The following is a 57144-nucleotide window of genomic DNA, read 5'->3' as shown; positions in this document are numbered from 1 at the left end:
GCGCCCACATGCTCGAGGTCAGCCCGTCACTGGCCACCGAGAAGCCGACCCTGGAGATCCACCCGCTGGGCATCGGCGGCAAAGACGACCCGGTGCGCCTGGTCTTCAATGCCGCCCCCGGCCCCGCCGTGGTCGTCGCGATGAGCGACATGCGCGACAGGTTCCGCCTCACCGCGAACGTCGTCGAGGTCGTCGAACCCACCCAAGCGCTACCCAAACTCCCCGTCGGCCGTGCCGTCTGGAAGCCCGCACCCGACTTCGCCACCTCCGCCGCCGCCTGGCTCACCGCCGGCGCCGCCCACCACACCGTCATGTCGACAGCCGTCGGCATCGAGGTGTTCCAAGACTTCGCCGAGATCGCTCAAACCGAGCTCCTCGTGATCGATGAAACCACCACCCTGCGGGACTTCTCCCGCGAGGTCCGATGGAACCAGGCGTACTACCGCCTGGCGCAAGGCCTGTAACACTCGGCCGCCGACCACTTGGGCGAAATGGGTCAGGCGCCGGCGTGCACCACGCGGTTGCGGCCGTCCCGCTTGGCCACGTACATGCGCACATCGGCGGCCCGCAACAGCGACGAGCTCGTGGCCGCATCGTCCGGGGCGAGCGCGACGCCCAGACTCACGGTGACCCGCAAGCCGGCGTCGATGGGCGACCAATCGTGACCGGCCACATCCAGCCGCACCTTTTCACACAGTGCGCCCGCGGCGGCCGCGTCGTGGGCGGGCAGAATGAGAAGGAATTCTTCCCCGCCCAGACGCGCCGCGATCGCCCCGGGAACCGACGCGACAGCCTGCGTCAGAATGCGGCCGAGCGTCCGCAGCACGTCGTCACCGACCTCGTGCGAAAGCGTGTCATTGATGCGCTTGAAATGGTCGACGTCGATCATCGCGATGGCGATGGGTGCGCCACCCTCGCGGAGGAGGGACAACAGGTTGCTGAGGTGCTCGTCGACGAACCGACGATTGCGTAGCTCTGTCAAAGGGTCGCGTTCGGCCATCTCGCGGTAGCGCTCGCTTTCCCGGCGGGACTCAGCGGTCTGGAACATCGCCTCGAGGATGCGTCCGCGCGCCTCGTTCTCGCTGGCGCCGAGAGCGATGGACTGTTCGTGGTAACTGCGGTAGGCCTCGAACGCCGCCCGAAAATCCTCTCGTTCGGCGTAGATCTCCGCCTGCTCGCGCATGAGCTCGGTGGCCCAGCGCACGAGCCCGTTCTCCCGGGTGAGCTCCCGACACTGGTCGACGACGGCCTGGGCCTCATCCAGATGCCCCCGCCTGCGACAGGTCTCGGCCAGGGTGACCTGGGCGGCGGCGATGCTGTCGGGGTGGAAGTCGACCGGCCTGGCCTCGATGGCCGCCACCAGGGTCGCTTCGGCTTCCTCCAGCCGTCCGGCAGAGAGGTAAACCCTGGCGATAGTGTCGCGGGCGTACATGCCGATCGGGCGGTTGTTGAGTTCGGACAGCGCGAGCAGGCTCTCGACCGCGACGAGTGCGTCGTCCTGATTGCCGGCCAGGTACTCCGTGAAGGCGAGGTTGTTCAAGATCATGTAGCGGATGCTGGTTTCAGGGTCGTCGATGACCAGACGAAGTGCCTCGTTGTAGCGGCGGCGTGCCTCGTCGAACGATCCAGTGGAGCCGAGGGCGTCGGCCAGGGTCAGGCGGGCGGCAGCCCGCATCAGGGGGCTCTCGGTCTCGCTCAGAAGGTCGTTCGTGGCGACGGCGTGTTCCAGGGCCAGGGCCCGGTCGCCCACCATCTCGAATACCGATCCGAGAACGTCGTGGCAGCGGGACTGCAGGGTGAGCTCGCCGTGCCGCTCCGCCCAACGCAGAATGCGCTGCACATCGGTGGCTCCCTGGCTCGGATCTCCCCTCCGGGTCATGATCGAGGCGATCTGCACCTCGAGGCGCCGGCTCAGCGCACCGTGCTCGCCTGCTCCCAACTCCGCCAGCCAGTCTTCGGCTGCAGCGAGCGCGACATCCTTGTCGATCCAGTACTGGCGCTCGACCCACGCCAGCCGGTCATCGACCGCCAGTTCGATTGCCGTCACTGTGTCCCCCTCCCCAACAGTCGGTTCCGATGTGTCAAAACCCGCCGGAGGTCTTCTCGAGGGAGAGGACGCACTGTTGTCGCTCAGCCTAGCCGTCCACGGCCTCCCCCAACTCAGGTTCGCGCGGTGCCGTTCTCACCCATTCCGGGTGATCCAGAACCGCCCTGCGTGATTAACGTGATTACCAGCCAAGGACTGTGACACGCTGCCCCATGCGGCGGCAGGGCCTCGGCCAGACGTTACAGGGAAAGGTGCCGACCATGAGTTTCTGGTCTAATTTTTGGGATTTCATCGGATTCTTCTTTTGGACATTCGTGTTCGTGTCCTACCTATTCGCACTCTTCGCCGTGATCATCGACGTGTTCCGGGATCGAACCCTGAACGGATGGGCGAAGGCGGCGTGGCTGCTGTTCATGGTCTTCGTGCCCATCCTGACCGTGCTCGTGTACGTCATCGCACGCGGCCGCGGTATGGCGGAGCGCCAGGTCAGCGCCGGGATGCAGGAGAGGGCGAGTACCGACGAGTACATCAGAAGTGTCGCCGGCAGCAATCCCGCGCAAGACATCGCCCAGGCCAAGCAGCTCCTCGACTCCGGAGCGATCAGCCAGGGTGAGTACGCGGTCTTGAAGGACCGGGCGCTGGGTAACACCCAGGCCCGATCCGACGTCGTCTGATCCGGTCGACCGACGAGCACAGACAGCGGGCGGCGCATCCGAGATGCCGCCGCCCGCTGTCGCTGTGTTCGCGCTCGGGTTAGAACTCGCGTCCGCCGGTGACCGGCAGCACGGCACCCGACGTGTACGACGAGTCCGTCGACGCCAGGTAGACGTACGCCGACGCCAGCTCGGCGGGCTGCCCGGCCCGACCCAGCGGTGTGTCCTGACCGAAAGTCGGCAGTTTCTCCGGCCACGAGGTCGCGGGGATCAGCGGGGTCCAGATCGGCCCGGGTGCAACGGCGTTGACCCGCACCCCGGTGGATCCCAGCTGCTGGGCGAGGGCCTGGGTGAACGCGACCAGCGCCGCCTTGGTCATCGCGTAGTCGATCAGTTCCGGTGACGGGCTGGACGCCTGGATCGACGTGGTCGTGATGATCGACGACCCCGCATTGAGGTGCGGGATCGCGGCACGGGCGATCCACAGCGTTGCGTAGAGGTTGGTCTTGAAGACCCTGTCGAACTCCTTGGTCGAGAGCGTCTCCAGACCGTTGCGGTTCTCCTGGTACGCGGCGTTCAGCACGAGAATGTCGAGACCGCCGAGCTGAGCCGTGGTGTGCCCCACAATGTCGATGCAGTGCTGTTCGTTGCGGATGTCGCCGGCCAGCAGCACCGCGGTGCGGCCGGCAGCCCGCACGAGCGAGGCGGTGTCTTCGGCGTCTTCCTGCTCTTCGGGCAGGTAGGAGATGGCCACGTCGGCACCCTCCCTGGCGAAGGCGATTGCGACGGCACGGCCGATCCCCGAGTCACCGCCGGTGATCAACGCCCGCTTGCCCACGAGCTTCCCGGTGCCGACATAGGTGTCTTCGCCGTGGTCGGGGCGCGGCACGGTCGCCGTGGTGAGGCCGGGCTGGTCCTGCTGCTGCAGCGGGAAGCCGCCGGTGTGATAACTGGTGACGGGGTTCTGGACGTCGGTCATGAAAGCTCCTTGCTGGCGAAGGGTCGAAGCCGGTACACGGCTTGCCAGGTTCATGACTGAGACGCGTCCAGCCCGCCGATCGTCACGGCAGGAGCCGGATTCAGTTCACGGCGCCCGGTTCCAGATCGTGGCGGGTAGCTAACCACTCGTCCAGTTCCAGGGCCGGAATCGGCCGCGACATGAAGAAGCCTTGCGCATGATCGCAGCCGTATCGGGCCAGCTCGTCGTACGCCACACTGCTCTCGACACCCTCTGCAACCATTCGCAGGCCCAGGCTGTGCGCCAGCTCGATGGTGGACGCCACCAGCGAGGCCGCGCGGGCGTCATGGGTCATCGGCAACACGAATGACCTGTCCAACTTGAGCTCGTCGATGGGCAGGTCGCGCAGGTAGGAGAGCGAGCTGTAGCCGGTGCCGAAGTCGTCGACCGCGATCTGGATTCCGGCTTCCCGCAGCCGGGTGAGCACGTCCCTAGCCCGGTCCCTGTCGCTCATCAAGAAGTCTTCGGTGACCTCCAGCATCAACGCCGACGCCGGCAGCCGTCGTGCGTTGACCATGCGCACGACCTCCTCCGGGAACTCGACGTTGACGAGGGAGCTGGCCGAGATGTTGACCGCGATGGTCAGGGCGTGGCCACCAGCGTGCCAAAGCACGGCTTGATCGAGAGCCTTGGTCAGCACGATCCGGGTGAGTGCGTGCATCAGCCCCGATTCCTCGACGAGGTCGAGGAAGTCCTCGGGCAGCAGCAGCCCGCGGGTCGGATGCTGCCAGCGCACGAGTGCTTCGACACCGGTGACCTCACCGTTTTGCAGACCGATCTTGGGTTGGTAGTACACCACGAGTTGGTCGTCGGTAAGGCCCAGGCGCAGGTCTTGCAGGGTGCGCAGCCTGGTGTCGCCGTGACTGTCATCTTCGGACTGGTACACGTGGTGGCCGTGCCGCCCGGACTTGGCCTTGTACATCGCCATGTCGGCACGGCGCAGCAGATCGCTGAGGTCGCGGCCCTGCTCGGGGAACAACGCGATGCCGATGCTGACACTGGTCTGCACGGCCAGCCCCTCGAGGGCGAAGGTTTGGGCGAGCGCGTCCCGCAGGCCCAACGCCACGACGGTGGCCTCGGCCTCGCCGGCATCAGCGAGCAGGATGGCGAATTCGTCGCCGCCGAGCCGGGCCAGCCTGGCTCCCGGCGGCAGCGCTGCCGCCAGGCGGCCGCTCACCAGCACCAGCAGCCTGTCGCCGACGTCGTGTCCGAGGCTGTCGTTGACTTCCTTGAACCTGTCGAGGTCGAGTAGCAGGAGCGCACTGTGCCGTTGACGGGAGGGCGTGCGACTGAGGGTGAGCAGCGCGGGCGCATCCGTGTACAGCGCCCGCCGGTTGGGCAGCCCGGTCAGGTCGTCGGTCCGGGCCTGCCGGCGCAGCAGCCGCTGCCGGAATACCAGCGGGATCGCGGCCAGGGACACGGTGAGGCTGGCCAGGATGACCGCGGCAACCGGCTGGACGACCTGCGTGCCGAGGATGAGTACGCCCAGTCCGGCGGCGACGGCCACCGCGGGAACGAACAGGGCCGGGGTCTTTCGGGCGCCCACGACGATGCCGCGTTGGGGGCGGTCGGTCGCGTCGACCCACACCGCCATCAGGGCGAGACCGAGCGCCCACGCGGCATCGAGCGGAACGCCGACGATGTAGGTGCCACTCACCTCCAGCAGCGCATAGACCACGTCGGCGCCGGCGAAGACGACAAGGCCGCCGACCAGAAACGCCCAGCGCGAGCCGATGTGCAAGCCCGGGGCGGCGGCGATGCCGGCGATCGCGGCGACGAGGAGCAGGTCGAAGACCGGGTAAGCAACCGCGACGGCTGTGGCCAGGATCGCGGACTCATCGGCCGCCTCGGTGAGCACCGGGCCGAGGACGGCAGCGAGGACCGCGGCAGCGCCGAGGGCCCCGACCGCGCTATCCAGCAGGACGGACCAGGCCAGGCCGCGCATCTGTCTGCGGACAAGAGCCACGAGGGCGAGAAGCATCAGCGGGTAAAACAGCAGATATCCGAAATCGGCCGGGGACGGGAACGGCAGTTCGCCGCCCGCATCCATAGCGAGCACGTAGTAAGTGTCGGCGGCGGCATTGAACGTCACCGCGAGCGTGGCGAAGAGAACGTCGCCACGGGCGAAGCCCGTGCGCACAACGGCCACCCAGAAGACCGCGACGGGCACCCATTGGGTGAGCTCGCCCAACCAGATGTCAACGAGGGGGCTGGGGCCCGCACCGTTCAGAAGCAGTCCGAGCGTGTACGCCGCCACAAGCACAAAAACGGCCCAGATCAGCCATCGGTCCCCATCGCCGCGATGCGTTCTGTCACGCCAGTTCACCCACACGTGACTCTCCCTCAGATCTCCGCTCAGCCTACCGCCCGGCCGGCCGTGACTTTGGTCCCTGGCGACCAGAACGGGCCCAGCGACCGTGCGGTCGCGGGGCCCGGGCGATGCGAATTGTTACTTGCGGGTGCCGGCGATCAGGGCGCGCACAAGGTCGAGCTGGGCGTCGTCGGCGAAAGCGCCGGAGAGGCCGACCACGCTGGTGCCCGCGGCCAGGAATTCCGGCGCGTTCAGGGCGGTCACGCCGCCGGTGGCGATGAAGTTGGTGTCCGGGTACGGACCCTTCTGGGCCTTGACCCAGGCCGCTCCGAGCAGGGACGCGGGGAACGCCTTCACCCAGGTGAGACCCAGGGCGCGGGCCTGCAGGATTTCGGTGGCCGTGGCGATGCCCGGCAGGTGCGGGATGCCGCGGCGCACGCTTTCGGCCACGATGGCCGGGTCGAGGCCGGGCGAGACCGTGAACGCGACGCCCACGTTCGTCGCAGCGTCGAGCTGGTCGATCGTGGTCACGGTGCCGGCGCCGATCACGAGGCCTCGTTCGGCAGCAGCGTCGGCGACGGCCTGCAGCACGGGGACGGCGTCGAGGGTCTGGATCGGGATTTCGACGTGTTCAACCCCGGCGTCCCAGGCGCGCACCGACAGGCGTACGGCTTCGGCGGCCGACAGCCCGCGGAAGACCGCGATGACGGGGACTCGGAAGAAGTCGCCGGGGAACCACTGGGTGGCGCTGAGAGGCTGGGTGGTGGTGCTGGTGGACGAGGTCATGCGGGTTCTCTCCTGAGGTCGAACGTACGGTCGTGGGTGGCTGGCGCGGACGGTTCGTCGGCCGACATCCGCTGGCCGAGTCCCGGGCGGAAGTCCTGGCGGCTGCCCAGCGCCCAGGCGGCGCGGGAGTGACCGCGCTCGAGGCGCTCCGCGGAGGGTTCCGCAGAGAGCAGGCTGGACAGGTAGCCGGCGGCGAAGGCGTCGCCCGCGCCGACGGGTTCGACGACGTCGACCTTGCGGGCCGGCACCACCGTGACGGTGTCGGTGCCGTCCGCGGCGAGGGCGAATTCGGTGGCATCGATCGAGGAATCCTTCACCACCAGATACGGCAGCCGGGGCAGCAGGGCCCGCACGTCGGCCGCGGTGGCACAGCCCCACAGCACGGCGGCTTCATCGAGTCCGACGAGGACGACGGTTGCCTTCTCGGCCAGGGCGAGCAGCCGCGGCGCGGCATCCAGAACCGACCAGATACCGGGGCGGAAGTTGATGTCGAACGAGACCGACGCCCCCCAGTCCGCGGCGTGGTCGAGCACGTGTTCCACAAGAGCGGAGCAGCTGTCCGACAACGCGGGGGTGATCCCGGTGGTGTGGATCCACCGGGCGCCGGCCAGGGGCCAGCCGTCGGCATCCGCGATCTTCAGCGTGGATGCCGCCGAGCCTTGGCGGTAGTAGAACACGTGTGCTCCGCTACCGGTGTCGGGCTCCTTGAGGTAGAGCCCGGTTGGTGCGTCGGCGGTGCGGCCGACCCACCGGGTGTCGACGCCGGCGGCGCCGAGGGCGTCGATGATCTTGGTGCCGACCGGGTCGGTGCCCACGGCGCTGGCCCACGCCACGGCGTGGCCGAGTTCGGCCAGGTGCATGGCGACGTTCGATTCGGCACCGCCGGTGCCCAGGGTGAAACCGGTCGCGGTGTTCAACGGCACCGAGCTGGTGGGCGTGAACATGCCCATCGTCTCGCCGAAGCAGACCACGGTTGGCTGCGAGGCACCCATTAGGTCACGGCCCCGATGTGCCACGGCACGAACTCTTCCTGGCCCACGTCGAATTCTTCGCTGACGGTCTGGGTGCCGCTGGCGACGGCGATGATCATCTCGAGGATCTCGGCGCCGACCTCGTCTACGGTGGCGTTGCCGTCGGCGATCCGGCCGGCGTCGATGTCGATGTCGTCGCCCTGGCGCAGGAACAGTTCCGTATTGGTGCCCACCTTGATGCTCGGGGTGGGCTTGCAGCCGAAGACCGAGCCGCGGCCGGTGGTGAAGACCACGACGGTGGCCCCGCCGGCGACCAGGCCGGTGACCGAGACCGGGTCGTACCCGGGGGTGTCCATGAAGCCCAGGCCGCGGGTGTCGATCGGTTCCGCGTACTCGTACACGGCGGCGAGATCGGCGTGGCCGGCCTTGGCAACGGCGCCCAGCGACTTCTCCAGAATGGTGCTGATACCGCCGGCCTTGTTGCCCGGGGAGGGGTTGTTGTCCATGGTGCCGCCGTTGGCGTGGATGTAGGTTTCCCACCAATCGATCCGGTCGATCAGCTTGTGACCGACCGCGGGGGTGGTGGCGCGGGCCGTGAGCAGGTGCTCGGCGCCGTAGATCTCCGGGGTCTCGGCGAGAACGGATGTTCCGCCGTGCGCCACGAGAACATCCGACGCCCAGCCCAGGGCCGGGTTGGCCGTGATGCCGGAGTAACCGTCGGAGCCGCCGCAGTTCAGGCCCAGCACCAGCTCGGAGATGTCGATGGGTTCGCGGTGGCGGTTATTGATCTGTTCGGCCAGGGTGAGGATCTTCTCGACGCCGGCGGCGACGGTGTTGCGCATGCCGCCGGTCTCCTGGATCGACAGGGACTCCACCACGGTGTCGCTGGGCAGGGCGCCCTCGGCGAGGACCAGGCTGGTCGGGGTCATCTCGCAGCCGAGGCTGAGCATCAGGACGCCCGCGATGTTGGGATGGCTGGCATAGCCGTTGAGCGTGCGGAGCAGCACCTGGGCGCCTTCGCTTTCCAGCACGAGGCCGCAGCCGCTCTGGTGGGTGAGGGCGATGACGCCGTCGACGTTCTCGAACCCGTCCAACGCGCCACCGCGGAATCTGTCGGCGATGAGCTTGGCAGTGGTTCCGGAGCAGTTGACCGTGGTGAGGATCGCGATGTAGTTACGCGTACCGGCCCGGCCGTCGGCGCGGCGGTAACCGTCGAAGGTTCGGCGGGCCGTCGGGGCCGGCAGCTCGGTGTGCACGGTGCCGAATTCGTGGGTGCGGGCAGCGAGGTCCATGCCGATGTTGTGGCTGTGCACCTGCTCGCCCCGGCTGATCGGCGCCGTGGCAACCCCGATCGACTGGCCGTACTTGTGCACGGTGGCGCCGACGTCGAGGTCGGTGAGGGCGACCTTGTGGCCGCTCGGGATGAGCGTGGTGACGGTGAGGAGACCGTCGCCGACGGGGAGGGTCTCCCCCGGCTGGAGGTCTCGGAGGGCGACCGCGACGTCGTCGCCCTCGGCCATGACCAGCACGGAAGTGCCGGTGGTGATGCTGTCGATGTGTGACATGAAATGAGTCCTTAGATAAGCGAGACGGTCGGGCTTACGCCTGGCCGATGATTCCCTTTTCCCAGCGGCCTGCTTCGAGGTCGTGGGCGATGGCGGTGTACTTGTCGTCGGACAGGTTGTAGAGGAAGTAGACGATCACGGCGGCCAGGGCGAGGGCGACGGCCGGGTAGAGGGTCATCACGGCCTTGATACCGAAGAGGGTTTCCTCCGACTGGCTGGCGCCCTGGGCGATGTAGCCGGTGACGGCGAGCATCCCGGCGCCCACGAGGGCGGCAATGGACTGGGCGATCTTGCGGGAGAAGTTGAAGGCCGCGTAGGTCATGGTCTCCTTGCGCACTCCGGTGTGCCATTCGCCGTAGTCGATGGTGTCGGAGACGAACGCCCAGGTGACGGCGTTCGGGATGGCCAGGGCCATGTAGCCGATGGTCACCAGCAGCATGAAGGTCCACAGGTTGGTGGGGATCATGAAGTTCAGGCCGTTGGCGATCACACCGATGATGAATCCGCCCATGGCGGTGCGCTTCTTGCCGAATCGGCCGACCAGACGGGGCACGAACATGATGCCCACGATGGAGGCGCCGATCATGACCAGGTTCAGCACCGGTTGCAGGGCGATGTTGCCGAGGTTGTATTCGGCGAAGAAGATCATCATCATGTTGTTCACGTTCATGGCGGAGATCGTGAACAGGGTCATCAGCACCAGGCCGAGCAGCGGCCGGTTGGTGAAGATCGCCTTGGCGTAGTCCTTCATGCCGTTCTGCTCGAAGCCCACGGCGCGGTTGACGTAGACGCGTTCCTTGGTGCCGCGGTAGCAGATGTAGAAGGAGATGATGCCGATGAGGGCGAACACCGCGGAGGCCCACATGTAGTTGGCGCCGGTCATGCCGCCGAACACCATCATGATCGGGATGAACGCGAAGCCGCAGATCCACTGAGCACCGAGCGAACCGGCCTGGCGGGTGGTGGCCAGCTGGGCGCGGTCCTTGATGTTGCGGGTCATCACCGAGGCCAGCGACCCGTACGGGTCGTTGGTGAAGGAGTAGATGAGGCCCCAGATGGCGTAGGTGCCGGCCGCGTAGGCGATCTTCCAGCCCATGCTGACGTCGGGCATCGTGAAGGTGACCACGGTCATCACGCCGAGGAGGATCGAGGAGACCATCATCACCGGGCGGAACTTGCCGCGCTTGCCGAACTTGCGGCTGTCGATGTAGGCCGCCGCGATCGGGTCCATGAACGCGTCGAAGATCTTGGCGAGCGAGAAGATGAGGGCCACGACGCCCGCGGCAATGCCGGCGGTGTCGATCCAGAACTTGGTCAGGTACGACTGACCCAGGTCGAACATGAAGCCGTTGCCGAAGTCGCCGAACCCATAAGAGACCTTCTCCTTGGTGGAGATGCGCTCGATGGTGGCGGTCCCGGGCTGAGGAGCAGCTGGGGCTGATTCCCCAGCTTCAATACCAGTTTGAATTGCCATGACTCACATACACACTTTCGATTTGAACGGATATCGGGCAGTGGCCTGGTTACAGACCGAAGTAGTTGTTCGCGTTGTTGAAGCAGATGTCTTCGACCATCCGGCCGAGGATGGCCTCGTCGTCGGGGACCTCGCCGAGTTCGACCCATTCGCCAATCAGCTCGCAGAGGATGCGGCGGAAGTACTCGTGCCGCGGGTAGGACAGAAAGCTGCGGGAGTCGGTGAGCATGCCGACGAAGTTGGAGAGCAGGCTCTCGTCGGCGAAGGTGGACAGCTGCAGCCGCATGCCGTTGCGGGTGTCGTTGTGCCACCAGGCGCTGCCCAGCTGCATCTTCTGAACGGTGTCCTTCTGGTAGGCGCCCATCAGGGTGACGAGCGGCATGTAGTCGTTGGGGTTGAGGGAGTAGAGCATCGTGCGCGGGATGGCGTCTTCGAGTTCCATCGAGTCGAACAACGCGGCGAGCGGCTCGGCGACGCTTCGGTCGTTGAGGCCGTCGTAGCCGGTGTCCGGGCCGAGCTTGCCCAGCATCACGGTGTTGGTGTTGCGCAGGGCGTGCAGGTGCAGCTGCATGGTCCAGTTCTTGCGGTGGTACATGCGCATCAGCGCCTTGAGCACCGCGGTGCGGTACTGGGCGATGCCGAGGTCGGTGAGCGTGCCGCCGGTCATGGCCGTCGTGACGATGACGTCGAGCTCGGCTTCGGTCGACTCCGCATATACGACGGTGTCCAGGGCGTGGTCGGAGAGCCGGGCGCCCATGGAGTGGAAGAAGTCGACCCGGGCCGACAGGGCGTCGACGATGTCGGCGAAGGAGCCGATCTTGACCCCGGCGGCCGTGCCGAGGGTGACCAGGTAGTCCACGTAACCGGCGGCGTGGATGTTCATGGCCTTGTCCGGGCGGAACGCGGGGACAACGGTGAAGGCCGTCTCGCTCTGGAGCAGTTCGTGGAAGTGCAGGTCGTCTGCGGGGTCATCCGTGGTGCAGATGGTCGTGACGTTGCTGGACCGGATCAGGCTGCGGCGGGAGAACCCGGCCGTGGCCAGCAGGGCGTTGGCGCGGTCGTAGACCTCGCGGGCGGTTTCGCGGCTAAGGACCAGGTCGATGTTGAAAAAGCGCTTGAGTTCGAGGTGGGTCCACACGTAGAGCGGGTTGCCGAGAGCCTTTTCGACGGTACCGGCCCACGCGTAGAACTTGTCGAAGTCGTCGCCGTCGCCGGTGATGAGGTTCTCCGGCACGCCGTTGGCACGCATCAGGCGCCATTTGTAATGGTCGCCTTTCAACCACACCTCGGTGATGCTGGCGAAGTTCTGGTCTTCGTAGATCTCCTGGGGGTTCAGATGGCAGTGGAAATCGATGATCGGCATGTGCTTGGCGTGATTGTGAAACAGCTTCTTCGCCATGTCGGTGCCGAGCAGGAAGTCGTCGTTGAGGAGCATGATCTGCGGTCCTTTGTCTGGGGTCGGTCGGGGGTTAGGCGCGGACGGCGAGGTCGGCGATGGTGGCGCGCACGCCGCGGTCGCGCAGGGCGTCGAGGCCGGCAGCGACCTGGTCGACGAGGCCGTCGAGCTCGGTGAGGTCGGTGCCCCACAGGGTGGTGTCGGCCAGGATCGTAGCGACGTAAGCATCCGTGGCGTAGGCGGCGTGGAAGGCCGCGATGGTCTCAGCGCTGTCGACCGGGGTGATCGTGACGGCTGGGTCGCCGCTGTAGGCGAGCAGGATGGCGGAAAGCGCGAGCGTGACTCGGGGCGGGAAGGTGCCGTTCTTGGTGTGGAAGCCGGTGAGGACCGGCAGCAGGCGGCTCTTGAACTTGGAGGCGCTGTTCAGGGCGATTGCGGAGAGCTCGTGGTGCATGAACGGGTTCTCGAAGCGCTCCTTCACCGACTCGGCGTACGCCGCGAGTTCGTCGTGCGGTAGGTCGAGCACGGGCATGATCTCCTCGTACATCACCGCTTCGACGAGCGGGCCGAAGTCGGCATCGAGCATCACGTCGCGCACGGTCTCAACGCCGGCGAGGCGGGCGAGGGAGGCCATCGTGGTGTGCGGGGCGTTGAGCAGGAACACCTTGCGTTCGCGGTACGGGGTCATGTCGTCGGTCACGGTTACGTTGAGGCCGGCCCGGGCCAGCGGCAGGCTCTCGGTGAGTGACTGCGGGCCCTCGATGACCCAGAGCAGGAACGGTTCGGCCTTGACGATGAGGCGGTCTTCGAAGCCGAACTCGGCGCAGAGTTCCTCGGCGCGGTCCTTGGGGTAGCCGGGGACGATCCGGTCGACCAGGCTGGAGTAGAAGGTGTTGTCGGTGTTGACCCACTGAATGAAGTCGGCGCTGAGGCCCCAGTTCGCGGCGGTTGCGAGAACAGTTTCCTTGAGTTTGTCGCCGTTGCGCTCGATGAGCTCGCACGGAATCAGCTGAAAGCCCTTCTTGCCGAGCTCGAACCGGCGGAACAAGAGCGCGGTGAGCTTGCCGGGGAAGCTGGCGTGGGGCGTGTCGGCCAGCTTGTCTTCTGCGTTGTAGACAATGCCGGACTCGGTGGTGTTGGAGAAGATGAACTCGATGTCGTCGTCTTCGGCGAGGGCGAGGTAGGCCTCGTAGTCGGTGTACGGGTTGACGGTGCCGTTGACCAGAGTGATCACCTCGTGGGACTGCACTTCTTCGCCGTCCTGCTTGCCTTCCAGCAGCACCGTGTACAGGCCGTCCTGCTCGTCGAGCATGGCGACGAGGCCGCCGGCCAGGGGCTGCACGATCTTGACGCCACCGTTGAACAGCCCCTGCTTGTTCATCTGCTGGAGCTGCCAGTCCACGAATCCGCGCAGGAAGTTGCCCTCGCCGAACTGGATGGCGCGGGTGGGCAGGGTCTGAACCGGGTGGATGGCGCTGGTGAGTCGTTCCATGACGAGCTGTCCTTCGTGGTGCTGTTCGGTGTGTTGCGGGTGGGGTGCGACAGCGATGCCGACGCTCATGCTGGTGCTCTGGCCCGGGGCGAGGATGGCGGCCTGGTCGCGCACGTTGCAGGCCTCGACGCAGACGGTCTCGGTCCATTCGTCGTCGCCGTAGTCGCCCATCGCGGCGGCCTTGACGGTGCCGGGGTTCCAGACGACGGTCTGGGCGGCATCGGTGTCGCCGACCGTTATTGTGCGTGCATTGGTGACGTCGTCGATGGTGACGGTGCGGGGCATCGGGTAGATCCGGTCGATCTCGGCGCCGACGATGGAGACGGGCAGGGCCGAACTCGACGTGACGGCCGGGGTGACGCTGCGGTCGAGGTAGGGCAGGTCAGTGAGCCCGAGGAGCTGAGTCGTGCGGGCGTCGCCGACGGCGAAATAGGTGTGGAGTGCGGTCTCCACCGAAACCGTGGCGGTTCCCTCGTTGAGAACCACGAGCTCGAGGGTGAGCTGGGCGCCGATGGTAACGGTGTATCGCATCGACACCGGCTGGGCAGTGCCGTCCTCATCGGGCTGAGTACCGACCAGGTCGAAGGTGAGCACGGCATCGGGGCCGACGATGGCTGCAGCGGTGAGGGTCCAGGGCGAAATGCGTGCCCAACCGTGGTTGGGTGCCGTGGCGTCGGTGGGATTCGGGCCGAACCAGGGGAAGCACACCGGAATGCCGCCGCGAAGGGCAGCGGAGGACGAGTATGCGCTGTGTTCACTCATCCACAGCACCGGTTTCTGGCCGGTGGGGGTCCACTGGGCGACGTGTGCGCCGTGCAGGTAGACCAGCGCGGTGGCCGCAGGAAGAGCGACTTCAACGGCCGGCAACGAGCCTGCCCCTGTCACCATTCGGATGCCGCTCGGCAGCGGGAGAGCACTCTCGCTTGCCGACCCAGGTTCGTGCGCAGTTCCCTGCATGAGTTCCTCCACTGTGAGAATCAGCCAGATCTATTCTGAATCTGTTCCGCGTGATGGAACATGAGTCCGTCACGTGAACTCAACATAACCCCGTGCGATTCCTTTTCGCAACTTGGGCGGCCGAGGAATCGACGTCAGACCGGAACGACGCGTCTGAAGCAGGCGTTTGTCGCGTTGTCAAGGGTCTGACGGCATCGAATCCGGCTCGGAGCGCGGCGGGATGCCACCGAGATTCCGCAACCGTGGTTAAATGGTCCGCAGGGCAGAACTTCAGAACAGAGGTGGGACACATGACGGTGGCGAACGAGATCGAGGCCACGACCGCGCCTGAGCTCGACGGGCTGGGCAACCGGGCCAAGGACAATGCGGCACAGAAGCTCCTGCGGGTGCTTGAGGCCGTGTCCAACCCGGGTGACTCCCACCGGCTCAGCGACCTGGTGAAGGAAACCGGCCTGGCCAAGACCAGCGTCTTCCGCTTGCTGAGCGAGCTGATCGACAGCGGGTACGTCACCCGTCGCCCCGACGGCAGCTACGCGCCCGGTCGCTCGCTGCGCCTCCTCGCGCTCAAGCTCACCGCCGGCCCCAACGACTCCGACCTGGTGGGAGCCAGGCTCCGGCAGCTGCAGACCGACGTGCGCAGCACCATCCACTTCGCGCTGCGCACCGGGGACTTCGCCACCTACGTGGAGAAGATCGAGGACACCGCCCAGCCGATCCAGATCGCTTCGCGGGTCGGCGGCCAGATTCCGCTGCATTCGACGGCGATCGGCAAGTCGATCCTGGCCCACCTCCCCGAGAGCGAGGTGCGCAATTACGCGACCCGCACCGGGTTGCACTCCCGCACCGCGTTCACCATCACAACCGTCGCCGACCTGCTCGCCGACGGTGCGCTGGTGCGCAACCGCGGCTTCTCCATCGACGACCAGGAAAACGAGGAGCACATCCGCTGCATGGCGGTGCCGGTGTTCGACACCCAGCAGCACCTCATCGGCGGCATCGGCATCACGACCATCGCCCCCCTGGTAGCCAGGGAGACGCTCGAGTCCTATGCTCCGCTGCTGATGACGGCGGCCCGCGACGTGATGACCCTGCTCTAGGCAACCGGCGCCGGTCAGCCTCGCGCCGGCAGGATACGCAGAATGACCCCGGCGCTGCCGGGGTCATTCGTCATGGGCTGGAAATGCCAACTCGCCACTCGAGCGGTTGCACGGATCGGCCGGACCCGCGCACCGCAGTCGACGGGACTAACCCTGGCGAGCCTTGAATCGGGGGTTCAACTTGTTGATGACGAATGTGCGCCCATGGCGCCGCACCGTCTGTGAACCCTGCATCTTCTTCATCGAACCCAGTGAGTTACGCACCTTCATCCTGGCTCCCTTCCGTCGGTTACCCAAAGCAACACACAACGGCCGAAATTATTCCGCTCCGGCGGCCTTCGGCGCGTCGAGCACCCGGCGTGGGCCGGCACCGTCTGTGCGCAGGCGGTCATCGGAGTTCACGACGGCGCACCGGGTTTGCGACAGGCAACCGCAGCCGATGCAGCCGGTGAGTTCGGCCTGCATCCGCTCGAGCACGGCTTGCTGCCTGGCCAGGTGCTCCCCCCAGGTGGCGGAAATGGTGCCCCACTCGGCCCGGCTCGGTGGGCGGCTGTCCGGCAGGTCCTTGAGGATCACGGCGACCTCGGCCAGCGAGATCCCGTAGCGCACCGAAACCTGGATGAGGGCGATGCGCCTCAGCACGTGCCGCGGGAAGAGGCGCACGTTGCCGCTGGAGCGCAGCGCGGGGATCAGCCCCAGCGTTTCGTAGTAGCGCACGGTGGAGACCGGGACTCCGGCGCGGGCGGCAATCTGCCCGATCGGCAGGAGATCCTTGCTGGACAAGTGCTCTGACAGTGGGCCTTCTCCTTGATCTCAAGTGCACTTGAGACGATATCGTAAACAAATGACCGCATATACGCTTCCCACGCTGACCTATGACTATGCCGCCCTCGAACCCGCCATCAGCGGGCGCATTATGGAGCTCCACCACAGCAAGCACCACCAGGCCTATGTGACCGGCGCCAACGCCGCACTCGACCAGCTCGCTGAGGCCCGCGAATCAGGCAACCTCACCTTCGTCAACAAGCTTCAGAAGGACCTTTCCTTCAACCTCGGCGGCCACGTCAACCACTCCATCTTCTGGACCAACATGTCCCCGGACGGTGGCGACAAGCCCACCGGCGAGCTCGCTGCCGCGATCGACGACACCTTCGGTTCGTTCGAGAAGTTCCAGGCTCACTTCACCGCCGTGGCCATGGGCGTTCAGGGCTCCGGCTGGTCGATCCTCGCCTGGGACACCCTGGGTCAGCAGCCCATCATCGTGCAGCTCTATGACCAGCAGGGCAACCTGCCCGCCGGCATCGTCCCGTTGCTCATGCTCGACGTCTGGGAGCACGCCTACTACCTCGACTACCAGAACGTGCGCGCCGACTACGTCAAGGCGTTCTGGACCGTCACCGATTGGGAGAACGTCTCCGCCCGCTTCACCAAGGCGCGCGACACCACCTCGGGCTTGATCACGCTGTAACCCCGGCGCCCCTCTGGCGAGCCGTGAGAAAAGCCCCAAAAACCTGAGGTTTTTGGGGCTTAGCTCACGGCTTGCCTGCGTCTGACGCGGTCAGTCCGCCGACACGGCCTGCAGCACGGGCAACCGCGCCGCATGGATCGCCGGCCAGAGCGCTGCCAGCACGCCGACCAGGGCGGCAACCCCGAGCATCGACGCGAGCTGGCCCCAGGGGATGGCGAGCTCGGTGAGCCCGATCCCGGTGAACACCGCGGGCATCAGCGACGCAATGCCCACCCCGACGGCCATGCCCAGGACGGTGCCGAACAGGGCCGTGAGGATCGATTCGATGGTGATGATCCCGGCCAGTTGCATCCGCCCCAGCCCCACCGCGCGCATGAGCCCGATCTCCCGGGTGCGCTCGATCACCGACAGCGCCAGGGTGTTCACGATGCCGAGGATCGCGATGATGATCGACAGCGCCAGCATCGCGTAGAGGATGCCGAGGATCTGGTCGACCTGCCCGGCCAGCTGGCCGGCGAACTCCTCCTTGTCGAGCACCGAGAGCACGACGTAAGGCGCGGCCGCCCCGGTCAGGTCGTCGCGCACCTCCGTCGGCGTGGCGGACGCGGCCGAGGTGATCAGCAACGAATCGATCGCGATCTGCGACGACGGCACGATGCGTTCGAAGGCGTCGTCGGGCATGATGATCGGCGCGCCGATCACGGCGGTGTCGACAATGGCGCCGATCGGAGCGGATGCCTCGCCGGCCGCCGTCGTGAAGGTCACGTCGTCGCCCACGGTCCACCCGCGGTCGTCGGCCACGCTGCGCTGAACGGCAAGCTGCCCCGCCGCGAAGCCCGCCAGCGTGCCCTCGACGGCGTCGAAGTCGAGGGTGTGGCCGAGCGCGGCGGGCGGCAGCGCCACCACGATGATGGACCGCTCGGCAACGGTGCCACCAGCTGCGGGGGCCAGCATCGCCGGGCCGTAGCGCAGCTCGTCGACGGAGTCCACTGTGTCCAGGGCTCGCAGGTCAGCCACCACACCCGTCGGCACCACCCCTGCGGCAGACTGCACCGAGAAGTCCGCGATCCAGCCGTCGTCCACGATCGCTCGGGTCGAGACCGTCGCCGACGCGGCGAGCACCGAGGCCGCGCCCACCAGGGCCATGCCGATCATGAGCGCCCCCGCGGTGTTCGCGGTGCGGCGCGGGTTGCGGATCACGTTGCCGCGGGCCAGCCGGCCCAGCGGTTTGACCGCCACGACGAAGACCGCGGCCATAGCGCTCAGCGAATACCGGGCGATCACCGGGGCCAGGACCAGCACCCCGACCACCACACCGGCGGCACCGAGGCCCAGCAGTGCCGGACCGTCGGGGTCGGGCCTGGACCAGGCGGCGACCAGGCCGGCCAGGCCGGCGACGGTGAGAACGGATCCGACGATGGACCGCAGCCGAAGCGACCTGGACCTGGCGCCGCCGGCCTCGCGCATGGCCTCCACCGGAGGGGTGAGCGCCGCCCGGCGGGCCGGCAGCGCCGCCGCCGCGATGCTCACCAGGGTGCCCACCAGTAGCGAGATCACCACGGTGGCGGGGTCGAGCGGGATGCTGCCGGACAGGTTCATGCCGATCTGGGCGACCGCCATCCGCACGAGCGATACCAGGCCGAGGCCGGCGGCAATGCCGAGCGCGGAGCCGACCAGGCCCACCACCGCGGCCTGGATGAGGATGGAGGCGAACACCTGACCGGGCGAGGCGCCGACGGCGCGCAGGAGCGCGAACTCGCGCATCCGCTGCTGCACCGACATCGCGAAGGTATTGGAGATGATGAACGCGCCCACGAACAGGGAGATCCCGGCGAACACCAGCATGAACGTCTGCACGAAGCCGAGCATGTCGTTGATGTCTGCCGTGGCCTCGGTGCGCATAGCGGTGCCGGTGACGGTCTCGACGCCGGCCGCATCGGCGGCGGCCAGGGCCGCGCCGACCCTCTCGACCAGGATCTGCTCGTCCACCCCGGTGTCCCCGTAGACGTCGATACTCGCCACCAGGCCGTCGGGCGCATAGACGGCGTTGGAGGTGGCGACGTCGAGGAAGACGATGGTGGCGCCGGCCATCGGCGCCCCGAGCGACACCTCTCCCACGACCGACACGGCCTGGACCTCACCGGCGAGCACCACCGAGGTCTCGTCGCCAACGGTCAGGCCCGACGACTCGAGGGTCGCCGATTCCAGCGCGATCTCCCCAGCGCCGACGGGTGAACGCCCGGCGACGATGTCGAGGGTGTCGTCGTCGGGGTGGAGAGCCATCCCGAAGGTGGGGGCCTGCGAGCTCACCACGGCCGTGCCGTCGGCGCCGACGAGCACGATGGGCCCGGAGACCGCCGGCAGGGCATGCCGCACACCGTCGACGGTGTTGAGGGTCCGGGCGAGATCGGCCGGGATGGCCTCGCGCACGTCACCGGCCGAGCTGCCGGCCTGGGCGGCACTGGCGGCGGGCTCGCTGCCGCGCACGTAGACATCCGCTTGCATCGAGCTGGCCACGATGCCGGAGAAGGTGGAGCCCATCATGGTGCGAAGCGACAGGGTGCCCGCCACGAAGGCGACCCCGAGGGTCACCGCCAGCAGCGACAACAGAAAGCGCACCAGGTGGGCGCGGATGCCGCGCAACGCGACCCGGGTCATCGCCGGGCGCCGTCGTGCTCGTGCTCGGTCTCGGTCTCGTCGCCCATCGACCGCATGACGTCGAGCACCGACGCCTGGGTGGGGTCGGTGAGTTCCTGCACGAGTCGGCCGTCGGCGAGGAACAGGACCCGGTGGGCGTAGGCCGCCGCCCGGGCGTCGTGGGTCACCATCACGACCGTCTGACCGAGGTCGTCGACCGACCCGCGCAGGAACCGCAACAGGTCACCGGCTGATTTCGAGTCGAGGTTGCCGGTGGGCTCGTCGGCGAACACCACGGCCGGCCGGGCCACCAGGGCTCGGGCGCAGGCCACCCGCTGCTGCTGGCCGCCGGAAAGTTCGCTGGGTCGGTGGTGCAGGCGGTCCTCGAGCCCGACCGCCGCGACGATCGCGGCGAGATGCGCCCGGTCCACCGGGCGCCGGGCGATGTCCAGCGGCAGGGTGATGTTCTCGGCGGCGGTGAGGGTGGGAATCAGGTTGAACGATTGGAAGATGAAGCCGAGCCGGGTGCGGCGAAGCGCCGTCAGCTGCCGCTGCGACATGCGTCCCACGTTCATCTCGTCTACGATCACGGTGCCGGCGGTGACGGTGTCCAACCCCGCCATGCAGTGCATCAGCGACGACTTCCCCGACCCCGACGGGCCCATGATCGCGGTCAGTTCGCCCCGGGCGAAGTCCACGTCGATGCCGTCCAGGGCGCGCACCTCGGTCTCGCCGGTGCCGTAGGTCTTGACCAGGCCCCTGGCGTACGCGATCACGGATGCCGGCGGTGCGGTGAGCGAGCGCGCAGGGTGGTTCGAGGTGAGCGTATGGGCGGTCATGTACGGTCCTTCACGGTCGGAGCGCGGGCGCGCTGGGGTCGATCCCCAGTGTTGCCCTTCTCTTCGCATCGCGGCATCGGGACGAACCCTGACTCGACCCTGAGCGAACCCTGAGCGCCGCTCGCGGGCTAGCCAGGAAGGTCGTAGCGATGGCGGATGTGCCGGCGGTCGGCGCTGGCCTGCCAGAACTCGATCTCGGTGGGGCGCAGCGCGTAGAGCTGCCAGGCCGGGTTCGGTGCCGCATCGGCGGCCGGGCGTGCGGCCCAGTCCCGGGCGGATGCGTCGGCAGAGAGCTCGACGACCGGGCCGACCAGTCGCACCTGGCGGCCGAGCTGGGACCAGTAGAAGTTCATCGCCGCCTGCGGGTTGGCCGCCAGCTCGCGGCCCTTGCGGGAGGTGCGTGCGGTGGCGAACTGCCATCCGTCGTCGTCGAGGTCTTTGAGGATGAGCATCCGCGACGACGGCGCCCCGGCACCGGAGCCGGCGCTGGCCCCGACGGTGGCGAGGCTGAACGCGTGCGGCTGACGCACCCCGGCGGCGAGCGCCGCCTCGAACCAGCTGAGGAACAGCTCCACCGGGTCGGCCGGGGCGGTGGCCGGGTCGAATGCGGGCAGGTCGTCGGGGAAGTCGGGCAGGGCCCGCAGCCGCGCTCTCAAGGTGTCACTCACGTTCGCGAGCCTACCCATCCGCCGGCGGGCCGTGAGCAAAGCACCGAAAACTCGAGAATTCTGGGGCTTGACGCACGGTTCGCGAGTCCCGCGCGCCTAAACCCAGGCGCCCTCGAGGAGGGTCGCGTGCACGTGCAGGTCGGCGTCGAGCAGCACCAGGTCGGCGCGGAGGTCCGGCGCGATCCGGCCGCGGTCGGTGAGAGCGAGCAGGTCGGCGGGGTTCTGGGTGGCGGCCCGGATGGCGATCGGCAGCGGCACTCCGGCGGTCAGCACGGCGTACCGCACCGCGTGGCTCAGCGTCAGCACGCTGCCGGCGATGGTGCCGTCGACCAGCCGCGCCTGGCCGTCCACCACCCGCACATCCAGGGCGCCCAGTTTGTAGTCGCCGTCAGCGGCGCCGGCCGCGGCCATGGCATCCGTCACGAAAACCGGGCGGGCGGGACTCTCGGTGATCAGGCGTACGACGGCCGGGTGCAGGTGCACCCCGTCGGCGACCAGCTCGGCGAACACCGCGGGGTCGTCGAGCAGCGCCAGAGCGGCGCCCGGCTCGCGGTGATGCAGCGGCCGCATGGCGTTGAAGACATGGGTGCCCGCGGTGGCCCCGGCCGCGATCGCCGCCTGCGTGAGGTCGTAGTCCGCGTCGGTGTGGCCGATGGCGGCCACGGCGCCGTGCTGCACGATGCTCGCCACGGCGGCCAGCCCGCCCTCCAGTTCCGGGGCGATGGTGACCATGCGCACCGCGCCGCCGCCGGCCCCCATCAGCCGCTCGACACCCGCCGGGTCCGGCAGCAGCAACAGCTGCTCGGCATGCGCACCCCGGTGCGCGGGGCTCAACCAGGGGCCTTCCAGGTGGATGCCGGCCAGCAGGCCGTCGCGCACCAGCTCGGCGAGCGCCCGAACAAGGCGCTCCATCTCGTCGATGGGCGCGGTCACCAGGCTGGCCATCATGGTGGTGGTGCCGTGGTCCAGGTGGGTCTGCGTGATACGCCTGGCGACGGCGTGAGTGTCCGCATCGTTGAAACTGACCCCACCGCCACCGTGGTTGTGGGCGTCGATGAAGCCCGGCGCGAGCACCCCGGCCGGCAGTGAGACATCCGCGGGCCGGGGTGGTTCGCCGGCTCCGCAGTCGACGATCAGGCCGCCCCGCACCTCGACCCAGCCGGGTGAGTACTCCCGGTCGGGCAGGATCACCGTGCCGGCGACGAGGAGCAGCGGCGTCTCGGTGCCCGGCCTGGCATCGCCCGGCAGCGCAGGTGCGTGCCCGGGCTCTGCAGTGGCGGTTCGGGAAGTGAGCGGTGTCATGACGGGTCTCCAGAATTCTCGTTGGCGCGGCTGTGGGGTCAGCCGCGAACGGTGAGGAAGGTGTCCCCGGCCGCGAGCTCAAGACCTGCTGCCACGGCGTCGGCCAGGGTGATGTTCTCCACCTGGCGCTCCAGGATGATCACCGGCACGATCGGGTCGCGGCCGCTCGCGACGATGGCGGGAACGTCGAAGCTGACGATCACGTCACCGGCGGTGACGGTGTCGCCCTGCTGGGCGCGCAGGGTGAACCCCGCGCCCTTGAGCTGCACGGTGTCGATGCCGAGGTGCACGAGCACCCCGACACCCTCCGGCGCCACGATCACATAGGCGTGCGGGAATACCTTGAGCAGCTTTCCGCTGATCGGGGCGATAGCGTCGACGACCTCGCGGGGAGGATCGATCGCGCCGCCGGGGCCCACGATCGCCTGGGCGAAGGTGGGATCGGGCACCAGACCGAGTTCCACGGCCCGCCCCGGAACGGGCGCGAGCACGATCACGGAGGCGACGCTCACCTGAGGTCCTCGATGTCGTCGGCGAGGTTCTCGGCCTCGGGGCCGACGATGACCTGCACGATGGTGCCGGACCTGAACACACCGTGCGCACCGGCGGCCTTGAGGGCGGGTTCGTCGACCAGCGTGGGGTCGGTCACTTCGGTGCGCAGCCGGGTGATGCACGCCTCGATGTCGACGACGTTGTCGGCGCCGCCGAGGCCGGCCAGGATCTGCTCTGCCTTGCTACTCATTAGTTACTCCTCGGAAATGTATACGGATCTGTGGGATGGATCGGTCGACAAGGAGGCTCTCATCTGCGAGACGCCTGTGCGGGCCGGCCCTTGACAAACCGACCGCCGCACCTCCATTATCGAGTAATTGGACCGTACCAGTACGGACCACAAAGCGGAAGTGGTCCGGTTGGTTGTCAGCTGGATCACAGAAAGCCCGCTCCCCCGAATGCCAACACCCCGGAAAGGTGATGAAGTCGTGACACACCTCGACGGCCCGGTCCTCGCCAACGGCGCCGTGCCCAAGCACGTGCAGTTGCGGTCCATCCTGCTCGAACGAGTCGAGACCACCCTGGCACCCCATGCCGCGATCCCGCCGGAGCGCAAGCTCATGACCAAGTACGGCGTGAGCCGGTCAACGGTGCGGGAGGCGATCCGCCAACTGGTCGACGAGGGCGTGCTGTACCGAATCCAGGGCAAGGGCACCTTCGTCGCCGGCGAGCGCGTGCAGAGCGACCTGCACCTCGCCTCGTTCACCGAAGACATGCGCCGGCGCGGCCTGGTGCCCGCCACCGTCGTGATGGGGTCCAGGTTGATCGATGCGCCCCTCGAGGTGCGTGCGGCGCTGGGCCTGAGGGCCGGGGCGCAGGTGCAGCAGGTCGAGCGCCTTCGGCTCGCCGGCGGCATCCCGATGGCCTTCGAACGCGGCTACTACCCCACCGGCCTGCTGCCCGACCTTGGCAGCCAGGACCTCACTCGTTCGCTCTACGCCACCTTCGCCACCGAGTACGGCCTGCGCATCGACCACGCCGAACAGACCGCGTGGGCCGAGACCGCGAATGCCGAACTCGCCGAACCACTCGGCATCGACGTGGGCGTTCCCCTTCTCGTCTTCCTCCGTACCTCGTCGGCGGGGTCCACCCCCGTTGAACACGTCACCTCGTGGTACCGGGGCGACCGCTACCAGATCCACATGACCCTCGACCTCAACCACGAACTGTAAGTCAGCCTGCTCCGCCCCACCCGGGTGGCCTGCCGAGCTCATCGGCAGCGCCAGCATGCCTTCCCGCAGCCTCTGACCGCACACCATTCACCCGTCCACAAGACACACCACGAGCACCACCACAGGAGGAATCCATGTCCAGCACCACCGTTGATGCCGGAACGGGACGAAAAGTCCCGGGCCTCGCCCAACTCCAGCGCGTCGGTCGCAGCCTCATGCTGCCCATCGCAGCCCTGCCCGCCGCCGGCCTGTTACTGCGTCTGGGCCAACCCGACCTGTTGGGCGCCATCCCTGGTTTCGAAACCGGCGCTGCGGTGATCGGAGCTGCCGGCGGCGCACTGTTCGACAACCTCGCGCTGCTCTTCGCGCTCGGTGTGGCGATTGGCTACGCCAAGAAAGCGGATGGCTCAACAGCCCTGGCCGCCGTGGTGGGCTACCTCGTTTTCACGAACGTCGGCAAGGCCATGTCGCCCTTCGTCATGGGCCTGCCCGCCAAGGGCGCCGAACAGGTGCTGGTTGACTACAACGTCCTCGCCGGTGTCCTCATGGGCGTCGTCTCCGCGGTGCTGTGGCAGAAATACCACCGCATCAAACTGCCCAGCTATCTGGCCTTCTTCGGCGGACGCCGGTTCGTACCGATCGTCACCGCCGTTGTGGCCCTGGTGCTCGGTGTCCTGCTCAGCTTCCTCTACCCGGCGTTCAGCGGCGGCCTGACCAACTTCGGCTCGTTCGTCAGCTCGAATGACGTCTGGGGCGGGTTCCTCTACGGCACCTCCAACCGGCTGCTCATCCCGGTGGGCCTGCACCACATCCTCAACTCCGTGATGTGGTTCGTACTGGGCGATTACAACGGCGCCACCGGCGACCTGCACCGCTTCTTCGCCGGCGATCCCACGGCCGGCTCCTTCATGACCGGGTTCTTCCCGATCATGATGTTCGCCCTCCCCGCCGGCGCCCTGGCCATCTGGCACGAGGCCAAGAAGTCGCAGAAGAAGATCGTCGGTGGCATCATGCTCTCCGGCGCCCTCACCGCCATGCTCACTGGTGTCACCGAGCCGCTCGAATTCTCGTTCATGTTCGTCGCCTTCCCGCTCTACGCCATCCACGCCGTGCTTACGGGCACCTCGCTCGCCCTGGTCAACTTCCTGGGCATTCGCGACGGCTTCACCTTCAGTGCCGGCGCGTTCGACTACATCCTCAACTTCGGCCTGGCCGAAAAACCGCTGCTGCTTATCCCCATCGGGTTGGCCTACGCGGCGCTCTATTACTTCCTGTTCCGGTTCGTCATCCGCCGCTGGAACCTGAAGACGCCGGGCCGCGGCGACGACATCGTGGAGGAGGGAGCCCCCGACTCCACCTCGAAGACCGCGGTCTAGCCCGCCCGGCCGGTGTCGCGAGCAGCGCTCGCGGCACCGGTCGGCACCATCGTTTCTCGCACCATCCACCATTTTCAAATCGCACCTGGAGCATCCCTTGGCTGAAGTAGTCGTCCTCGAATCCGAGACCAACGCCGGCATCATCGCCGCCGCATCGATCAGAGCACTGATCAGCCAGAAACCGGATGCCGTCCTCGGCCTGGCCACCGGCTCCACGCCGATGTCGCTGTACAGCGCCCTCGCCGAGTCGCTGCGGAGCGACCCGCTGGACGTGAGCCGGGTGCGCGGTTTCGCGCTCGACGAGTACGTGGGCCTGCCCAGCGGACACCCGGAGAGCTACCGGGCCGTCATCACCCGTGACGCTGTGCTGCCCCTGGGTCTCACCCCCGGCAACATCCGGGTGCCAAATGGCGACCTGGCCACCCTCGAGTCCGCGGGCAGCGAGTACGAGGCCGCCATCCGCGCTGCCGGCGGCGTCGACGTGCAGATCCTCGGCATCGGCCGCACCGGTCACGTGGGCTTCAACGAGCCCGGCTCCTCGTTCGCCTCGCTGACCAGGGTCAAGACCCTCACCGAGAAGACCCGGATCGACAACGCCAGGTTCTTCAGCTCCCCTGACGATGTTCCCGTCCACTGCATCACCCAGGGCCTGGGCACCATCCGCCGGGCACGGCACCTGATCCTGCTGGCTTTCGGCGAGGAGAAGGCCGAGGCCATTGCCGCGGCGGTGGAGGGTCCGGTCACCTCCAGCAGCCCGGGCTCCGTCATCCAGCTGCACCCGCACGTCACCGTGCTCGTCGATGAGGCCGCGGCCTCCCGCCTGGCCAACCTTGACTACTACCGGTACACCTACGCGAACAAGCCGGCCTGGCAGGTCATCTAACCGGCCGACAGACCCGGCAGCGCGGCGACGACGGCGGCCGCACCGAGCACCATCACCAGGCCGTACCCGCAGGCGCTGAGCACGGCCTGGCCCCGCACGCCGATCCGGCCGCCGGCGAAGGCCCCCACCGCCACCAGAACCAGTTGCCAGCCCAGGGAAGCCGCCACGGCACCCGCCACGAACACGGCCGGCGCGCTGTCCAGGCCGAGGGACGGCGGCAACGCCGCGGTCAGTGCACCGAAGTACAGCAGCGTCGCCGGGTTGATCGCGGTGAGCCCGGCGAACGTCGCAAAGACCCGGCCCGGCGACGGCGGTCGCGGCGGCTTGTCCCGCGGCTGCGCCGCCGCGGGCCGGCGGCGCAGCCCAAGGGCTCCCAGCAGCAGGAGGATCAGCCCGGCGCCCACGGCCGGCGCCGCTCCCCAGGAGTCGAGAACCGGGGCGGCGACCGCACCGATCGCCAGTGCGGCGACGCAATAGAGTCCGTCCACCAACGCCACCGCCAGCGCGGCTATGGCCCCGGCACCGAAGCCGACGGCCAGAGCCTCCCGCACCAGGAGCACGCCGATGGCGCCGAGCGGCACGGCCACTCCCCACCCGGCTAACAGCCCGCCGACAAACAGTGGCCCCAGCTCGATCTCCATGCCACGATCCTGCCCTGGCCGCCGACCCTGCCCCTAGATTTTCTCCGCGGCACGGCTACGATCGCGGCATGGACGATCTCGACGGCGAAATCATCGGCATGCTGCGCACCGACGGGCGCATTTCCTTCAGTGCCCTCGGCACCGCGGTGGGGTTGAGCACGAACGCGGCCGCCGCGCGGGTGCGGAAGCTCGAAGCCACCGGGGTCATCGTGGGGTATCGGGCTGTGCTGGCCGATGACGCCCAGCTGGGCCCGCTCGGGCTGGAGGCCTTCATTGACGTTCGGCTCCGCACCGACGCGGACTCCGACTCCTTTCTCCTCGCCGCTCTGGCCGAGCCCGAGGTGCGTGATGCCGCGCATGTGACCGGTCCGTACGATTACCTGCTGCACGTTTGGGTCAATGACACCACGCACCTGAACGAGCTGCTGCACCGCCTGAAGAAGCAGGCCGGGGCCGGTCAAACCCAGACTCGGCTCGCCCTGCGGCCACCAGCCACCGCCAGGGAATGACCCGGTCCGGGCGCCGCTTCGGCTAAAATCGGCCGGTGTCCACGTCCCTGCGCCAGTCCCCCGGAGCCCGGGTCGGCCTGTCCATCGCCGTGGCCACCGGCCTGTACGGCGTCTCGTTCGGCGCCCTGTCCGTCGCGTCCGGGCTGACCGTGTGGCAGACCCAGGCGCTGAGCCTGCTGCTGTTCTCCGGCGGCTCACAGTTCGCGTTCATCGGCGTCATCGCCGGCGGCGGCACGCCGGTGGCCGCCGCGAGCGCGGCGGCATTGCTGGGCATCCGCAACGCGGTGTACGGGATGCAGATCAACGTTCTGCTGCAGCCGCGCGGGTGGTGGCGCCTCGCGGCCGCGCAGGTGACCATCGACGAGTCGCTGGCCACCAGCACCGGTCAGACCGACCCTCTCGAGCAGCGACGGGGTTTCTGGGTGGCCGGGGTCGGCATCTTCGTGCTGTGGAACCTATTCACCCTGGTCGGCTCCCTGGCCGGCGACGCGCTCGGCGACCCCAAGCGGTGGGGCCTGGACGGCGCCGCTGTGGCCGCGTTTTTGGCCCTGCTCTGGCCGCGGCTGCGGTCGCGGGACGCCGGCGCGATCGCTGCGGCCTGTGCGCTCGCCACGATCCTTGCCGTACCGTTCGTGCCACCTGGCGTGCCGATTCTGGTGGCAGCCGTGGTGGCTGCCGCGGTCGGCTGGTTCGGCTACCGGGCCGGACCCGACGGTGAGGGCCTGGAGCCCGATATCGACCCGTATCCCGACACCGTGCAGACCGACCGGACGGACCCCTCGTGACCCTGTGGTTCTGGATCGTCGTCGCCTGCGTCGTCGGGTTCCTCACCAAGCTCCTCGGCTATCTTGTGCCGAAGAAGTGGCTGGCGAATCCTCGGGTTGCCCGGATCGCAGGCACCCTCACCATCGGCCTGCTGGCCTCCCTCACCGTCGCCAACTCGGTGGCGACCGGGCAACAGCTGGTGCTCGACGCCAGGCTGGGGGCCCTGGTGGCCGCCGCCGTGGCCCTGTGGCTGAAGGCGCCGTTCCTCGTCGTGGTGATCGTGGGTGCGGCAGCGGCGGCCGGGCTCCGGCTGCTCGGCCTGCCGTAGTCCTGGGCGGGATCGGCCCCGCCCGTGTGCTAGTGTAGGAAGTTGCGCGTCGATCCTTACCACGATCCGACCACTCCGCTGCCCCAATCCATGGCCGGAGTCACGCACCGCTCGAACGGGTACTACCCGCTCGGACGCACTCGACCGGGACTTACGGTCGATCACCTACGCTGTTCGAATTTCGGCGCACGCAATGCTGCGCGCCGCCTTCACACGTCATAACGAAAAGTACGATTCATGTTCACAACCACTCATACCCTCGACCACGCCACGGACGCCATCGACACCCTGTCGCCGGAACACCGCCAGGCGATTCACCTCGCCTACTACTCGGGCTTCAGCAACAATCAGGTCGCCGACCTGCTCGGCGTGAGCGTCGACGTCGCCGATTCCCGTCTGAGCGAGGGCCTCACGCACCTGCGTTCGGCCCTGCGCGTCGCCGCCTGACTACTACCGGGAGTCGGGCAATCCTTCTCCTGACACCCTCGGAAGGAACCGACAATGTTTCTCCTCTTCGGCATCAATGCCTCGCAGAAGGTCATCAACGTCGTCACGTTCGTCTGCGCATTCTGCGGGGAGCGAGCGCCGCAAAATGTCGTGAAGTCTGCGAACCGGTTCACGGTTTTTTTTCTGCCGCTGTTCTCGTTCTCCACCAAATATTCCAACGAGTGCACGAACTGTGGTGGACAGACCCGCCTCAGCGCCGACCAGGCGCGACATTCACTGGACTGGGTGCAGTCCCGCATGTCTTCCTAGACGCTGCGACAGGCGCTCCGGTCGCCTCGAGACCGGTGCGCCACCTCCTCGTCGCTCTCGGCTACGGTCACCTCTTCTAGTCCGCGCAACTGTTGCCCATCCGGGCACTTGCGCCCGGTACACCGGCAACAGTTGTCCGCACGGCTAACAGTTGTCGGCGGGCTTCGGCTGCTGCAGAGCCGGCTACGGGGTTGATCGCTTCTCGAACACCCACAGGCCGTTCGTGGCCGGGAACCACGGCCGGTCGCCGCTTGTGACTCTGAGGCAAGAGAGGGCGTCGACGTATCCCTGCTGGGTGACCGCCTCGCTGTGCACGAGATCGAAGCCCAGGTCCCCTGCGTATTGGCTGTACCCGCCCAGAGTGAAGAGCTGATAACGCTCCAGGGCTTCCCGCGGGAAGGTCTCGATGCCCCAGGTGAGCGTGAGCAGAAACTCGGCGACGGCATGCCGGGTGCCGGTCAGGCTCCGCCCGCGCAGGTGCAGCGCCCGCAACAACGGGTGCGGGCTGCGCCGCAGGTAATCGTGGAACGCCTCGACGTCCTCGTCGGACAATCCGTCCACGGTCGCCAGCTCCGTGGGCCGTTCCGGCATGACACCGTCGCGGATGATCAAGCGGCCCCGACCGCGCAGGCTCTCGCGGCACCGGGTCACGGTGAGTGCCAGCGCGTCGTACCCGCGCAGGATTGGCTCGGTATTCGGCGACGTTCCGTAGGAGTAGACCTCATGCAGCAGGGCGCTCACGACGATCGTGTCGAACGGCTCGTCGAAGAGCTGCGGCACCTGCTCGGCGTAGCCGCGCCGCACCTCGTGCAACATCCCGAGCGCAGTCAGCCTGGTGATGGCGTCCGGCGCGGCGTCCAGGGCGGATGTCCGGAAGCCGGCACCCGCGATCGCGGCGGTGAGCTCGCCACCGCCGGCTCCGACATCCAGCACCAGGGGGCCACGCAGGTGCGGCAGCACCATCCGCGCCTTGTCACCGAGCGAGGAGCCCATCCGGTCGAAATAGCGAGGCTCCAGCGCAACTGTCGGCATGGGTAGGCGTGCTCCTCGCGGGCGGTGGTCGGGAAGGCTCAAGGCTAGCGAAAACGACGGGTCGACGTCCGGCTCCGGTGCGTCCCGGGCCGGCTCGCCACCTGCCGGGCGAACGCGGAGTGGAATCAACTGTGAAACCGACCGTCCGGACGGTCTTTCTTGATACGATGCTCGCATGGATCGCAAAGCACTCATTCTCGGCGCCGCCCGACAGCTCACACTAGATCGCGGAGTCGTCCCCTCGCTGAACGAGACGGCGAGCAAGGCCGGCGTCTCGAAGGGTGGCCTCCTGCATCACTTCCCCTCCCGGGCGGCGCTTGTGCAAGGACTGGCTGTGGCTGCCCTTGAGGAAATCGACGCCATAATGGTCGCCGCATCGACGGAGGGCCGAGCGGCGGAGACGTGGTTGCGAATCTCGGTGCCGGCCGGGGAGGACGTGGCGTTGTTCCGGGCGCTGGCCATCGCGCACCGTGCGGTCGAGACGCCCGGAGACGACGTCGCGGCCGCATCGCGGGAGGCGATCGCGCGGTGGGAGTCGATGATCCAGGACGACACGGGAGACGCAACTCGAGCGCGGATCATCCGTCTAGTCGGAGACGGACTCGCCGCGAACGTCGTCGCCGGCATCGAAACCGCCCCCACGGAGGCGGAGCTCGACGCCCTGATCGACGTCCTCGTACGCGGTCCGGGGCCGGACAGGCGGTGAGCGCGCCTCTTCTGCTCGCGATCGCCGGGCTCGCGGTGCTGGACTCGTTCAACCCGGCCACGATCGTCGCAGTGACACTGATCCTCCTTGCCGCCCCCCGGCGCCCCGCGCTGACGGCACTGGTGACGGTGCTCGGTGCAGCACTCACCGTGTTCGGCGCCGGCGCTGCTCTGTTCCTCGGCGCGGGCGCAGCTGCCGGAGCGGTCGACGGCATCGTACAGGGCATCCGATACGTCGCCTTCGCCGCCGCAGGCCTCGTGCTGATCCTCGCCGGCATCCGGCGGTTCCGCACCAGACCCCGCACCCCCATCGCACTGCCCGCTTGGTTCACGCCCTGGACGGCGCTTCCGTTCGGCGCGCTTCTGACCGGCGCCGACCTGCCCAACGCGTTTCCGTACTTCATCGCGATCGAACGCCTCCTCAACGCCGGTGTCACTACCGGGGCAGGGCTGCTGATCCTCGCTGGCTACGCCGTGATCTACTGCCTCCCCTGCCTCGTGCTTCTCACCGTGGGCATCCTCTCCCGCCGGCGGACGCACGCTTTGCTGTCCCGCATCACCACGCGCCTGGGCACCGGTGACGTCACGGCATCGCCGGTGATAGCAGTCGCGTTGATTCTGCTCGGCGGGGTGGTCGCCTCGCTGCCCTTCTGGGCGCTGCGCTGAACGTAGCGTCGATCCAGATCTCTTCGATGATGACCTGGACGCCGTCTCGGTAGCTCTCGATAACGCAGAACGAATTTCAGCAGTGTCCGATCTGCGGCCGACTCATCGAGCGACTCCCCCGTGATCGTGAACTACTGGGCAACATCCTCGAGGAGGATCGCGAGCTCGTCGAGTTCGACGTCCCAGCCCTCTCGGTTCTGCTCGAGACGTTCGCGACGGTAGCGGGTACCGCCGGGGAGCGTATCGAAGCCCGATTCGATCACCGTGACATCCGTCCCGGTACCAGCATCGGCGATGGTGAAGCGCACGTGCGTCGAGTACTCGTCGAGCTTTTCGGCGGGGATTCCGGACCAACGGAAGCCGAACGAGTCGTCGGGCACCACCTCGGTGATTTCGATCGGGAAGCTGCCGTAGTCATCCCAGTCGATGCTGCCGGTAGCGCCGGGCTCGAGCGCGGCGAACATCACAGCGTCTCCGAACCACTGGACCATCACCTCGGGGTCGGTCAGCGCCATCCAGACGCGCGCGCGCGAAGCCTCGATGTGGACGGTGCGGGTCACGGTGTGGCCCTTGATTCTTGCGTGATCAGACACGGTGTTTCCTTCACGTTCGAGCTGAGCGCGACGGGACATTGCCCGCCGAGCGGCGCGTGAACCAGTTCCGCAAACGCGCCTCATCGAGCGTACCCATGATTGCGAACCTGTTCACGGGCGAGAGAACCGCGCGAGCTCGATCAGTTGTGGGATTTCCGTGGGGTGTGACCGCGTCCGGGGACAAAAAAACCCCGTGATCACAAGGATCAACGGGGTTTTTCGTGGCGGTACCGGTGGGATTTGAACCCACGGTGGAGTCTCCCCCACACAACTTTTCGAGAGTTGCACCTTCGGCCGCTCGGACACGGTACCGAGAGCGATTGTAGTTGAGAGGAGGGGTCCGGCGCCAATCCGGGCAATTGTCAGAGGCCGGCGGTACTCTCGCGGGGTGACAAACGACAGTTCCACTCCCCGCACTCTTGCCCTCGCCGCCGGCGCCCTGGCCACCACCGCCGGCATCACAGCGGTGGCGGTCGCCAACTACAGGCGCTTCAAGCTGCACCTGGCCGCCAACGCCGCCGAGCTCAACGAGACCTTGCCGATCAATTCGCTCTGGTGGCGCACCCACGCCAAGGAGAAGGGCGACCTGCTTTACGTGGCCATCGGTGACAGTGCCGCGCAGGGCATCGGCGCCAGCGCGCCCAACCGTGGTTATGTCGGCATCCTGGCCGACCACATCCGTCTGGCCACAGGCCGCACCCTGCGGGTGATCAACCTCAGTGTCTCAGGGGCCACCGTGGAGCTGGCCGTGCGCGACCAGCTGCCGCGGTTCGCCAAGCTGCAGCCCGACTTCGTCACCGTCGCCATCGGCGCCAACGACATCGCCCAGTGGGATGCGGAACGCTTCGAATCCGGCATTCGCACAGTGTTCGCGGCCCTGCCGCCGCACGCGCTCGTGGCCGACCTGCCGTGCTTCCACCTGCCCCACAACGAACGCAAGGTGGCCGTGGCCAACCAGATCGTGCGCGACGTGGCCGCCGAGCACGGCCTCACCGTCGTGCCGCTGCACGCCACCACCAAACGACAGGGCTGGCGGAGCGTGCTGACGCAGGTGGCCAACGATATGTTCCACCCGAACGACCGCGGCTACCGCACCTGGGCGGAGGCCTTTCTGCCCCTGCTCAGCTCGGCCGTGGCCCGACGGGTCCCCCAGGAGGCCCTGACCGAGTGAGGCGTGTCGGCGGCCGCGGCTAGGCTCGCAGCATGGCTAAACCCGTCTCCAACTTCCGCTGCACCGAGTGTGGTTGGACCACCCTGAAATGGGCGGGCCGCTGCGGCGAATGCCAGCAATGGGGCACCGTGGTGGAAACCGCGGAGAAGACTGGCATCAGCCGGTCGGTCGCTCCCTCCGTTGTGAGCGGCACCGGCGTAGCCCGGCCGATCACCCACGTCGACACGACGGCGGTAGCGCACTGGCCCACCGGCATCAACGAGTTCGACAGGGTCCTCGGCGGCGGCATCGTGCCCGGCTCGGTGATCCTGCTTAGCGGCGAGCCCGGGGTGGGCAAGTCCACCCTGCTGCTCGAGGTGGCGTCCAAGGCGGCCGTAGCCAAGTCCCGGGTGCTCTACGTCAGTGCCGAGGAATCGGTGGCGCAGGTGCGCCTGCGCGCCGAACGCACCGGGGCACTGCAGCCGGAACTCTTCATCGCCGCCGAGACCGATCTGGCCACCATCCTCGGCCAGATCGACGCGGTCAAACCCGATTTGGTGATCATCGACTCCGTGCAGACGGTGTCCAGTTCCCTCAACGACGGCCAGGCCGGGCAGCCCGGCCAGGTGCGCGAGGTGGCGTCCACCCTCATCCGGCTCGCCAAGGACCGCAACCTGCCCGTGCTGCTGGTGGGGCACGTCACCAAGGACGGCACCATTGCCGGCCCGCGGCTGCTGGAACACCTGGTGGATGTGGTTTGTCAGTTCGAGGGCGACAGGCATACTGCGCTGCGGTTCGTGCGGGCCCTCAAGAACCGCTTCGGCTCCACCGACGAAGTGGGCTGTTTTGAAATGACCGGTGACGGCATCAGCGAGGTCGCTGACCCGAGCGGGCTGTTCCTCAGCCGCGGCACCGCCGCGGTCTCCGGCACCTGTGTGACCGTGGCGATGGAGGGACGTCGCGCCCTGCCGGTGGAGGTGCAGGCGCTCGTGATCGACACCGCCATGCCCAACCCGCGCCGGGTGACCAACGGCGTGGACGGCTCCCGCGTGGCGATGCTGCTGGCGGTGCTGGAGAAGCGGGCGGGCTATCCGCTCTCGAAAAAGGACGTGTACGTTTCCACGGTGGGCGGGGTACGGCTGGTGGAACCGGCCGCGGACCTGGCCATCGCGATCGCGGTCGCATCGGCGCTCAAGGACGAACCCATAGCGCACACCGTGGTGGCGTTTGGCGAGATCAGCCTGGCCGGTGAGATCCGTCCGGTGTCCGCGGCCAAGCAGCGCGCCGCCGAGGCCGCCCGGATGGGCTTCAGCACCCGTATCGACGCGTCCAGCAGCACCGTGCAGACCGCGGTGAACCGGGCGCTGGGCACGGGTGTTTCCCGGCGGGACGCCGAGCTGGACGACGCGTTCCGGTAGCGGGTCGGGTCAGTCCGTCGACGGCTCGATCGGTCCGAGTGCGCGCAGCAGGTCAGCCGGAGCCGCCTGCATCACGGCGGGGCCGGCCACGTCGAAGAAGACCATCTCCAGCGTCTCGCTGTGCACGGTGAGGAACTCCCGCAGCCACTGCCCGTCGGCCACCATCACCTGCGGATCGACCTCGTCGGGGATCATCCGGGCGTAGTTCTCGCCGGAGGAGAAGAGCAGCAGGGTGCGCTTGTCGCTGCCCTCCCGACCGAACACCCGCACCTGCTCGGCGGAGCCCTTGACCACGAGCAACGGCGCGATCACTACATCGTTGCGGAGCGCGTACGCCACCGCCGCGACATCCTGCTTGGCCAGGGCGCTGGCCAGGGCATCCGATCGGGTATCTGAAGTCGCGTCTGTCACGTGCTCCATTCAATCATTCACGGCCGGAGCGGGGCCACTCGAGGCCTCAGCCCGGAGCGAACACCGCGGGCTGGCGGTCAGTTGAGCAGGAACTGGGTGGGGCCGGCCGATTCGACGCCGCCCACGCTCACAGAGAGGTAGTACGACGCGCCCTCGCCGGGCACGGGCTCCCGGTCGATGATCTCGCAGGTCTCCGGGCTGGAGCGGGTACGGTCCCAGGTGAGCGGCGTCTTGGTGCTCACCGCGACGCCTGGCTGCAGGGTGACCTCGGCGTCTGCCGGGTCGGACTGGCAGTCGGTGGAGGACCAGTACACGTCGGCGCCGCTGGTGATCGTGAACACCTGCGTGGCGGTGCCGGCGTTCAGGGTGCAGGGTGTGCTGCCGGTGTTGGTCACGCTCAGGGAGAGCTCGGGTTCGTCGCCCGCGTCGTAGGCGTCCTGGTCGGTGATCGCCTCGACCTGCACGGCCGCCGGGTCGCACGCCGCCCCGGCGGCGCCGGGGGCGGCCGGGTCGGCGGTAATTGCCGGATCGGCCGCGTTTCCGGTCGGCGTCGGCGCCGCCGTCGATGCCGGGTCACTGCCGCCGCCGGGGCGCACGACGATCAGGATGACGATCAGGAGCACGGCGAGCACACCGAAGCCGACCACCAAACGACGGCGCCGGTAGACGGTGCTGGCCTGGGGGCCGACGGGATGCTTGATCGTCGACATGGTCCAAGGCTAGCGAGGTCTACCGGCGCCGCCGGTAATGCTCTGCGTGTCGGTTACGAATCCATCGAAACCCGGCGACGACTCACCAGAACCGCACCGAGCAGCAGCATCAGCGCGCCGCCGGCCAGCCACGGGCTGGCGTCCAGTCCGGTCTGGGCGAGTGTCGCGGCCGGGGTGACGCCGGTGACGGTGATCTCGGTCCAGCCGATCACGGCGCCCGCGGCATCCTGCACGATGATGCTGTGCGTACCGGCGGCGAGACCGGCCGGCACCACCGCGGCGACGGTGCCCGCGGCGCTGACCCGCTGCCAGCCGCCCAGGTTGATCGGCGTGGAGCGAACCCAGACGGAGACGTACTGACCGGCGAACGCGGTTCCGACGCCGATGGTGAGCTTGTCACCGGCGGCCACCGTGGAGTCATTGACCGTGATCTTGTTCTGCAGGGCCTTGGTCAGAGCGGACTCCGCCGCGGCCGTCGGTGCGCTCGTGGGAGCGGACGATCCGGTCTGGGGAAGCTCGGTGGGGGCGGGGGTCGGAGCCGTCGTCGGAACCGGGGTCGGAGCCGTCGTCGGCACCGGGGTCGGCTCGGTCGTCGGCACCGGGGTCGGCTCCGTCACCGGAACGGTGACGGCCAGGGGCACCCGCACCGTGGTGCCGGATTCCTTGGCCATGAGGGTGATCTCACTGGCGGCCGCGGCGTCGGTGGGCACTGTGACGGTGACCGTTGCGGCGCCGGTGGCGTCGACGGATGCCGGAGCGAAGACCGTCTTGCTGCCAGCCCAGGTGACGGCGAGTTCGGTGTTCTTCGGGGCACCTGTGGAGGTCAGGTTGAGCTGGGACACGGTGAAGCTCACGGTGTCACCGGGCTTGACCGCCGTGCTCGGCACCCCGGTCACGGAAGCCTGGTTGGCGGCGAATGACGGCGACAGCGGGCTGTTGGCCGTGATGTAGGACATCCAGGCGTCGCGGTCGACGAGGGCAGAGTCGGTGGTGCCGGTGCCCTCGGTGAAGACGCGGAAGTTGTCTCCACCGGTGAGCAGGAAGTTGAACGAGCCGATGGTGTAGCCGGCGGCCGGGTCGATGGGCTTCCCGTCGACCCAGATGCCGGTGATCCGGTCGCTCTCTGGACGGGTCGCGTCGAACGTGTAGTTCACATTGTCAGAGAGACCCAGCTGCAGGTAGGGGCGGCTGGGCACGGCGCCCTTGCTGTCGCGCTGCCACTGCTGTTCCAGGGCGATCTTGAACTGGGCTCCGGTGAGGGTGGTGGTCCACAGGTTGTTCGCGAACGGCAGAACGGCGTTTGCTTCCGAGACGCTCACGTCGGTGTCCGGTGTGGTCAGGAGGTCCTTGCGCAGTCCACCGGGGTTGACGACACCGATATCAGCGCCGCCCTTCTTCTCGTCGGACAAAGTCGCGAGCAGTGCGTTGGCCACCAAGGTGCCCATGGTCGACGGGGCGGCCCGGTCCTCGACAACGGGGGTCGCTCCGCCGATGGAGGCGCGGGTGATCGGCGCAGAGATGGTGCCGACACTCACGCTGCCTGTGACGGCCGCCTTGGCGATGGCCGCGTCGGTGATGTTCTTGACGGTGGCGACCCTGGGGAATGCGCTGACCAGAGCGGCGTCGGCGGCCGTGCTGCGCTTGACGTTCTGGTTCGTGACCGTGGTGGTGGCCCCAGTGACGGTGTCGTAACTGAGCACAACTTGGCCGATGTTCTCACCATAGTTACCGGTCTGCAGCACCGGGCGGGTCACGCCCGTCGCGGCACCGGGGACCTGGGCGTTCCAGGCGTACAGCTTGTGGGTGTGGCCGGTGAAGATGGCGTCCACCGCCGCTGAGGTCTTCGTGACGATCTTGGCGAAGGCGCTGCCGGTGAGGGCCAGCTCCTGCTCGAGGGTGGCGTTCTCCACGGTGCCGGCACCGGCGCCCTCGTGGTACTCGGCGATGATGACGTCGGCCTCGCCGTTGGCGTCGTCGCCGTCGGTGAGCTGGCCGGCGACCCGGTTGACCGCGTCGACAGGGTCACCGAAGCTGACGGATGCGATGCCGTTGGGCGAGACCAGGGTGGGGGTTTCCTCGGTCACGGTACCGATCACTGCAACAGTGACGCCCTGCACCTCGCGGAGCGCGTACTCCTGGAGAGCGGGCGTCTGGGTGCCCACCTTGTAGACGTTGGCACCGAGGTAGTCGAAGTTGGCTTTCTCCGAGACCCGACCGGTGAGGTCGTCCATGCCCTGGTCGAATTCGTGGTTGCCGACCGCGGAGGCTGACAGCTCGAGGGCGTTCAGTACGTCCAAGGTCGGGGTGTCCTGCTGCGACGCCGACTCGTAGGGCGAGGCGCCGATGTTGTCTCCGTCGGAGAGGAACAGGGTGCTCTCGGGGTGCTGGGCGCGCAGGGTCTCCACGGTCCCGGCAAATTTCACGGTGTTGGCATCGATTCGCCCGTGGAAGTCGTTGATGTTCAGCAGGTTCAGCTGCACCGGGAGCGGGGCCGCGACGGCCGGGACGGCAACGACGGGCGCGCCCACCAGGCACGCTCCGATCACTGCAGCGAAGGCCAGCCGGAGCGGGCGGGACGGGTTGAGCGACATTGTTCTCCTCGAAAGTGGTGCCGTGGGGTGACGGGGATGCAGATGAAGGGCCGGTGTGGCGCGCGTGAAAATCGGCGACAACAGCGGACGGACTGACTGTGGGGGCAGCCTAACGACGCCGGATGTCCGGCGGGTTACGGCGAGGCAACGTGCTCAGATGAGCACAGGAGGGCAGACGAGGCCAACTTCTGAGCGGTGGGGAGCGGGCGTCCCCCGGCTGGGGGATGCCCGCTTGCGCCGGCCGGTTAGGCGCTCGGCAGGGTGGAGCGGCGACGACGGGCGAGCAGCGCGCCGAGCAGTAGCAGGAGCAGGGCCCCGGCCAGCAGTGGGGCGCTCTCCACACCCGTGCTGGCGAGGGTGCCGGCCGCCGCAGAACCGGGGGCGACGATCGTGATCTCGGTCCAGCCGATGACCGCGCCCGCTGCATCCTGCAGGATGATGCGGTGCGTGCCAGCGGCCAGGTCCGTCGGCAGCGCCGTGGTCACGGTGCCCGCAGCGCTGACCTGCAGCCAGCCACCCAGGTTGACCGGGGTGGAGCGCACCCAGGCCGACACGAAGTCACCGGTATACGCGGCACCGGCCGTGATGGTGATCGCCGAGCCGGCCGAGTAGCGCGACGCGTTGGTGCTGATCTTGTCGCGCAGGGCGGCGGTGAGGGCACTCTCCGGCGCCGCGGTCGGGGCAAGCGTCGGTGCGGTGGCTGCTGGGACCGTGGGCGTCGACGTGGGTTCGGTCGTCGGGACAGGGGTCGGCGCCGTGGTGGGAACCGGGGTGGGCTCGGTCGTCGGGACCGGGGTGGGCTCCGTCGGACTGGCCAAGTTCAGGCCCAGGATCGCCGGGTCGTGGTCCGAGGACCTGAAGGCGTCTGCGACATAGAAGTCGGTCACGTTGTTGTTGTACCGGCTGTATTCCAGCGCCACGGATTCGACCGAGTTGATGTTCCAGACGTCCACATCGGTCACGACGGCATCCGCTTCGGGGGAAGCGAAGACGTGGTCGAGCGAACCGACCGACCCGCCGAACGCGTAGGTGTATTCGCCGCTCTTCGCTTCCTGGTTCAGGTAGCCGGCGTCGGTGATCACCTTGATCGGGTCTTCCTGGTCGTAGGCGTTGAAGTCGCCGGTGAGAAACACCCTGTCGATGCCGGACTGAGCCGAAATCGTGTCGGCGAACGCGACAAGCGCGGTCGCCTGGTTGACGCGGGAGGCGTTCGAGGCGCCCTGACCGTCGCCCATGTCGGCGTCCACGCCGGTGCCCGACCCCTTGGACTTGAAGTGGTTGACGATCGTGAGGAAGCGGCTGTCGGTATCGCCGACCAGCTGGAAGGCCTGGGCGAGCGGCTGGCGGGCGTTGCTGAACGCGGCGGATCCGGTGAGGATCGTGGATCCGCCCACGGTTTCGACAGCTGCCTTCTGGTAGATGAAGGCGGTGCGGATGACGTCTTCGTTGGCCGGCAGCGCGGCCGGGGACGGCACGAACGCCCAGGCATCCTGGCCGAGGTCGGCGTTCAACGCGGCGACCAAGGTGGCCAGGGCGGTGTCCCGGTTGGCGCCGAAGACTGCCGAGTTCTCGATTTCTTCGAGTGAGATGACCTGCGCGTCGAGGGCGTTGATGGCCGCGACAATCTTGGCCTGCTGGCGCAGGAAGTTCGCCTGGTCCGCCGCGCCGCGGGCGTCGCATCCGCCGCTGACGGTGATCTTGGCGCCGGCACGGTCGGTGTAGTACTGGCACCCGGTGAGGGTGTCGCCGGTGGTGGAGAAGTAGTTCAGCACGTTGAAGGTGCCCAGGCGGATGTCGCCGCCCACCTTTTCCGGCGCCGAGCTGCGGGTGTTCTCGAAGGTGGCCGGCTGCACGATGGCGGCGTTGGCGGGCACCAAGGCTGTTGTCGGCTGCAGCTTCCAGGCGCTGTTGCGATAGTCCAGGATCGTCGGCTTGGTGAAGGTGACCGGGGCGCCGATGCGTACCGGGGCGGTTGTGGAGAGGTACGGAACCGGCAGGCCCTTGTTGGACGAGCTGAGGTAGTTGGTGCTCGCGCCGTCGTCGAGGGTGACTGCCCGCGCCGCGTTGGCAGCGATGGCGGCCGTGTAACCGGCACTGCCGGGGCGGTCGGTGACGGTGGGGTTGACCAGGGGCGTCGTGCCGGCGGCGAGGCCGATTTCGGCGTACTGGTTAGTGGTGTAGTTGTTCGTCACCGTGAACGCACCAGCGGGGGCGACGAGCATGCCCTCCAGGCGTTCGCGGTCTGCGTCACCTGCCGGGAGCCGGAGTTCGGCGGCGACCGGGGCGGTGATGCCGGCGCCGTCGAGCCGGGTGATGTCGCCGAGAGCGTTGATGGTCAGCTGGGTGAGTCCGTAGTACTCGCTGACGGCGCCCGTGACGCTCACGTAGTCGCCGACAGCAACGTCGACGCCGAGGGTCTTGGTGTAGACGAAGATGCCGTGCGAGGCGGGATTGTTGGCACCATCGGTGCCGGGGGTCTGCAGGTAGAAGCCGGCGAAGCCGCCGGTGGGGTAGGCGGCGGTGACGACGCCGACGGTCTTCACGGTGCTACCGGCCAGCGGGCTGGCATCCGCGGTGCCCTGGATGGCGCTGATCGCGGTGGTGTCGGTGGGCGGGGCCGTCGTCGGGGTCGGGGTGGGCGTGACGACGGGCGGGTCGGTCGGGGCCGGTGTGGGTGTTCCGCCGGTCGGGCCGGCCGAATTGGTGGGGGTGATCGTGGCCGACAGGGTGATGTCTGCGGCGTTGTTGTCGGTGTCGGCGGCGGCGCTGCGGTTGAGCGACTTGACGTCGGTGTTGGAGCTCGGCGCCGGCGCGACGGCGCCTTCGAAGGTGAGGGAGGCGCCGTAGCCGACCAGGTCGATCACGTTCGGGTTACCGGCGGCGTTGCCGGACTCGAGGCTGAGCGGCGTGGTGGAGTTGGCGAGGATCAGGGTGCCGGTGGTGCCGCTGGGGTTGAGGGTGGAGACCTGGTCGGGGGTGGGCAGGGCCGCACCGTTCGCGCCGTTCGCATTCGACCCGCCGGAGACGAGATAGTACCCCTTGGCCGGGATCGTTCCGGTCAGAGCGACGGCCGCCGGGCTGTCGGTGACGACGCCGGTGGCCTTGCGGTACTGCAGCGACCAGGCGGAGAGGTCGATGGCGGTGTTGGTGGGGTTGTACAGCTCGACGAACTTGGCCGAGAACGCCGCGCCGGCGCTGCCGCCGCTGAGGTAGGCCTCGTTGATGACGACGCCGGTGCCGGCGGTGTTGGCCTGGGCGGGGAACGCGACGACCGGGGCGACGGCGAGGCACGCTCCGATCAGCGAAGCGAGGGCCAGCCGAAGCGGGCGGGGCGGGGCGAGCGACATGGAGTCTCCTGGGTGGGTGCGATGAACGGTCTGGCGGAACAGAGAGCAGGGCAGGGCAGGGCAGGGCGCAGGGCAAGGCGCGGTGGAGCTCGGGTTTCTGGCACGCCGAACGAGCCGGTAGGCGCGCAACGAACCCCGCAGGGCGGGCGGCGCACAAACCGTGCGGGTCGGCCGGAGTGCTTCGGGGGGCAGCCTAACGACCGACTATGTCCGGCTGGTTACGGCGCAGACAACATGCTCAGATGAGCAGAGAAATGCCGACGGCGCCCACATCTGAGCGGGCCGGGGGGACTCAGGCCAGGCGCTTGAGCATTCGGGTGTTGCCGAGGGTGTTCGGCTTGACGCGGGCGAGGTCGAGGAACTCCGCGACGCCCTCGTCCGGGGAGCGCACCAGCTCGGCATAGATGGCGGGGTCCACGGTTTCGGTGCCCATGTCGACGAACCCGTTCCGGGTGAAGAAGTCCACCTCGAAGGTGAGGCAGAACAGGCGCGTCAGGCCCAGTTCCCGGGCGTCCGCCTCCAGTCGGCCGATGAGCGCGTGCCCGATACCGCGCCCGAGCCAGTCCTCCGACACGGCGAGAGTGCGCACCTCGCCGAGGTCCTCCCACATCACGTGCAGGGCGCCGCAGCCGACGAGGTTTCCCTCGAGGTCCTCGACCACCCGGAACTCCTGCACGGCCTCATAGAAGACGACGCGGTCCTTGCCGAGCAGGATGCGTTGCTGCACGAGAGGTTCGACGAGCGCCTGGATGCGCGGCACGTCGCGGGTCTGCGCCCGGCGCACGATGAACTCCTGGTGTGTCACGTCCGCCCGCTCCCCTGGCCGCCAGCCGCGACCGATTCTGTTGTGTCGGAAGGTCAAGTCTAGGGGCGGACGACAAACGGCCCGGCGGATGTCCGCCGGGCCGTTCGTGTGGAGCTGTTGTGCCTATTCGCTGGTGATGGCCAGATCGGGCGTGCCCGGTCCGGTTCCGACAGCCGCGGCGGTATTGATGCCCACCGAGACGGCCTCGTTGCGGTTCGTCGTGGTGAACACGTACTCCCCGTCGACGAAGTCCACGTGCACGTGGTCGCCGGCGTTCAGTTCGCCGTGCAGGATCTTCTCGCTCAGGCGGTCCTCCACCTCACGCTGGATCGCGCGACGCAGCGGCCGGGCGCCCAGGGCGGGGTCGAAGCCGACCTCGATGAGATGCTCCTTCACCGCGAGGGTGAGGTCGATGGTCATGTCGCGGTCGAGCAGCCGGTCGCCCAGGCGCTTGATGAACAGGTCCACGATCTGCAGCAGTTCAGGCTTGGACAGCTGCGGGAAGACGATGATCTCGTCGACGCGGTTGAGGAACTCGGGCTTGAAGTGCTTCTTCAGTTCCTCGTTCACCTTTCCGCGCATCCGGTCGTAGCTGGTGGCCGTGTCGCCCTCGAGCTGGAAACCGACGGGCGAGCCGCTGATGTCCCTGGTGCCGAGGTTGGTGGTCATGATGATGACGGTGTTCTTGAAGTCGATCACGCGACCCTGGCCATCCGTCAACCGGCCCTCTTCCAGAATCTGGAGGAGCGAGTTGAAGATGTCGGGGTGAGCCTTCTCGATCTCGTCGAACAGCACAACGGAGAAGGGCTTCCGGCGCACCTTCTCGGTGAGCTGGCCACCCTCTTCGAAGCCGACGAACCCGGGAGGAGCACCGAACAGGCGCGAGACCGTGTGCTTCTCGCCGTACTCGCTCATGTCGAGCGAGATCATGGCGGCCTCGTCGTCGAAGAGGAACTCCGCGAGCGCCTTGGCCAGCTCGGTCTTGCCGACACCGGTGGGGCCGGCGAAGATGAACGAACCGCTCGGACGCTTCGGGTCCTTGAGTCCCGCACGGGTGCGACGGATGGTCTTGGCGAGTGCCGAGATGGCCTCTTCCTGACCGATGACCCGCTGGTGCAGTGCCTTCTCCATGAAGACCAGCCGCGAGGACTCTTCTTCAGTGAGCTTGAAGACGGGGATGCCGGTGGCCTGGGCCAGGACCTCGGCGATCAGGCCCTCGTCGACGACCGCGGTGGTCTTGACGTCGCCGGATTTCCACTTCTTCTCCAGACGCAGACGCTCGCCGAGGAGGTTCTTCTCCTCGTCGCGCAGGCCCGCGGCCTTCTCGAAGTCCTGGTCCTCGATCGCGGTTTCCTTGGCGGCACGCACCACCGCGATCTTCTCATCGAATTCGCGCAGCTCCGGCGGGCTGGACAGGATCGACAGGCGCAGGCGTGCGCCGGCCTCGTCGATCAGGTCGATGGCCTTGTCCGGCAGGAAGCGGTCGGAGACGTACCGGTCGGCGAGGTTCGCCGCGGCCACGAGGGCGCCGTCGGTGATGGACACCTTGTGGTGCGCCTCGTACCGGTCGCGCAGCCCCTTGAGGATGTTGATGGTGTGCGGCAGCGACGGCTCGTTCACCTGGATGGGCTGGAAGCGGCGCTCGAGCGCGGCATCCTTCTCGAAGTGCTTGCGGTATTCATCCAGCGTGGTGGCGCCGATGGTCTGCAGTTCACCGCGGGCCAGCAGGGGCTTGAGGATCGACGCCGCGTCGATGGCGCCTTCGGCGGCACCGGCTCCGACGAGGGTGTGGATCTCGTCGATGAACACGATGATGTCGCCGCGGGTGCGGATCTCCTTGGTGACCTTCTTCAGGCGTTCCTCGAAGTCACCGCGGTAGCGGCTGCCGGCGATGAGCGAACCGAGGTCGAGCGAGTAGAGCTGCTTGTCCTTCAGCGTCTCGGGCACATCGCCCTTGACGATCGCCTGGGCGAGGCCCTCGACGACGGCGGTCTTGCCGACGCCGGGTTCACCGATGAGCACGGGGTTGTTCTTGGAGCGGCGGGAGAGGATCTGCATGACCCGCTCGATCTCCTTCTCGCGCCCGATGACGGGGTCGAGTTTGTTGTCGCGCGCCGCCTGGGTGAGGTTGCGCCCGAACTGGTCGAGAATCTGGCTGCCCGCGGGGTTGGCCGCGGTCTCGTTCGCACCCACCTGCACCTGCTCCTTCCCCTGGTAGCCGGAAAGGAGCTGGATGACCTGCTGGCGCACCCGGTTGAGGTCGGCGCCGAGCTTGACCAGCACCTGGGCGGCCACGCCCTCGCCCTCGCGGATGAGCCCGAGCAGGATGTGCTCGGTTCCGATGTAGTTATGGCCAAGCTGCAACGCTTCGCGCAGGCTCAGCTCGAGGACCTTCTTGGCGCGCGGCGTGAACGGAATGTGCCCGGTCGGCTGCTGCTGACCCTGGCCGATGATGTCCTGCACCTGTTCGCGCACGGCATCCAGCGAGATGCCGAGGCTCTCCAGGGCCTTGGCGGCCACGCCTTCACCCTCGTGGATGAGCCCGAGCAGAATGTGCTCGGTTCCGATGTAGTTGTGGTTGAGCATCTTGGCCTCTTCCTGGGCCAGGACGACGACACGACGAGCTCGGTCGGTAAATCTCTCAAACATATGAACACTCCCTTGGCGCCAGGGCGGTTATGGCACCGATACAAAGAGAGTAACCAGCGGATGCCCGGATGCGTGCCTCTGTTCGCCATGGGCGTGACACATGTGACTCCCGCGCTCGCCTCCGTCTCCTGCAGCACCGGCGGTTCCGCGGCATTTTCCCCGACCTGCCCCCGTTCGGACGAGTTGCGCCGGCGCACCGGAGCAGGTGGACCGCAGCGGGGCAGCTCGACTGAGGCCCTTGCTCAGCACAACGACAAACGATATGGTCATGATCGGTATTCATATCGATAATCGTTAGGAGCATCTCGTGATGAAAACAGCCCAGGCCGAGAGGGCGCAACGCACGTCCCGGCTGGAACACCGGCTCGGCAGGGTTCTCACCTGGCTGGTACTGATCGGGGCCGTGCTCTCGGGGCTTCTGGCGACCGGCATCGGCGCCGTCACCCTGGTCCGGCAGCTCCTCACCGACAGGTTCGTCGTCACACTCTTCGCGGATGCTCCCCTGCCGTCGGCAGCGTCAACCGGCACCGCGCAGATCCACGGCGGCAGTTTCGACACGGCCGAGGTCACCGTCACCGGGCTCAGCGCACTGCCCAGGTTTCTGCTCACCCTGGAGGGCTCCACCGCGTTGGCCACGGCGCTGCTGGTCTCGGCGACGGTCTTCTATTTCTGCTGGAGCGTACTGCGCCGCCGCCCGTTCAACCGTCCGGTCTTCTGGCTGGTCGCCCTGGTCGGCTACGCACTGCTGCTGGGCACCGTGCTGGGGCAGGGCTTCGGCGGGCTGGGCCGCATGATCGCCGCGGGCGAGCTGAACGGCGACGCCCCCGACGGCTTCTGGCCACTGGCCACCCTCGTCGACCTCGCACCCGCCGGCACCGGACTCGTGCTCCTCGTCGCCGCCGCCGCCATTTCCCTCGGCCAGCGTCTGCAACGCGAGACCGACGGACTCGTCTAGTGGCGCCCGCCGCCGACGACGAGGCCACGGGCATCCACTGCCGGCTCGACGCGCTGCTCATCGAGCGCGGGATGACACTCACCAGGCTCAGCGAGCTTGTCGGAGTCAGCGTGGTCAACCTGTCGGTCCTCAAGAACGACCGGGCCAGGGCCATCCGGTATTCGACCCTGGCCGCGGTCTGCGCCGCCCTGGACTGCGAGGTCGGCGACCTGCTCGTGCGCGCCGACTGAGCCAGGCCAGCAGCGTGAGGCCCTTGCGAGGGCACCGGACTGCGCAAATACTGTGAGCACTCAGGCTCCACGATTTTGCGACCTGCACCCGCAGGCGAAAGGCGGCGGCACATGGACGGCTCCTCGAACCTCGCCAAACCGGCTCGCACGAACGGCCGCGCCGACCCCGCCGCCGAAATCGCCCGGCTCTCCGCCGAGAACGCTCGGCTGCGCGGACAGCTCGGCCCGGCCGCCGAACACCGAGCGTCCGCCAGGTGGCGGGCGTTTTTTGCGGCGCTGCTGATCACGATCGGGGTGCTCCTGGCCCCGGTGAGCGTGGTGGCCTATTGGACCAAGGGCTACATCAATGACACCGACAGGTTCGTCGCCTCGCTCGCCCCGCTCGCGGACGACCCCGCGGTGCAGGCGTACCTGGTTGACGAGATCGTCGCGGTGGTCAACGAGAACGTCGACATCAACACCATCACCAGCGATCTCTTCACCGGGCTGGAGAGCCTCGACCTGCCGCAGGCCGCCAAAGACGCCCTGGCGCTGCTCGAGACACCCGCCGCGCAGGGGGTCCAGCAGCTGATCGAGTCCGCAGCCACCAATATCGTCGCCTCGGATGCCTTCGCCGAGCTGTGGGAACAGGCGCTGCGCACCAGCCAGACCCAGGTCATCGCGGCGCTGGAGGGTGATACCTCCACGGCGCTGGTGATCAGCGACACCGGCGAACTCGGCATCCAGCTCGGGCCGATCATCGCAGAAGTGAAGAAGGAACTGGTCGACCGGGGCTTCTCGTTGGCGACGAACATCCCCGAGGTCGATCGCACCATCGTGGTGGCCCAGTCTGACTCGTTGGTGCAGGCGCGCACCGGGTATCAGCTGCTGAACGTGCTCGGTTTCGTCCTGCCGCTGGTGAGCCTAGGCCTGATCGTCCTCGGCGTGCTGGTGGCCAAACGACGCTCCCGCACCATGATCTGGGCCGGACTCACCCTGGCCCTGGCCATGGCCGTGCTCGCCGCCGGGATCGCGGTGGGGCGGATCCTCTTCATCAGCGCGCTGTCGCCCACGTACCTCCCCAACAACGTGGCCCAGGCGCTGTATGACGCCGTGGTGCCGTTCATCAACACCACGGCCCTGTCGGTAGGGCTCGTCGGCTTCACCGTGGCCGTGGTGGCGTACCTGGCCGGGCCGTTCCGTGGGTCGACGATCGTGCGGCGGGCCACCATCGGCACCAGCGCCCGGCTCCGGGCGGCGGCGGCGAACGCCGGGGTCACGACGGGCAGCTTCGGGGACTTCCTCTATCACTACCGGCGCCTGGCCCACGTGCTGATCGGGCTTGCTGCAGCCGCGGTCGCGATCTTCTGGCGCCCGCTTGCTGTACCGGTGATCATGTGGACGGCGGTCCTGGCGCTGATTGCCGTTCTGCTCGTCGAGTTGCTGCAGCGGCCGCCGGTCGCGCCCGGGATTCCAACGGTCCCCGGGACGAGGCCGGACACGCCCCCGGGGCCGCAGGAACCGACGGCCGCGGCCGGCACCGAACCGGTCAACCCCACCCTCCCGTTGCCGCCGGCAGACCCCGACGATCTGCGCGGGCAGACCGGCCCGACCGAGCCCCTCGAACCGCTACGCACCCCGGCACGCCCGGAATAAGCTCACAGTGTGAGCAACCTCGAAACCGAACCGGTCGAACTCGTCTGTGACCCCAGCACGACCACCGAGGTGGATATTGTCATCCTGCAGCCCCGGGATGTTCCCCTGGGCGGTCTGCGGGCGATGGGCGTGCGTCGCACTCTCCCCCAGCGCGCGAGAAGCCTGATCGGCGCCTGGTGCTTCGTCGATCACTACGGCCCGGACGACGTGTCGGTCACCGGCGGGATGGTGGTGCCGCCGCATCCGCACACCGGGTTGCAGACGGCGAGCTGGCTGTTCGCCGGCGAGGTCGAGCACCGTGACAGCGTCGGCAGCCTCGCCCTGGTCCGGCCGGGCGAGCTGAACCTGATGACCGCGGGTTCCGGTATCAGCCACTCCGAGGTGTCCACACCAGACACCACGGCGCTGCACGGGGTGCAGCTGTGGATCGCCCTGCCCGAGCTCACCCGACACCAGGCGCCGCACTTCGAGAACCACGTCATCACACCGGTGACGCGCGGCGCGGTCACCCTGCACGTGTTCCTGGGCACCCTGGCCGGACAGACCGCCGCCGCCACCGGGGACACCCCGCTGGTCGGCGCTCAGATCGACCTGCCGGCCGGGTCGTCGATCGACCTCGACGTCGACCGGTCTTTCGAACACGGGGTGCTCGTCGACGTCGGCACCGTCAGTGTCGGCGGCGCACCAGTGCACCGGAACGAACTGGGCTTCATCGACAGCGGACGTCCGGTCATCCGCCTGGAGAACACCGGCGACAGCCCGACCCGGGTGCTACTGCTGGGCGGTGAGCCGCTCGGCGAGCAGATCGTGATGTGGTGGAATTTCATCGGCCGCAGCCACGAGGAGATCACCGCCTGGCGGGACCAGTGGCAGGCGGAGGTGATCGACGGCTCGGATGCCGCCGGCCGGTTCGGCCACGTCGCGTACCATGGTGCTCCGCTGCCTGCGCCGATGCTGCCCACCGTGCGGCTCAAACCCCGCCGCTGAACCGCGGTTCGCCGGCCGCGGCTACTGCACGGCGGAGGTCAGCCTGGCCAGGTTGTCGAGGATCGTCGAGCGCAACGGCTGCTTCATCCACTCTTCGAGGGTGAGCTCCCGACTGTCTGCCCGGTAGCCGTCCTCCACCGCCCGCAGCGCCTGCACGAATGACGCCCCACGCACCATCAGGGACACCTCGAAGTTGAGGCTGAACGAACGCATGTCCATGTTGCTCGAGCCGATCACGGCGACGTCGTCGTCGATGGTGAAGTGCTTGGCGTGCAGAACGTACGGCGCTTTGTACATGTAGATCTTCACGCCCGCCTGCAGCAGTTCCTCGTAGTAGGAACGTTGTGCGTGGTAAACGAGAGCCTGGTCGCCGATCTCGGACACGAAAAGTTCCACGTGCAGGCCGCGCTGCACGGCTGTCGTGATCGCGTACATGATCGACTCGTCCGGCACGAAATACGGGCTGGTGATCACGATGCGTTCCTGCGCGTAGTACAGCAGCGCGAGGAACAGGCGCAGGTTGTTCTCGCCCTCGAAGCCGGGTCCGCTGGGCACGACCTGGCAGTCGATGGCATCCGAGATGTCCTCGGGGTGCACGGGCTCGATGTCGCGGGTGAGCAGCTCGTTGGTCTCGCTGTACCAGTCGGTGATGAAGATCGCGTTCAGGCCCGAGACGATGGGGCCTTCGAGCCGCACCATCAGGTCTTTCCATTTGAGGCCGCGGCGGATGTTGCTCTTCATGTTGTAGGTGCGGTCGATCACGTTCTGCGAGCCCATGAACCCGACCCGGCCGTCGACGATGACGAGTTTGCGGTGGTTGCGCAGGTCGGGCCGCTGCCACTGGCCCTTGAACGGCTGCAGCGGCAGCATCAGCTGCCACTGCACCCCGGATTCGGTGAGCCGTTTCTTGGTTTGTTTGAAGCCCGGCTTCCGCATCGACTGGATGTGGTCCATCAGCACCCGCACCGTCACGCCGCGCTTGACGGCGTTCTCCAAAGCGTCGAAGAACGGCGTCGTGGTGGGGTCGAGGGAGAGGATGTAAAACTCGACATGCACGTACTTCCGGGCCTTGTCGATATCGGCGACCATCGCGGCGAAGGTCTCCTCATAGTTGCCGTGCAGCCGCGCCCGGTTGTCGCCGACGAGCGGCATCGCGCCGAGATTGCGGTTGAGCGCGACCACGGATTCGAGCCAACCCGGCCACGGGTGGTCGCGTTGCACGCGTTCCATGCCGGCGGTGCTGTCGAGGATGAACTGGTTGATCTCGGCCTGCATTTCCACCCGACGCTTGGGCAGGGTGCGATAGCCGATCAGCAGGAAGAGCAGGAAACCGAGGTAGGGGATCAGGAAGATCGCCAGCAGCCACGCCATGCCGGAGGTGGGCCTGCGGTTGCGGGGTACGACGATGATCGCGATCACCCGGATGGCGAAGTCAACAAGGAATGCCACCACGAGAAGGATGGTGGAAAGGTCAATACCGAACACGGTTAGGCGGCCGGTTTGTCAAGGCCGAGTCTGGCCCGCTCCTCGGCTTCGACCCGCGCGTAGGCGTTTCGTTCGGTGCGGTCTGAACGGATGATGGCGCGCACGATGATCCAAAAGAGCACCCCGACCAAAACCGTGGGCGCGAGCGAGTACAAAGCGTTGGCCCAGAAGCTATCCATAGTCCCCTCAGCCTACGCGATCTGGACGCGCCCGCCGCCGGGCTACTTGGTGAGGATGCCGAAGATCCCGGAACCGAGCAGGTACAGGCCGACGCCACCCACCACGATCCAGATCATGATCCGGTTGGTCGACGGGCCCTTCTTCTTTCCGTCGTCATCCGGCTTCAGCTGGTCCTTGGGCAGAAAAGTCATCATGCGGGTTACTTTACCAACGGGAACAGAATGGTCTCCCGGATACCGAGGCCGGTCAGGGCCATCAGCAACCTGTCGATGCCCATTCCCATGCCACCGGTGGGCGGCATGCCGTGCTCCAGGGCCCGAAGGAATTCTTCGTCCAGACGCATCGCCTCCGGGTCGCCGCCGGCGGCGAGCCGGGCCTGCTCCACGAAGCGTTCGCGCTGCACGACGGGGTCGACGAGCTCGGAGTAACCGGTGGCCAGTTCGAAGCCACGGATGTAGAGGTCCCACTTCTCCACGACGCCGTCGATCGAGCGGTGGCCGCGCACCAGCGGGCTGGTGTCCACCGGGAAGTCGAGCACGAAGGTGGGCCGGACCAAGTCGCCCTTGACGAAGTGCTCCCACAGCTCTTCGACGTACTTGCCGTGGATGGGGTGGTCGACCTCGACGCCTTCGGCGGCGGCCAGGGCCTGCAGCTCGGCCAGCGGGGTGGCCGGGCTGATGGTGCGTCCCACGGCGGCGGAGAGGCTGTCGTACATGCTGATGCGGTCCCACTGGCCGCCCAGGTCGTACTCGGTTCCGTCGGCCCAGGTCACCACGTGCGAGCCGCCGGTGATGGCCGCAGCAGCATCCTGGATCAGAGTCTGGGTGAGCTCGGCGATCGAGGTGTAGTCGCCGTAGGCCTCGTAGGCCTCGAGCATCGCGAATTCGGGCGAGTGGGTGGAGTCGGCGCCCTCGTTGCGGAAGTTGCGATTGATCTCGTAGACCCTGTCGATGCCGCCGACGACGGCGCGTTTGAGGAACAGCTCCGGTGCGATGCGCAGGAACAGTTCGGTGTCGAACGCGTTGCTGTGGGTGGAGAACGGCCGGGCCGAGGCGCCGCCGTGCAGGGTCTGCAGCATCGGCGTTTCGATCTCGAGGAAGCCGCGCGCGGTGAAGGTGGCGCGCAGGCTCGCGACGGCCTGGGAGCGCTGCACCACGGTGCGGCGGGCCTGCTCACGGGCGATGAGGTCGAGGTAGCGGCTGCGCACCCGGGTCTCTTCGCTGAGTTCGGAGTGCAGGTTCGGCAGCGGCAGCAGTGCCTTGGCGGCGATCTGCCACTCGGTGACCATGACCGACAGTTCGCCGCGGCGGGAGGAAATGACCTCACCGGCGACAAAGACGTGGTCGCCGAGGTCGACGAGGTCCTTCCAGGCGGCCAACGATTCGTCGCCGACGGCGGCGAGCGACACCATGGCCTGGATGCGGCTGCCGTCGCCGGCCTGCAGGCTCGCGAAACAGAGCTTGCCGGTGTTGCGCAGATGCACCACCCGACCGGCCAGGCCCACGGTCTCGCCGGTGGCGGCGTCCGCTTCGAGCTCGCCGTACCGGGCGCGCACGGCGGGGATGGTGTGGGTGACGGGCACCGACACCGGGTAGGCGCCGCCGGCCGGGCTGGACGCGGCCGCGTTCAGGCGGTCACGCTTGGCCAGACGCACGGCCTTCTGCTCGGTCAGTTCGGCCGCGGCCTGTGCGTCATCGTTGCTGGGCGTGTTGCCGGGCACGGCGTCGGGGGTGGTGCTCATGCGGTTCTCCGTCGGTGGGCGTACACGGGCCAGGCCCGGCACCCCGTTGAAAGCGGTTAGGGGATGTCCAGTGAAATGTTGTCGATCAACCGGGTGCTGCCGACCACCGCGGCGACCAGCATCCTGGCCTGGCCGCGGTAGTCGTCGTCGACCGGCAGGAAGGTGTGCGGGTGCACGACAACCAGATAGTCCAGTTTAACCAGAGGCGCGGCCCCGATCACCGCGTGGGCGGCAACTATCGCGACGGGAACCCCGGAGTGGGCCGCGGCCGCGGCCGCGGTCAGGCCCACGAACAGCGACCTGGCCGCGGTGCGGGCGGGCTCGTCGAGGTTGCGGTTGCGGCTCGAGCGGGCCAGGCCGTTGTCTTCCCGCACCGTGGGCACGACCTCGATGCGCACCCGCAGATTGAGGTCGGCGACCATCCTCTCCACCAGGAAAACCTGCTGGGCGTCCTTCTGACCGAAGACGGCGATGTCGGGTTCGACGATGTTCAACAGCTTCGCGACGACGGTGAGCATGCCGTCGAAGTGGCCGGGCCGGGCGGCACCCTCGTAGAGACCGCCGACCGCGCCTGCGGTCAGTCGGGTCGACGAGGCGCCGTCCGGGTACATCTCCTGGGCGTGCGGGGCGAAGACGAATGCGGCGCCCTCCTCCGCCAGCGCCGCCACGTCGGCGTCGAGGGTGCGCGGGTAGGTGTCAAGGTCTTCGTTCACCCCGAACTGCAGCGGGTTGACGAAGACCGACACGACCACGATGTCGCCAACGGCGACGGCACGCCGCACGAGCTCCCGGTGCCCGGCGTGCAGGGCGCCCATGGTGGGAACGAGCACGACGTGGGCATCGCCGCCCCTGGCCGCGGCGTTCTGTTTGGCGAGGCAGAGGCTATTACGCAGCTCGTCTATCGTGTCGATGACTTCTGGCTTGGTGAGCACGGTCACTGGTCCTCCGGGTCGAACGGGTGGGGCGGGTGGGGCGGGTATGGCGGGTCGAGCAGGTGGGTGGTGTCGCCCAGATCAGCGAGGTCGTCGAGCGGATGCCTGGCGCCGGTGCGGGTGAGGGCGTTCTCGATGGCCGAGCGCACCAGCGGCGCGATCACGGCTCCCGGCGCCTCGATGCCGATCTCGCTGAGCAGCCGGGTGGATTGGTCGACGATCGAGCTGGAGAACGCCGTGGCGGTCTCGATGGCCTCGGAGTAGACCTCCCGGTCGCCCTCGGCCACGATCACCGGTTCGCCGCCCATCTCCACTACCAGGGCCTGCGCGATCGGCAGCACGGGGGCTGGGGCGGTCACGGCAAAGTAGCTGTCGGCCAGGCGGCTGATGTCCAGGCTGGTGCCCGTGAACGCCATCGCCGGGTGGATGGCCAGCGGGATCGCGCCGGCCCGCTGGGCGGGCAGCAGCACGTTGGTGCCGTAGCGTGCGGAGGTGTGCAGAACGAGCTGGCCGGGCTGCCAGGTTCCCGTGGCCGCGAGGCCGGTCACGAGGCTGTCGAGCTGGTCGTCCGGCACCGCGATGATCACCAGTTCGCTGCGCTCCACCACCTCGGGCACGGTGAGCACGGGAACGCCCGGCAGGATCGCTTCCGCGCGGTCGCGGCTGGCCTGCGAGATCGCGGAGATCCCGATCAGGGCGTGCCCGGCTCCGGCGAGAGCGGCGGCGAGGATGGGTCCGACATGGCCGGCGCCGATGACGCCGATCCCCAGACGGCCCGGTCGCACCGTCACGAGGTCACCTCCGCGGCGGCGGCGGGACCGACCGGGCTGGCGGGTCGCGGGGTCGGCGCTGGGTCCTGGTCGATGCGACTCCAGTGGTGGCTGGTGTCTGACTCCGCGGACGCGACGGCACCGGCGGTGACGGTCTCCAGCAGGCGCACGGCCTCCCCCACGTCGAGCACGCCGAGGGTCGCGGTCACCGGTCCGGTCACGGTGTGCAGCCTGGCGGTGGCCAGTCGAAGACGGCGTCGGACGGGTCCCTGGTTGATGCCGACGCTTTGCAGACGGGCCAGGGGCACCAGAACGAGTTCCCTGGACAGCACGCCGCGGCGGAGCAGGACGGCGCCGGCGGATACCGCGTAGCCGGTGCGGCGCCAGGAGAACGGTCGCAGCCAGGCCGCCCGGCGGGGCGCGTTGCGGAAGCCGTCGTCGCCGCCGCGGGAGATGAGGCCGTGCTGGATCAGGATCCGCTGCTCGTCGAGCGCGAACCCGGGCAGGATCAGCTCGAGGACCTTCGCCACGTCGGTCAGCGACCCGACCGGCAGCACCGTGGTCGCCGCCTGTCCGGCTGCGCCGTCGTTGGTGGAGTGGCCGGCCTTGTTGATGCTGATCTGCCACCACCCGAAGGGCCGCCAGGCCAGCGGCTGGGTCACGCCGATGGCGTGGATGCGTCCGGGCGGCAGGGTCTCGTTGCTCGTGGTGAGCAGCCCGAAGCCCACCCGCACGCCGTCCCTGGTACCGGCGATGCTGTACCGCAGCGATTTGGTGAACCTGGAGACGTAGTATCCGATGCTCGCGATGAGGCCGGGGAAGATCGCGATCAGCAACCACTCGCTGCCGCCGACGATGACGCTCACGATGAGAGCGACGATGGCCACGGCGACGAAGACCGTGAAGCCGCTGAACACTATCGAGCCGATCAGCCGCAGCACCGGGATCCGGACGACCGACTCCGGCGGGGCGGCGTCAGGGTCCAGTTCGGGTGCGAGGAATTCGCCCACCCGGCTGGTGGCGTAGTCGTTCAGGGCCTGGCGGCGGCCGGCGTGCGCGGCGGTCGCCGTGTCGGCGGGGATCTGTGCGGGGTCGCCGGCCGGCAGCGGCGCCTCTGGCACGCTCTCGCCCGCGACGGGCCGGGGCTGGCGTGCACCGGAGGCCAGCTGCAGGATGTCGCGGCGCAGCCCGTCGGCCAGCGCAGAGCCGAGATAGGCGAGCTGCACGTTTGCGTCCTGACCGGCCACGCTCACCTCGAGCTTGGCCGCACCGAACAGCCTCGGGATGAGGGGGCGCACGATGTTAACGCCCTGGATGCGGTCCAGGCGCGCCTGCCGGTGGCTGCGGAACAGGATGCCGCTGCGGACCTCGACGGATTCGTCGCTGACCCTGAAGGTGTGCATCCGCCAGGACAGGGTGAACGCGATGAGGATGACGATGAGGATCGCGGCGGCGATGAGCAGCGCCCAGCCCACGGCGCCGCGCTCGTAGATCTCATCGAGGGGGTCGCCGGATTGCCGTGGGATCCCGAAGACCACGTCGACGAAGCGCTCGCGCAGGTTGGCGATGACGAAGCCGAGCAGGGCGAAGACGAAGATGCCGCCGCGCAGCACCGGGCTCGCTGGATGCAGGCGGTGCCAGTCCCCGTCGGCGAGGGAGGTCACAGCCCGGCCCGCCTGCTCTCGGCCAGTTCCACCAGGCGGTCGCGGAGGGCATCCGCGTCGGCCTCGGCGAGGCCGGGGATCGCGACGCCGGAGGACGCGGCGGCCGTGACGAACTTGAGGTCGGCGAGGCCGAGCAGGCGCGCGACCGGGCCGCGGGTGATATCGACCAGTTGCATGCGGCCGTAAGGCACCGACACGAACCGCTGGTACATGATGCCGCGCCGAAAGAGCAGGTCGTCGGCGCGCAGCTGGTACCCGATCGAGCGCACCCGGCGGGGCTCGAATGCCAGCGAGACCATGGTGATCAGCGCGATCAAGCCGCCCACCCAGGCGGCCCAGACCTGGTCAAGCAGCAGCCAGAGGGCCCCGGCGGCGGCGCACACTATGAGCAGGAAGATGACGGTCCCCACGATTTCGACCATGACGTACTTCGGCGACACGCGCTTCCATTCGCCCGCCTCCGGCAGGTCGAGGCGGGCACCGACGGGCGCCACGGCCTCGATGGGATCGCTGCCGGGGTAGTCAGGCACGGGCTGCTCCGCCATCGTTCGGTCCCCCATTGTCGTGATCGTGGTCGTCCGGCGGCAGTGTGCAGAAATGCTCCGCTACGAGACCGCCCGCGAGGAGGAGCACGGCGCCGAGCGCCATCCCGATTGCGAGCCACAACGATGTTACCGCCGGTACCACCGACCGGGTGAGGATGAAAGCCACGATGCCGAGGCCCACGCCGAGCAGGAGCGCACTGGACAGGCTGGATGCCTTGGCGAGCAGGGCGATCCGCATTGCCAGGAACGGGTCGACGCGTTTTGTCGCCCGACCTCTGGT

54 protein-coding genes, 1 tRNA gene and 1 pseudogene (1 of these 56 cut by a window edge) are annotated in these 57144 nt (G+C 68.0%); 20 read left to right on the top strand and 36 right to left on the bottom strand.

Annotation, left to right across the window (positions count from 1 at the left end; translation table 11 throughout):
• Positions 1-464: pseudogene (locus tag E3T22_RS13940) on the top strand (L-arabinose isomerase); the annotation flags it as partial.
• Positions 465-496: 32 nt separating this feature from the next.
• Here E3T22_RS13940 and E3T22_RS13935 read toward each other — a convergent pair.
• Positions 497-2047 carry a diguanylate cyclase gene (locus E3T22_RS13935; protein WP_134480923.1) on the bottom strand — a complete coding sequence of 517 codons (1551 nt, stop codon included), beginning with the start codon at positions 2045-2047 and terminating at the stop codon, positions 497-499.
• Between the two features lie 260 nt (positions 2048-2307).
• Here E3T22_RS13935 and E3T22_RS13930 point away from each other — a divergent pair, with 260 nt between their 5' ends.
• Positions 2308-2721, top strand: coding sequence for a PLDc N-terminal domain-containing protein (locus tag E3T22_RS13930; protein ID WP_088458119.1), 414 nt, complete (start codon positions 2308-2310; stop codon positions 2719-2721).
• Positions 2722-2800: 79 nt separating this feature from the next.
• Here the strand turns inward: E3T22_RS13930 and E3T22_RS13925 are convergent, their stop codons facing one another.
• The 8 genes from E3T22_RS13925 to E3T22_RS13890 form a co-directional block, all read right to left on the bottom strand.
• Complete coding sequence (locus E3T22_RS13925; RefSeq protein ID WP_134480924.1) at positions 2801-3679, bottom strand: SDR family oxidoreductase; 879 nt, start codon at positions 3677-3679, stop codon at positions 2801-2803.
• A 100-nt stretch (positions 3680-3779) separates the two neighbouring features.
• Positions 3780-6044, bottom strand: a complete 2265-nt coding sequence (locus E3T22_RS13920; RefSeq protein ID WP_134480925.1) for a bifunctional diguanylate cyclase/phosphodiesterase — start codon at positions 6042-6044, stop codon at positions 3780-3782.
• Positions 6045-6167: 123 nt separating this feature from the next.
• Entirely contained in the window at positions 6168-6815 is a 648-nt protein-coding gene (locus tag E3T22_RS13915) for a bifunctional 4-hydroxy-2-oxoglutarate aldolase/2-dehydro-3-deoxy-phosphogluconate aldolase (RefSeq protein WP_134480926.1), read from the bottom strand.
• Positions 6812-7807 (bottom strand): sugar kinase, encoded by a 996-nt coding sequence (locus E3T22_RS13910; RefSeq protein ID WP_088457273.1) that lies wholly within the window; start codon positions 7805-7807, stop codon positions 6812-6814. Before E3T22_RS13910 ends, E3T22_RS13915 begins: the two co-directional genes overlap by 4 nt.
• On the bottom strand, positions 7807-9351 hold the full coding sequence (locus E3T22_RS13905) for a UxaA family hydrolase (protein WP_134407848.1): 1545 nt from the start codon (positions 9349-9351) through the stop codon (positions 7807-7809). Before E3T22_RS13905 ends, E3T22_RS13910 begins: the two co-directional genes overlap by 1 nt.
• Before the next feature lie 34 nt (positions 9352-9385).
• Positions 9386-10825: a glycoside-pentoside-hexuronide (GPH):cation symporter gene (locus tag E3T22_RS13900; protein ID WP_088457275.1), complete on the bottom strand. Its 1440-nt coding sequence runs from the start codon at positions 10823-10825 to the stop codon at positions 9386-9388.
• 49 nt (positions 10826-10874) lie between these two features.
• Positions 10875-12260, bottom strand: coding sequence for a glucuronate isomerase (uxaC, locus tag E3T22_RS13895; protein WP_134480927.1), 1386 nt, complete (start codon positions 12258-12260; stop codon positions 10875-10877).
• Positions 12261-12294: 34 nt separating this feature from the next.
• Positions 12295-14601 carry a tagaturonate reductase gene (locus E3T22_RS13890; RefSeq protein ID WP_166788757.1) on the bottom strand — a complete coding sequence of 769 codons (2307 nt, stop codon included), beginning with the start codon at positions 14599-14601 and terminating at the stop codon, positions 12295-12297.
• Between the two features lie 359 nt (positions 14602-14960).
• Between E3T22_RS13890 and E3T22_RS13885 the strand changes: the two genes are divergently transcribed.
• Complete coding sequence (locus E3T22_RS13885) at positions 14961-15767, top strand: IclR family transcriptional regulator (protein ID WP_088457278.1); 807 nt, start codon at positions 14961-14963, stop codon at positions 15765-15767.
• A 147-nt stretch (positions 15768-15914) separates the two neighbouring features.
• Here the strand turns inward: E3T22_RS13885 and E3T22_RS13880 are convergent, their stop codons facing one another.
• Both E3T22_RS13880 and soxR read right to left on the bottom strand, forming a co-directional pair.
• Positions 15915-16037 (bottom strand): ribosomal protein bL36, encoded by a 123-nt coding sequence (locus E3T22_RS13880; RefSeq protein ID WP_088457279.1) that lies wholly within the window; start codon positions 16035-16037, stop codon positions 15915-15917.
• A gap of 48 nt (positions 16038-16085) precedes the next feature.
• Positions 16086-16550: a redox-sensitive transcriptional activator SoxR gene (soxR, locus tag E3T22_RS13875; protein ID WP_134407846.1), complete on the bottom strand. Its 465-nt coding sequence runs from the start codon at positions 16548-16550 to the stop codon at positions 16086-16088.
• A 61-nt stretch (positions 16551-16611) separates the two neighbouring features.
• Between soxR and E3T22_RS13870 the strand changes: the two genes are divergently transcribed.
• Positions 16612-17235 (top strand): superoxide dismutase, encoded by a 624-nt coding sequence (locus tag E3T22_RS13870; RefSeq protein ID WP_088457281.1) that lies wholly within the window; start codon positions 16612-16614, stop codon positions 17233-17235.
• A gap of 90 nt (positions 17236-17325) precedes the next feature.
• Here E3T22_RS13870 and E3T22_RS13865 read toward each other — a convergent pair whose 3' ends face one another.
• The 6 genes from E3T22_RS13865 to E3T22_RS13840 form a co-directional block, all read right to left on the bottom strand.
• Positions 17326-19893 carry an ABC transporter permease gene (locus E3T22_RS13865; protein ID WP_134480928.1) on the bottom strand — a complete coding sequence of 856 codons (2568 nt, stop codon included), beginning with the start codon at positions 19891-19893 and terminating at the stop codon, positions 17326-17328.
• A complete protein-coding gene (locus E3T22_RS13860) occupies positions 19890-20711 on the bottom strand; it encodes an ABC transporter ATP-binding protein (RefSeq protein WP_088457283.1) in 822 nt (273 codons plus the stop codon). Before E3T22_RS13860 ends, E3T22_RS13865 begins: the two co-directional genes overlap by 4 nt.
• 128 nt (positions 20712-20839) lie before the next feature.
• A complete protein-coding gene (locus E3T22_RS13855) occupies positions 20840-21379 on the bottom strand; it encodes a pyridoxamine 5'-phosphate oxidase family protein (RefSeq protein ID WP_134480929.1) in 540 nt (179 codons plus the stop codon).
• A 96-nt stretch (positions 21380-21475) separates the two neighbouring features.
• Complete coding sequence (nagA, locus tag E3T22_RS13850; RefSeq protein ID WP_134480930.1) at positions 21476-22681, bottom strand: N-acetylglucosamine-6-phosphate deacetylase; 1206 nt, start codon at positions 22679-22681, stop codon at positions 21476-21478.
• Positions 22682-22719: 38 nt separating this feature from the next.
• A complete protein-coding gene (locus E3T22_RS13845) occupies positions 22720-23193 on the bottom strand; it encodes a PTS glucose transporter subunit IIA (protein ID WP_134480931.1) in 474 nt (157 codons plus the stop codon).
• Positions 23190-23423 (bottom strand): glucose PTS transporter subunit EIIB, encoded by a 234-nt coding sequence (locus E3T22_RS13840; protein ID WP_088457286.1) that lies wholly within the window; start codon positions 23421-23423, stop codon positions 23190-23192. The genes E3T22_RS13845 and E3T22_RS13840 overlap by 4 nt, the downstream gene beginning before the upstream one ends.
• A gap of 238 nt (positions 23424-23661) precedes the next feature.
• On the opposite strand from E3T22_RS13840, the gene E3T22_RS13835 reads away from it, so the two are divergent.
• From E3T22_RS13835 to E3T22_RS13825, 3 genes are all read left to right on the top strand, one after another.
• On the top strand, positions 23662-24405 hold the full coding sequence (locus tag E3T22_RS13835) for a GntR family transcriptional regulator (protein WP_088457287.1): 744 nt from the start codon (positions 23662-23664) through the stop codon (positions 24403-24405).
• 134 nt (positions 24406-24539) lie between these two features.
• A complete protein-coding gene (locus tag E3T22_RS13830) occupies positions 24540-25781 on the top strand; it encodes a PTS transporter subunit EIIC (RefSeq protein WP_088457288.1) in 1242 nt (413 codons plus the stop codon).
• A 97-nt stretch (positions 25782-25878) separates the two neighbouring features.
• Positions 25879-26664, top strand: a complete 786-nt coding sequence (locus E3T22_RS13825) for a glucosamine-6-phosphate deaminase (protein ID WP_088457289.1) — start codon at positions 25879-25881, stop codon at positions 26662-26664.
• Here the strand turns inward: E3T22_RS13825 and E3T22_RS13820 are convergent.
• The gene (locus E3T22_RS13820) at positions 26661-27305 is read right to left on the bottom strand and encodes a hypothetical protein (protein ID WP_134480933.1); all 645 of its coding nucleotides are present in this window, start codon (positions 27303-27305) and stop codon (positions 26661-26663) included. The genes E3T22_RS13825 and E3T22_RS13820 overlap by 4 nt on opposite strands.
• 68 nt (positions 27306-27373) lie before the next feature.
• On the opposite strand from E3T22_RS13820, the gene E3T22_RS13815 reads away from it, so the two are divergent.
• The 5 genes from E3T22_RS13815 to E3T22_RS13795 all read left to right on the top strand — a co-directional run bounded on the left by E3T22_RS13815 (position 27374) and on the right by E3T22_RS13795 (position 29663).
• Positions 27374-27814 (top strand): Lrp/AsnC family transcriptional regulator, encoded by a 441-nt coding sequence (locus E3T22_RS13815; protein ID WP_134480934.1) that lies wholly within the window; start codon positions 27374-27376, stop codon positions 27812-27814.
• Positions 27815-27849: 35 nt separating this feature from the next.
• A complete protein-coding gene (locus E3T22_RS13810) occupies positions 27850-28599 on the top strand; it encodes an AzlC family ABC transporter permease (RefSeq protein WP_103478451.1) in 750 nt (249 codons plus the stop codon).
• Positions 28596-28907 (top strand): AzlD domain-containing protein, encoded by a 312-nt coding sequence (locus E3T22_RS13805; protein WP_103461308.1) that lies wholly within the window; start codon positions 28596-28598, stop codon positions 28905-28907. Before E3T22_RS13810 ends, E3T22_RS13805 begins: the two co-directional genes overlap by 4 nt.
• A gap of 237 nt (positions 28908-29144) precedes the next feature.
• On the top strand, positions 29145-29354 hold the full coding sequence (locus E3T22_RS13800) for an RNA polymerase sigma factor (RefSeq protein ID WP_088457294.1): 210 nt from the start codon (positions 29145-29147) through the stop codon (positions 29352-29354).
• Positions 29355-29408: 54 nt separating this feature from the next.
• Positions 29409-29663 (top strand): zinc-ribbon domain-containing protein, encoded by a 255-nt coding sequence (locus tag E3T22_RS13795; RefSeq protein WP_088457295.1) that lies wholly within the window; start codon positions 29409-29411, stop codon positions 29661-29663.
• A gap of 183 nt (positions 29664-29846) precedes the next feature.
• Here the strand turns inward: E3T22_RS13795 and E3T22_RS13790 are convergent, their stop codons facing one another.
• Positions 29847-30695: a methyltransferase domain-containing protein gene (locus tag E3T22_RS13790; RefSeq protein WP_166788756.1), complete on the bottom strand. Its 849-nt coding sequence runs from the start codon at positions 30693-30695 to the stop codon at positions 29847-29849.
• A gap of 175 nt (positions 30696-30870) precedes the next feature.
• Between E3T22_RS13790 and E3T22_RS13785 the strand changes: the two genes are divergently transcribed.
• Complete coding sequence (locus E3T22_RS13785; RefSeq protein ID WP_134407839.1) at positions 30871-31401, top strand: TetR/AcrR family transcriptional regulator; 531 nt, start codon at positions 30871-30873, stop codon at positions 31399-31401.
• Entirely contained in the window at positions 31398-32066 is a 669-nt protein-coding gene (locus tag E3T22_RS13780) for a GAP family protein (RefSeq protein ID WP_166788755.1), read from the top strand. The genes E3T22_RS13785 and E3T22_RS13780 overlap by 4 nt, the downstream gene beginning before the upstream one ends.
• Positions 32067-32197: 131 nt before the next feature.
• Here the strand turns inward: E3T22_RS13780 and E3T22_RS13775 are convergent, their stop codons facing one another.
• Together E3T22_RS13775 and E3T22_RS13770 are read right to left on the bottom strand one after the other, a co-directional pair.
• Positions 32198-32659, bottom strand: coding sequence for an SRPBCC domain-containing protein (locus E3T22_RS13775; RefSeq protein ID WP_166788754.1), 462 nt, complete (start codon positions 32657-32659; stop codon positions 32198-32200).
• A gap of 222 nt (positions 32660-32881) precedes the next feature.
• Positions 32882-32971, bottom strand: a tRNA-Ser gene (locus E3T22_RS13770).
• Positions 32972-33047: 76 nt separating this feature from the next.
• Between E3T22_RS13770 and E3T22_RS13765 the strand changes: the two genes are divergently transcribed.
• Both E3T22_RS13765 and radA read left to right on the top strand, forming a co-directional pair.
• Positions 33048-33830 carry an SGNH/GDSL hydrolase family protein gene (locus tag E3T22_RS13765; protein ID WP_088457298.1) on the top strand — a complete coding sequence of 261 codons (783 nt, stop codon included), beginning with the start codon at positions 33048-33050 and terminating at the stop codon, positions 33828-33830.
• Between the two features lie 32 nt (positions 33831-33862).
• On the top strand, positions 33863-35227 hold the full coding sequence (gene radA / locus E3T22_RS13760) for a DNA repair protein RadA (RefSeq protein WP_134407817.1): 1365 nt from the start codon (positions 33863-33865) through the stop codon (positions 35225-35227).
• A 9-nt stretch (positions 35228-35236) separates the two neighbouring features.
• Here the strand turns inward: radA and E3T22_RS13755 are convergent, their stop codons facing one another.
• The 6 genes from E3T22_RS13755 to E3T22_RS13730 form a co-directional block, all read right to left on the bottom strand.
• On the bottom strand, positions 35237-35638 hold the full coding sequence (locus E3T22_RS13755; RefSeq protein WP_370291565.1) for a dehydrogenase: 402 nt from the start codon (positions 35636-35638) through the stop codon (positions 35237-35239).
• Positions 35639-35715: 77 nt separating this feature from the next.
• On the bottom strand, positions 35716-36348 hold the full coding sequence (locus E3T22_RS13750; RefSeq protein WP_134480935.1) for a DUF4232 domain-containing protein: 633 nt from the start codon (positions 36346-36348) through the stop codon (positions 35716-35718).
• Positions 36349-36401: 53 nt separating this feature from the next.
• Positions 36402-38939 carry a bifunctional UDP-sugar hydrolase/5'-nucleotidase gene (locus E3T22_RS13745; RefSeq protein WP_134480936.1) on the bottom strand — a complete coding sequence of 846 codons (2538 nt, stop codon included), beginning with the start codon at positions 38937-38939 and terminating at the stop codon, positions 36402-36404.
• 245 nt (positions 38940-39184) lie between these two features.
• On the bottom strand, positions 39185-42286 hold the full coding sequence (locus tag E3T22_RS13740; protein WP_134480937.1) for an ExeM/NucH family extracellular endonuclease: 3102 nt from the start codon (positions 42284-42286) through the stop codon (positions 39185-39187).
• Positions 42287-42578: 292 nt separating this feature from the next.
• Positions 42579-43091, bottom strand: a complete 513-nt coding sequence (locus tag E3T22_RS13735) for an amino-acid N-acetyltransferase (protein ID WP_134480938.1) — start codon at positions 43089-43091, stop codon at positions 42579-42581.
• A 123-nt stretch (positions 43092-43214) separates the two neighbouring features.
• Positions 43215-45740, bottom strand: coding sequence for an ATP-dependent Clp protease ATP-binding subunit (locus E3T22_RS13730; protein ID WP_088457304.1), 2526 nt, complete (start codon positions 45738-45740; stop codon positions 43215-43217).
• Positions 45741-46047: 307 nt separating this feature from the next.
• Here E3T22_RS13730 and E3T22_RS13725 point away from each other — a divergent pair, with 307 nt between their 5' ends.
• From E3T22_RS13725 to E3T22_RS13710, 4 genes are all read left to right on the top strand, one after another.
• A complete protein-coding gene (locus E3T22_RS13725; protein ID WP_134480939.1) occupies positions 46048-46695 on the top strand; it encodes a hypothetical protein in 648 nt (215 codons plus the stop codon).
• On the top strand, positions 46695-46925 hold the full coding sequence (locus E3T22_RS13720) for a helix-turn-helix transcriptional regulator (RefSeq protein ID WP_088457306.1): 231 nt from the start codon (positions 46695-46697) through the stop codon (positions 46923-46925). The genes E3T22_RS13725 and E3T22_RS13720 overlap by 1 nt, the downstream gene beginning before the upstream one ends.
• 111 nt (positions 46926-47036) lie before the next feature.
• Complete coding sequence (locus E3T22_RS13715) at positions 47037-48560, top strand: hypothetical protein (RefSeq protein ID WP_103479280.1); 1524 nt, start codon at positions 47037-47039, stop codon at positions 48558-48560.
• Between the two features lie 9 nt (positions 48561-48569).
• Positions 48570-49547, top strand: coding sequence for a pirin family protein (locus E3T22_RS13710; protein WP_088457308.1), 978 nt, complete (start codon positions 48570-48572; stop codon positions 49545-49547).
• 21 nt (positions 49548-49568) lie between these two features.
• Here E3T22_RS13710 and cls read toward each other — a convergent pair whose 3' ends face one another.
• From cls to E3T22_RS13675, 9 genes are all read right to left on the bottom strand, one after another.
• The gene (gene cls, locus E3T22_RS13705; protein WP_088458123.1) at positions 49569-51023 is read right to left on the bottom strand and encodes a cardiolipin synthase; all 1455 of its coding nucleotides are present in this window, start codon (positions 51021-51023) and stop codon (positions 49569-49571) included.
• A gap of 11 nt (positions 51024-51034) precedes the next feature.
• Complete coding sequence (locus E3T22_RS19075) at positions 51035-51211, bottom strand: hypothetical protein (RefSeq protein WP_165787932.1); 177 nt, start codon at positions 51209-51211, stop codon at positions 51035-51037.
• 42 nt (positions 51212-51253) lie between these two features.
• Complete coding sequence (locus tag E3T22_RS19070) at positions 51254-51406, bottom strand: hypothetical protein (RefSeq protein WP_165787931.1); 153 nt, start codon at positions 51404-51406, stop codon at positions 51254-51256.
• Positions 51407-51411: 5 nt separating this feature from the next.
• Entirely contained in the window at positions 51412-52953 is a 1542-nt protein-coding gene (lysS, locus tag E3T22_RS13700; RefSeq protein ID WP_134480940.1) for a lysine--tRNA ligase, read from the bottom strand.
• A 56-nt stretch (positions 52954-53009) separates the two neighbouring features.
• Complete coding sequence (gene panC / locus E3T22_RS13695; protein WP_370028177.1) at positions 53010-53885, bottom strand: pantoate--beta-alanine ligase; 876 nt, start codon at positions 53883-53885, stop codon at positions 53010-53012.
• 2 nt (positions 53886-53887) lie between these two features.
• Positions 53888-54676, bottom strand: coding sequence for a Rossmann-like and DUF2520 domain-containing protein (locus E3T22_RS13690; protein WP_088457311.1), 789 nt, complete (start codon positions 54674-54676; stop codon positions 53888-53890).
• Positions 54673-56319, bottom strand: coding sequence for a PH domain-containing protein (locus tag E3T22_RS13685; protein ID WP_088457312.1), 1647 nt, complete (start codon positions 56317-56319; stop codon positions 54673-54675). The genes E3T22_RS13690 and E3T22_RS13685 overlap by 4 nt, the downstream gene beginning before the upstream one ends.
• Entirely contained in the window at positions 56316-56741 is a 426-nt protein-coding gene (locus tag E3T22_RS13680) for a PH domain-containing protein (protein WP_370028287.1), read from the bottom strand. Before E3T22_RS13680 ends, E3T22_RS13685 begins: the two co-directional genes overlap by 4 nt.
• A 100-nt stretch (positions 56742-56841) precedes the next feature.
• Positions 56842-57144: the 3' portion of a DUF3180 domain-containing protein gene (locus tag E3T22_RS13675; protein ID WP_088457314.1), read on the bottom strand. 186 nt of this gene lie beyond the right edge of the window; only the last 303 of its 489 coding nucleotides appear in the window; its start codon lies off the right edge, out of view; it ends in the stop codon at positions 56842-56844.

Origin of the sequence: Cryobacterium sp. TMB3-10 (assembly GCF_004402305.1) — a bacterium.
In the GTDB taxonomy this organism is placed as follows: domain Bacteria; phylum Actinomycetota; class Actinomycetes; order Actinomycetales; family Microbacteriaceae; genus Cryobacterium; species Cryobacterium zongtaii.
This window is presented reverse-complemented; position numbering and strand designations above follow the sequence as displayed.

Bases quoted from the DNA above. Each gene is read 5' to 3' on its own strand.
- E3T22_RS13785 (WP_134407839.1), top strand. From the start codon at position 30,871: ATGGATCGCAAAGCACTCATTCTCGGCGCCGCCCGACAGCTCACACTA.
- E3T22_RS13680 (WP_370028287.1), bottom strand. From the start codon at position 56,741: ATGGTCGAAATCGTGGGGACCGTCATCTTCCTGCTCATAGTGTGCGCC.
- uxaC (WP_134480927.1), bottom strand. From the start codon at position 12,260: ATGCTCCTCAACGACGACTTCCTGCTCGGCACCGACATGGCGAAGAAG.
- radA (WP_134407817.1), top strand. From the start codon at position 33,863: ATGGCTAAACCCGTCTCCAACTTCCGCTGCACCGAGTGTGGTTGGACC.
- E3T22_RS13820 (WP_134480933.1), bottom strand. From the start codon at position 27,305: ATGGAGATCGAGCTGGGGCCACTGTTTGTCGGCGGGCTGTTAGCCGGG.
- E3T22_RS13885 (WP_088457278.1), top strand. From the start codon at position 14,961: ATGACGGTGGCGAACGAGATCGAGGCCACGACCGCGCCTGAGCTCGAC.
- E3T22_RS13715 (WP_103479280.1), top strand. From the start codon at position 47,037: ATGGACGGCTCCTCGAACCTCGCCAAACCGGCTCGCACGAACGGCCGC.
- E3T22_RS13830 (WP_088457288.1), top strand. From the start codon at position 24,540: ATGTCCAGCACCACCGTTGATGCCGGAACGGGACGAAAAGTCCCGGGC.
- E3T22_RS19070 (WP_165787931.1), bottom strand. From the start codon at position 51,406: ATGATGACTTTTCTGCCCAAGGACCAGCTGAAGCCGGATGACGACGGA.
- E3T22_RS13905 (WP_134407848.1), bottom strand. From the start codon at position 9,351: ATGTCACACATCGACAGCATCACCACCGGCACTTCCGTGCTGGTCATG.
- E3T22_RS13800 (WP_088457294.1), top strand. From the start codon at position 29,145: ATGTTCACAACCACTCATACCCTCGACCACGCCACGGACGCCATCGAC.
- E3T22_RS13860 (WP_088457283.1), bottom strand. From the start codon at position 20,711: ATGACCGCCCATACGCTCACCTCGAACCACCCTGCGCGCTCGCTCACC.
- E3T22_RS13880 (WP_088457279.1), bottom strand. From the start codon at position 16,037: ATGAAGGTGCGTAACTCACTGGGTTCGATGAAGAAGATGCAGGGTTCA.
- E3T22_RS13900 (WP_088457275.1), bottom strand. From the start codon at position 10,825: ATGGCAATTCAAACTGGTATTGAAGCTGGGGAATCAGCCCCAGCTGCT.
- E3T22_RS13865 (WP_134480928.1), bottom strand. From the start codon at position 19,893: ATGACCCGGGTCGCGTTGCGCGGCATCCGCGCCCACCTGGTGCGCTTT.
- E3T22_RS13910 (WP_088457273.1), bottom strand. From the start codon at position 7,807: ATGGGTGCCTCGCAGCCAACCGTGGTCTGCTTCGGCGAGACGATGGGC.
- lysS (WP_134480940.1), bottom strand. From the start codon at position 52,953: ATGAGCACCACCCCCGACGCCGTGCCCGGCAACACGCCCAGCAACGAT.
- E3T22_RS19075 (WP_165787932.1), bottom strand. From the start codon at position 51,211: ATGGATAGCTTCTGGGCCAACGCTTTGTACTCGCTCGCGCCCACGGTT.
- E3T22_RS13930 (WP_088458119.1), top strand. From the start codon at position 2,308: ATGAGTTTCTGGTCTAATTTTTGGGATTTCATCGGATTCTTCTTTTGG.
- E3T22_RS13790 (WP_166788756.1), bottom strand. From the start codon at position 30,695: ATGCCGACAGTTGCGCTGGAGCCTCGCTATTTCGACCGGATGGGCTCC.
- E3T22_RS13795 (WP_088457295.1), top strand. From the start codon at position 29,409: ATGTTTCTCCTCTTCGGCATCAATGCCTCGCAGAAGGTCATCAACGTC.
- E3T22_RS13730 (WP_088457304.1), bottom strand. From the start codon at position 45,740: ATGTTTGAGAGATTTACCGACCGAGCTCGTCGTGTCGTCGTCCTGGCC.
- E3T22_RS13890 (WP_166788757.1), bottom strand. From the start codon at position 14,601: ATGGTGACAGGGGCAGGCTCGTTGCCGGCCGTTGAAGTCGCTCTTCCT.
- E3T22_RS13815 (WP_134480934.1), top strand. From the start codon at position 27,374: ATGGACGATCTCGACGGCGAAATCATCGGCATGCTGCGCACCGACGGG.
- nagA (WP_134480930.1), bottom strand. From the start codon at position 22,681: ATGACACCGCTCACTTCCCGAACCGCCACTGCAGAGCCCGGGCACGCA.
- E3T22_RS13870 (WP_088457281.1), top strand. From the start codon at position 16,612: ATGACCGCATATACGCTTCCCACGCTGACCTATGACTATGCCGCCCTC.
- E3T22_RS13745 (WP_134480936.1), bottom strand. From the start codon at position 38,939: ATGTCGCTCAACCCGTCCCGCCCGCTCCGGCTGGCCTTCGCTGCAGTG.
- E3T22_RS13750 (WP_134480935.1), bottom strand. From the start codon at position 36,348: ATGTCGACGATCAAGCATCCCGTCGGCCCCCAGGCCAGCACCGTCTAC.
- E3T22_RS13840 (WP_088457286.1), bottom strand. From the start codon at position 23,423: ATGAGTAGCAAGGCAGAGCAGATCCTGGCCGGCCTCGGCGGCGCCGAC.
- E3T22_RS13925 (WP_134480924.1), bottom strand. From the start codon at position 3,679: ATGACCGACGTCCAGAACCCCGTCACCAGTTATCACACCGGCGGCTTC.
- E3T22_RS13915 (WP_134480926.1), bottom strand. From the start codon at position 6,815: ATGACCTCGTCCACCAGCACCACCACCCAGCCTCTCAGCGCCACCCAG.
- E3T22_RS13740 (WP_134480937.1), bottom strand. From the start codon at position 42,286: ATGTCGCTCGCCCCGCCCCGCCCGCTTCGGCTGGCCCTCGCTTCGCTG.